The following is a 57,671-nucleotide window of genomic DNA, read 5'->3' as shown; positions in this document are numbered from 1 at the left end:
TAAGCCGCTGCTCGGTACCCTGGAATATGGTCTGCCGCACGCCAACCTGGTCAAAGGCATTGCTGCCGCGATGCACTACCGCAGCGAAGAAGATCCGCAGGCGCAGGAACTGGCGCAGTTGATTGCTGAGAAAGGTCCACAGGCCGCGCTGGCGCAGGTATCCGGTCTGGATGCCAACAGCGACGTGGTTGTGGAGGCGGTGAACGTATATAACACAACCAAATGATGCAGGAACTGGCGCAGGTCATCCTGCGCCCGGAATATAGTTTGTCAGATATGCAGGCAATAATGGAACAAACCCAGGCCTTTGAAAACCGTGTGCTGGAGCGTCTGAATGCTGGCAAAACCGTTCGAAGTTTCCTGATATCCGCCGTCGAGTTATTAACCGAGGCGGTGAATATCCTGGTCCTTCAGGTGTTTCGCAAAGACGACTACGCAGTGAAATACGCAGTTGAACCGTTACTCGACGGTGACGGCCCCTTGGGCGATTTATCTGTACGTCTGAAACTGATCTATGGCCTGGGCGTCATCAGCCGTCACGAGTATGAAGATGCGGAACTGCTGATGGCGTTGCGCGAGGAGCTCAATCACGACGGCAACGAATATTCGTTTACCGACGACGAGATCCTCGGCCCGCTGGGCGAGCTGCATTGCGTTACCGCCCTGCCCCCGGCCCCGCATTTTGATACCAGCGATCCTGAACTGTACGCCATGCAGAAACAGCGTTATCAGCAGATTGTTCGCTCCACCATGGTACTCTCCCTGACCGAGCTGATTTCCCGAATCAGCTTAAAAAAAGCGTTTCAGAAGTAAGCCTGCGCACATTCGTGTATCCTTTGTGGTAATTCCCCCTGTTTTTAGAGCCATTTGTTATGAAAGAAGTCGAAAAGAGTGAAATTAAACGTCTGAGCGATCGTCTGGATCTGATCCGCCACCAGCAGGCCAGCCTCTCTCTGGTTGATGCCGCAGAGAAGTACGCCCAACTGGAAAAGGAGAAAGCGACGCTGGAAACTGAGATCGAACGTCTGCGCAGCGTGCACAGCCAGAAGCTGAGCAAAGAGGCGCAAAAACTCACTAAGCTGCCGTTCCGCCGTGCGATCACCAAGAAAGAGCAGGCCGATATGGGCAAGCTGAAGAAAAGCGTGCGCGGCCTGGTGGTTGTCCATCCGATGACCGAGCTGGGTCGTGAAATGGGTCTGAAAGAGATGACCGGTTTCAGTAAGACCGAGTTCTGAATAGTTTAACTAACATCTTAATAACAAAGCCCAACACATTCTTCTAAAAAATGAGTTGGGCTTTTTTATATGCTTCAATACTCCCCCTGCAGAATGAATGTATATTTCCCATATCAAAATTATATAGGTTCACAATTTTCTTCCATGAGAGTAAAGTGGATATTCATTTTTTCCAATCTAAATTAATACACAATCCATGCCCTTGAAATATAATAGATTTTTCCGTGCGCATTGATTGTAATTGCATTAGGTTATAAATTTTATGAATCCTTCTGAAAGCTCAACCTTCCAAAATAGCGCCCTTGAATCGCCACGGGTTTAACAGACACCTCAGAGTCATTTAAGATGGCTTAAAGAGAGGTGCCCATGAGCGGTAAGCGTTATCCCGAAGAGTTTAAAATTGAAGCAGTCAAACAGGTTGTTGATCGCGGTTATTCTGTTGCCAGCGTTGCAACACGTCTCGATATCACCACCCACAGCCTTTACGCCTGGATAAAGAAGTACGGTTCAGATTCTTCCACTAATAAAGAAGAGTCAGATGCTCAGGCCGAGATCCGCCGTCTCCAGAAAGAGCTGAAGCGGGTTACCGACGAACGGGACATATTAAAAAAAGCCGCGGCGTACTTCGCAAAGCTGTCCGACTGAGGTACGCCTTTATCCGTGACAACACCTGTTGCTGGCCTGTTCGCCTGCTCTGTCGGGTGCTGGATGTTCATCCCAGTGGTTTTTACGCCTGGCTTCAGCAGCCGCATTCACAACGCCATCAGGCAGACCTGAGGCTGACAGGGCAGATTAAACAGTTCTGGCTGGAATCGGGATGCGTCTATGGTTATCGCAAAATCCATCTGGATCTGCGGGACAGCGGGCAACAGTGCGGAGTGAACAGAGTCTGGCGACTGATGAAACGTGTCGGGATAAAGGCTCAGGTCGGATACCGGAGCCCGCGGGCACGTAAAGGCGAGGCCAGTATCGTGTCGCCCAACAGGCTCCAGCGACAGTTCAATCCGGATGCTCCGGATGAGCGTTGGGTAACGGACATAACCTACATCAGGACCCACGAAGGCTGGCTGTATCTTGCCGTGGTTGTTGATCTGTTCTCACGCAAAATTATCGGCTGGTCCATGCAATCCCGGATGACAAAGGACATTGTCCTGAACGCACTGCTGATGGCTGTATGGCGGCGTAATCCCCAAAAACAGGTGCTGGTTCATTCGGATCAGGGCAGTCAGTACACAAGCCATGAGTGGCAGTCGTTCCTGAAATCACACGGCCTGGAGGGCAGCATGAGCCGTCGCGGTAACTGCCATGATAATGCGGTTGCAGAAAGCTTTTTCCAGTTGTTGAAACGTGAACGGATAAAGAAAAAGATCTACGGAACGCGGGAAGAAGCCCGCAGCGATATTTTTGATTACATCGAAATGTTTTATAACAGTAAGCGTCGGCATGGTTCCAGCGATCAGATGTCACCGACAGAATATGAAAACCAGTATTATCAACGGCTCGGAAGTGTCTAGATTATCCGTGGCGATTCACCTTTCGTTAGAACAAAAACTTGAAAAAGCTAGGGCAGAACTACTTGATTTAGGAGCAAGAAACCGCCTCTTAAATATCCCTCGTTCTAAAAATACACGCTTCTTAGAGGTGATTGATGAGCGTTCAGAACTAATCTACAACCTTCTATTTAATGAGAAAAAGACGTTCACTTTTCTTCATGGCAAGTCAGGGAAAGAAGTAGATAACGAATCAGAAGAAGAATCCACTGACGAAAAAAGATTTATATATCAATTCGATGAAACAAGTACTGAAACTAAATCCCAGCACCTTGATACAAAACTGCAGACTCGTCTGACCCCTAAAGGGTTGCAGAATCGTTTACTCGATTTGTTTCACGACTCAAAAACGTTGGAAGAAGAACAAGGTGCGAACATCCTTTTCTTGGCTTTGGGTACGTTGAAGTGGGTTGATCCTGTCAATAAAGAAAATATACGCTATGCGCCATTAATATTGGTGCCTGTTAGCCTGGAGCGAGGCAACGCTGGCGAGAGGTTCAAACTAAAAGCCCGACAAGAAGATATTATCCCTAACCTCTCTTTAGAAGCCTTCCTTGAACGTGTTCATCATATCAAGATGCCAGTGATGCAGCCTGATGATAATGATGATAATGATGATATTAACGTTAATGCCTACTTCGAAGCTGTCCAACAAGCAATAGCGCTGAAAACCGATTGGGAAGTTAAGGCCAATGATATTATCCTGGGGTTATTCTCCTTCTCTAAATTCTTGATGTATAGGGATTTAGATCCAGCTAACTGGCCTGATGATGAAGCCATCACATCTAAGTATCTTATACGTGCATTGATGGAAGAAGGCTTTGATGAAAGCGATGGACTTATCTCTGAAGACAGCTCTATAGACCCCATCATTACACCAAGAGATATGCTCCATATTATGGATAGCGATAGCTCTCAGACATTAGCTATCCATGAAGTCAGACAAGGCAAAAACTTGGTAATCCAAGGCCCACCCGGAACCGGTAAATCGCAAACGATCGCCAATATCATTGCATCTGCAATTGCTGATGGAAAAACTGTCCTCTTTGTTGCTGAAAAAATGGCAGCCCTGGAAGTGGTTAAGCGACGACTGGACCTAACTGGCGTAGGCGATGCTTGCCTTGAACTTCATAGTAATAAGGCTAACAAGCGAATTCTGCTTGAGGAGTTAAAGCGTGTATGGGAGTTAGGTTCCCCACGGGGCGAATTCCCGGATGAATTGATTGAGAACTTAACGGAAGCTCGCGATTCGTTGAATGCACATCCAGCCCAACTGCATAAGGTATATATTCCTTCAGGTTTGAGCCCTTATCAGGTAATTGGCCAGTTGGTGCGATTACGCCAAAATGGACAAACACCAACTGACTTTATTCTTCATGGCTTTAATGAATGGAGTAATAACGAACTGACAAAACGGCTGAATCTTGTAAAAGAGCTTGTCGAACGAATTGAAGATATTGGTCTACCTCAAGATCATCCATGGAATGGGGTCAAACGAGAATCAATTTTACCTGGAGAACTTGATCGCCTGCTGCCTAAAATTGATACGTTGCTACATAAGACAAAGAACTTTCAAAGCACGCTTGTTACTTTAGCCGAAAGAGTAGGTATTTCATCTGAACTGAACCTTTTTAGCGATACAAATAAAATCGTAGATGTTGCACAGGCAATAAATCAAGCGCCTACATTTGAAGAGGCAGCATTAGTCAATCCTATATGGTCCCACTCTCTCCTCGACATAAATGACATTATCAATCAAGGGATTAGATATAAGGAAAATTTAGAAGAAATCAGAAACCTAATACATGACGATCAATTTGATACCCAACTCATTGAACTTCATGATGAGCTGCAGACTATTCCGGAAGATTTTTTGCCTGTGGGTTTTTCGGCAGCAAGGTCTCTGCTACCTCTGTTACCTCAAATCCAAATTGCTGTTACCAACTTAACTAAAGAGCTAGGTACAGTATCTAGCTATCATTCTTCTCAGGAAGTTAAGTCACTGATTGAACTAAGCTTACGAGTTGCGAATGCACCGGATGCGAGTCCGCAAGCTTTTATCGCTTCAGTTTGGGATCATGGTGTTGAACAAGCTATGGAGTTAGTGAATTCAATTGCCACTTTAAATTCACTGCGCCAAAAAATAGATCCTCATGTTTACGAAATCGTGTGGGATACCGAACTAACTCAGATTCGACATAGTTTCGCGATACATACAGGAGTATTTAAATTCCTCAATGGTGAGTGGCGCCGTGCGCGTGCACTTTCCCGTTCTCTCATTCGAGATACAAACCAGCCCATTCAGCAGCAAATTGAACTTCTGGATAATATTATCCAAGCGCAAACACTACGGAAAAATATCTTCAGCAGTAACGAATTTGGCAGTAGCGCATTTGGGCCACACTGGCGTGGTGAAGCTAGTGATAGTAATACCTTAAAAGCATTGGTCGAGTGGATGGCAACGCTTAAAGATGTTGGGTCAGAGGCTCGCGTGCTTGCAAGCCAGCTATCTGATCGTGAAATCTTAAAAGACCTTAGCCAGAAATTGGGACAGCTCTTGGATAAGACTGATATAGAACTGAATCAGCTCTGGAGAGCTTTCGGCGCAACTCCGGAGTCCTCGTTTGATAATCACTACTCAATTAAACGCGTACCATTAAGCTTCATAGAAGCCCTCGCACAAAAACTGGATCGAATAGACTCAAAATCTCATCAGGTAATCAAAGTTCCGGCGGACAAGCCTTGCGAGCGTCTATTACTGATTAACAAGATTATTGATCTTCAACAGCAGAAAAAGGCTATTGAAGATCAATCTGAATCCGGGTGTGCAGCTTTTGGTAGTGACTGGCTTAGCAGTCAGTCTGATTGGCCAAAACTTATGCGCGATTATACATGGATAGAAAAACACGGTGACCTACGCTTCATTTGTGTGAATATCAATGATCGCAGTGAGTTAATGGAATCTGCTAACCAACTTTCTTCGACGAGTTCATTCATTATTGGCGAAGTGGAAAGCCTAGCCAGAGAACTGGAATCAACAACTGATTTGCTCTTCCATACAGATAATCAACATGTACGTATCGATAGCGTACTAAATAGACTAACGTCATGGGTTGAGAATGCAGAACAGCTGTCAAAATGGGTGGCTTGGCAACACAGACGTAACCAGGCCAATGAGCAAGGACTCACTGAAGTTGTGGAGAGACTTGAAGATGGTCGTTTATCTCTGTCCATGTGCTACAGCTCTGTTGAATATACTTATTATGAATCGCTGTTTAGTTTAATGGCCCAGCAGACACCTTCCTTGTCCCGTTTCGATGGTGAACTTCATTCCCGTAAAGTGAACTATTTTGCCGAATTGGATCTCCGGCGTATAAAGTCGTCAAGTTTAGAAGTCGCTCGCGCACATCATCGTCGTATCCCCTCCAAAATTGGAGCCGCTGGCCCTGTAGGTGTATTACGTGCTGAAATGGCGAGGAAAAGAGGCCATATGCCAATCCGCCAGTTGATGCTTAAAGCAGGCCCGGCAATTCAAGCTCTGAAACCAGTCATGATGATGAGCCCGCTCTCCGTTGCGCAATTCCTGATTCCTGGAAAGCAAACATTTGATTTACTTGTGATGGATGAAGCTAGTCAGATACAACCTGTCGATGCAATTGGAGCAATTGCGCGGTGTCAGCAAGTTGTTGTTGTTGGTGATGAGCGTCAATTACCCCCTACCAGCTTCTTCTCTCGTATGACTGAAGCCAGCAACGACGACGACGATGACGACACCACTCAAGTTGCTGATATAGAGAGTATTCTTGGTTTGTTTGTAGCCCGAGGGCTACCACAGCGGATGCTGCGCTGGCATTACCGTAGTCGGCATCAATCTCTCATTGCAGTTTCCAATAGCCAGTTTTATGAGAATAAATTATTCATCGTTCCTAGCCCCTACACCGAAGAGGCTGGTATGGGATTACGATTCCATTATATTGAAGATGGTGTTTTCGAATCAGGAGCAGGTAACGCCAATCCTATTGAGGCCAAAAGGATTGCTATGGCAATCCTTGAGCATATTCAAAAAAATCCTGAACTCTCATTAGGTGTTGCAACTTTCTCTGTTTCTCAACGTAAAGCCATTCAGGATGAATTAGAACTACTCCGCCGTTTAAATCCACAACATGAAGACTTTTTCAATGCTCACCCCGGGGAGCCATTCTTCATCAAGAACCTTGAAAATATCCAAGGCGATGAACGTGATGTCATAATGATTTCGGTGGGGTATGCACGAAATAAACAAGGCTATCTTGCAATGCGATTCGGCCCATTAGGCTCACAAGGCGGTGAACGACGCCTGAATGTTTTGATTAGCCGAGCAAAACGTCGTTGTGAGGTTTTTGCCTCCATTACCGATGAAGATATCGATATTGAGCGCGCCAAAGGTATTGGCGTTCTGGCGTTCAAACTCTTCCTTCAATACGCTCGTACAGGACGATTATCAATATCCGCGCCTTCCGGCCGCCCTATGGATAGCGTATTTGAAGAACAAGTCGCCTCTGCGCTCCAGGCTAAAGGCTATCAAGTACATCCGCAAGTGGGAATTGCGGGCTTCTTTATCGATCTAGCAATTGCTGATCCTGACTTACCAGGCCGTTATCTTTTGGGAATTGAATGTGATGGCAGCGCTTATCATTCTTCTCGCTCTGCCAGAGAGCGCGATCGTTTACGCCAAGCAGTTCTTGAAGATCATGGCTGGATCATACACCGAATCTGGAGCTCCGATTGGTTCCAACGACCTGAAGAGCAACTGCAAAAAGTCATCAATGCGATCGAGAATGCGAAAACAGAGCTGAATAACAGAGCTGAACATACGTCAGGACGTGCCCGTGCTGTTCCTGTCGAGATCGTGACAGTTGAACGAGAGGATGTTGTTGCGGTTGGTTTAGATAGAACCGATTCCGCTAATGACCAGTCTATTAACTATGAGGAAGCTAAGCCTGAAGCCAATCTTCTGTACGCCTTACATGAAACACCCACCGGCATTCTTGCTGATATGATTGAAAAAATTGTTTTCACAGAATCCCCAATTCATTTGAACGAAATTATTACACGCCTTCGTACAGCATGGGGTTTACAACGAGCAGGATCACGCATTGAAGGCGTTGTTGCACAGGCCGCTCAAATTGCTTGTAAGAAAGGTAAAATTTATGAGGAAAATGGTTTCTTCATCCATACCGAAACAATCATTCAACTAAGGAACAGGCAGAACGTTTTATCTGCAGGTTTACGTAAACCTGAAATGATTGCACCCAAAGAAATTGCTGCAGGCGCACTAGAAATCGTCAGGGCCAGCTTGGGTGCCACAGAAGATGAAATCATTTTGACCGTCTCAACAATGCTTGGTTTCAAATCAACGAGTAGTGTTTTGAGACGAGTAATCTCAGAAGTTATTGAGCAGCAGATAAAAGATAAACAACTCAAACAAAATAATGGTCTCATTGTTGTTGAGGAGTCTGAAGACATACAAACTGCTATTTAACTCATCATTATTTAGGTATCCGTTTTTGCGGGGTTTGTCAGTATTCAATACAAGCCCCGCAAATTGGCCCTACCAATTCACTAAACAACCCTTCCCCGGTTCACATTTCCATAATCTTCACTTACAAACACATTGCCGACCAATAACATTTGGTTAACCATTTATTGTCATTAACCCTACATCACACTATTGGCAGGACCACTTTTACACATAATGTGACGCAGAGATGAGCACAGACTCACCGCCTCGCAGAAGGTGTGGTCCTCAGGAGACCTGCAATGAGCCTCTGGCAACAAAACTACGATCCGGCAGGAAATATCTGGCTATCAAGCCTGATCGCCTCGCTACCTATTCTGTTCTTCTTCTTTGCGCTGATTAAGCTCAAGCTGAAGGGCTACCTTGCGGCGACGTACACCGTTGCCATCGCCCTGCTGGTAGCGCTGTTCTTCTATAAAATGCCGGTGGATCGCGCCCTGGCCTCGGTGGTGTATGGCTTCTTCTATGGCCTGTGGCCGATTGCGTGGATCATCATTGCAGCAGTCTTCGTCTATAAAATCTCGGTGAAGACCGGGCAGTTCGACATTATCCGCTCGTCGATCCTCTCCATCACCCCGGACCAGCGCCTGCAGATGCTAATTGTCGGCTTCTCCTTCGGCGCGTTCCTGGAAGGGGCTGCCGGATTCGGTGCGCCGGTGGCAATCACCGCCGCCCTGCTGGTCGGGCTGGGCTTCAATCCGCTCTATGCCGCGGGTCTGTGCCTGATCGTCAACACCGCGCCGGTGGCGTTTGGTGCGATGGGTATTCCGATTCTGGTGGCCGGGCAGGTAACCGGGCTGGACAGCTTTGAGATCGGTCAGATGGTGGGCCGTCAGCTGCCGTTCCTGACCATTATCGTGCTGTTCTGGATCATGGCGATTATGGACGGCTGGCGCGGCATTAAAGAGACCTGGCCTGCGGTAATGGTCGCGGGTGGCTCGTTCGCCATCGCCCAGTACCTGAGCTCTAACTTCCTTGGCCCGGAACTGCCGGACATTATCTCTTCCCTGGTCTCGCTGGTCTGTCTGACGCTATTCCTGAAACGCTGGCAGCCGGTGCGTATCTTCCGCTTTGCCGACATGGGCGCCTCGCACGTGGATCAGACCCTGGCCCGCACGGGCTATACCGCAGGACAAATCGTCCGCGCCTGGTCCCCATTCCTGTTCCTGACCGCGACCGTGACGCTGTGGAGTATCCCACCGTTTAAAGCCCTGTTCGCTCCGAACGGCGCGCTGTATGACATGGTGGTCAATATCTCCGTGCCGTTCCTCGACAAGATGGTTGCCCGTATGCCGCCGGTGGTACATGAAGCCACGCCGTACGCGGCGGTGTTCAAGTTCGACTGGTTCTCGGCCACCGGTACCGCCATTCTGTTTGCCGCCCTCCTTTCCGTGGTGTGGCTGCGCATGAAGCCTGTTGCCGCAGTGCAGACTTTTGCCGCAACCATCAAAGAGCTGATGCTGCCGATCTACTCCATCGGCATGGTGCTGGCGTTCGCCTTTATCTCGAACTACTCCGGCCTGTCGTCAACGCTGGCCCTGGCGCTGGCCCATACCGGTTCAGCCTTCACCTTCTTCTCGCCGTTCCTCGGCTGGCTGGGAGTGTTCCTGACCGGGTCAGATACTTCATCGAACGCCCTGTTCGCGGCCCTGCAGGCGACCGCCGCGCAGCAGATTGGCGTGTCGGATGTCCTGCTGGTGGCGGCCAACACCACCGGGGGCGTCACCGGCAAGATGATCTCCCCGCAGTCCATCGCCATTGCCTGTGCGGCGGTAGGCCTGGTGGGGAAAGAGTCCGACCTGTTCCGCTTTACCGTTAAACACAGCCTGATATTTACCTGCATGGTCGGGGTCATCACCACCCTGCAGGCCTATGTCTTAACCTGGATGATCCCATGATAGTGATGCCCAGACGCCTGTCCGACGAGATTGCTACTTGCGTGCGGGCGCTGATTGAAGAGATGCAGCTGGAAGCGGGCATGAAGTTGCCCGCCGAACGCCAGCTTGCCGCCCGGCTTGGCGTATCGCGTAACTCGCTGCGCGAAGCCCTGGCGACCCTGGTCAGCGAAGGGGTGCTAGTGAGCCGTCGCGGTGGTGGCACCTTTGTGCGCTGGCAGGACGATGACTGGTCCGGGCAGAACATTGTTCAGCCATTGAAAACTCTGATGGAGAACGACCCGGACTACAGCTTTGACATCCTCGAAGCCCGCCACGCCATAGAAACCAGCACCGCATGGCATGCGGCTATGCGGGCAACCGAAGCGGATAAAGAGAAGCTCAAAGCCTGTTTCGAGGCCACGCAAAGCAGCGATCCGGATATCGCCTCGCAGGCAGACGTCCGGTTTCATCTGGCCATTGCCGAGGCCTCACACAATGTCGTGTTGCTCCAGACCATGCGCGGCTTCTTCGACCTGCTGCAATCGTCCGTAAAGCAGAGTCGCCAGCGCATGTATCTGGTGCCGCCGGTTTTTGCCCGGCTGACCGAGCAGCACGAAGCGGTCCTCAACGCCATTCTGGCAGGTGATGCCGAAGCCGCACGCGCCGCGATGATGGCGCATCTGGGCTTCGTCCACACCACCATTAAACAATTTGATGAAGATCAGGCCCGGCAGGCGCGTATCACCCGTCTGCCGGGCGATACCGTTATTTCCAGGGAGAAGAACTGATGATTATTTCCGCAGCCAGTGACTATCGCGCCGCCGCCCAGCGCATCCTGCCGCCGTTCCTGTTTCACTATATCGATGGAGGGGCCTATTCCGAGTACACTCTGCGTCGCAACGTGGAAGACCTGTCGGAAGTGGCCCTGCGCCAGCGCGTGCTGAAGAATATGTCCGACCTGAGCCTTGAGACGAAGCTGTTCAATGAAACGCTCTCCATGCCGGTCGCCCTCGCCCCGGTCGGGCTGTGTGGCATGTACGCCCGCCGGGGTGAAGTGCAAGCCGCCGCCGCCGCAGATGCGAAGGGCATTCCGTTTACGCTTTCAACCGTTTCCGTCTGCCCGATTGAAGAGGTGGCTCCGACTATCAAGCGCCCGATGTGGTTCCAGCTTTACGTCCTGCGCGACCGCGGCTTTATGCGCAATGCCCTGGAGCGGGCGAAGGCGGCAGGCTGTTCCACGCTGGTCTTTACCGTAGATATGCCGACCCCCGGCGCACGCTATCGCGATGCCCATTCCGGGATGAGCGGTGCCAATGCGGCGATGCGCCGCTACTGGCAGGCGGTAACGCATCCGCAATGGGCGTGGGATGTGGGGCTTAACGGCCGCCCGCACGATCTGGGGAATATCTCCACCTATCTGGGCAAACCGACGGGACTGGAAGATTACATTGGCTGGCTGGCGAATAACTTCGATCCGTCCATCTCGTGGAAAGACCTGGAGTGGATCCGCGAGTTCTGGGATGGCCCGATGGTGATCAAAGGGATCCTTGATCCGGAAGATGCCCGGGATGCGGTGCGTTTTGGTGCTGACGGTATCGTAGTGTCGAACCACGGCGGCCGCCAGCTCGACGGCGTGCTCTCCTCGGCCCGCGCCCTGCCCGCCATTGCCGATGCGGTTAAGGGCGATATCGCGATTCTGGCGGACTCCGGCATCCGCAACGGGCTGGACGTGGTACGCATGATTGCCCTCGGCGCCGACACCGTCCTGCTGGGCCGCGCCTATCTGTACGCGCTGGCGACCCACGGCCAGGCAGGCGTTGCCAATCTGCTCAACCTGATCGAGAAGGAGATGAAGGTGGCGATGACGCTGACCGGGGCGAAAACCATCCCGGAAATCAGCAAGGAGATGCTGGTGCAGGAGTTGAGTAAGCTCCCTGCCGGGCTGGCACCGCTGGCGCAGGGGAACGCGGCTTAACCCCTCATCCTCTCCCCAAAGGGGAGAGGGGATGGTATCCTGCCCCCGCTATTCAAGGGGGCAGCATGCTTAACATCGTTTTATTCGAACCAGAAATTCCACCCAACACCGGCAACATCATCCGCCTTTGCGCCAACACCGGTTTTCGTCTGCACATCATTGAGCCGATGGGCTTTACGTGGGACGACAAGCGCCTGCGCCGCGCCGGGCTGGACTATCACGAATTCACCGCTGTGGTGCGCCATCAGGATCTGGCCGCATTTATGGACGCGGAAAAGCCGGAGCGGATCTTTGCCCTGACGACGAAAGGCACGCCTGCCCACAGCGCCGTGAGCTATCAGAAAGGGGATTATCTGCTGTTTGGCCCGGAAACGCGCGGCCTGCCGGCTACCATTCTCGATGCCCTGCCCGCTGAACAAAAAATTCGTATTCCGATGATGCCGGACAGCCGCAGCATGAACCTGTCGAACGCGGTGTCGGTCGTGGTGTATGAGGCCTGGCGCCAGCTGGGATACCCTGGCGCGATATTACGCCAGGACGGATAAGAGGCTTGCGTCGCCATCCGGTAATGCTCGGTAAGCGCAGCGCTACCGGGCCAACAGGTTAAATCCCGTCGCCATACTCAAAGGTATGGTGGATGCCGTTGAAGAACTGATCCATATCCATCGCTGGCTTGTCGCTGTCTGGCTTGCCGACGATACGCGCCGGAACACCAGCCGCGGTGGTATGCGGAGGCACAGGTTGCAGCACTACGGAACCGGCGCCAATTTTCGCGCCGCGCCCGACTTCGATATTGCCGAGGATCTTCGCGCCTGCGCCAATCATCACCCCTTCACGGATTTTCGGGTGACGGTCGCCGCTGGTTTTCCCGGTCCCGCCCAGAGTCACGGATTGCAGGATTGAGACGTCGTTTTCAATCACCGCCGTTTCACCCACTACAATACCTGTCGCGTGGTCGAGCATGATGCCGCGGCCAATCTTCGCCGCCGGGTGAATATCCACCTGGAAGCTCACCGAAACCTGATTTTGCAGGAAGATGGCCAGCGCACGGCGGCCTTCGTTCCACAGCCAGTGGCCAATACGGTAGGACTGCAGGGCGTGGAAACCTTTCAGATAGAGCAATGGCGTGGAGTATTTATCCACCGCCGGGTCGCGGTTGCGTACCGCCTGTATATCGCAGGCGGCGGAGGCGATCATCTCCGGGTCAGCCGCGTAGGCCTCTTCCACCACTTCACGGATGGCGATAGCCGGCATGATCGGTGAAGCCAGTTTATTGGCGAGCATATAGCTCAGGGCGCTGCCGAGATTTTCGTGCTTGAGTAGCGTCGCGTGGTAGAAGCTGGCCAGCATGGGCTCACAGTCCGCCAGAGCCCGGGCTTCGGCTTTAATATTGTTCCAGACGATATCCAGTTCTTCACACGGCATTGCTTACTCCAGACGTAATAATAATGACCGGCCAGTTCTTTGCTGGCCGGGTCATTCAGGTGATAACGCTTTCCTGCGGTTAACGGCTGCTACGCTCGTCCTTGCGTGCGCGACCTAATAAGGTCAATGCTGCCTCGCGCGCATTTTTTCCGCAATACAATACCTGATAAATTTCCTCGGTTATTGGCATTTCGACACCAAAGCGGTGTGCCAGCTCGCGGACTTCTTTGGTATTGCGGTAGCCTTCCACCACCTGGCCGATCTTCTCCTGCGCGCCGATCACATCCATGCCCTGGCCGAGCATCATGCCAAAACGCCGGTTACGGGACTGGTTGTCGGTACAGGTCAGCACCAGATCGCCTAATCCCGCCATCCCCATAAAGGTGGCCGGATCGGCACCGAGCGCCGCGCCAAGACGGGACATTTCAGTTAAACCACGGGTGATCAGAGCGGTACGTGCGTTGGCGCCAAAGCCGATGCCGTCGGACATGCCCGCACCGATAGCGATAACGTTCTTCACCGCGCCGCCCAGCTGTACGCCGATAAAATCGGGGTTGCTGTAAACGCGAAAGCTCTTACCGCAGTGCAGCAGCTGCTGCAGATCGTCAGCGAAGGTCTCATCGGTCGAGGCAAGTGAAATGGCCGTCGGCAGCCCTGCCGCCAGCTCTTTCGCAAAGGTCGGGCCGGAGATCACCGCCAGCGGAATGGCATCGCCCAGCGCTTCGCGGGCGACATCCTGTAACAGGCGTCCGGTTTCGGCTTCCAGCCCTTTAGTCGCCCATACCACACGCGCATCGTCACGCATCAGCGGTTTAATCTGTCGCAGCACCTGGCCAAACACGTGGCTTGGCACCACGATCAGAATATTGCGGCTGGCGGCAAGCGCCGTCGCAAGATCGCTTTCAAGATGCAGTGAGTCAGGGAAAGGCACATCGGGGAGGAACGCGACGTTGCAGCGATCGGCTTGTAACGTCGCGATATGTTTGGGATCGTGGCCCCAGAGGACCACTTCGTGTCCATTTCTTGCCAGAGTAATAGCAAGAGCGGTGCCGTAAGAGCCGGCACCGATCACAGTCATTGACGCATTGACAGTACTCATCAGGCATCCTGATGTTGTTCAGTACCTTCGCCAGCTTGCTGCTGCAGATAGTTCATGAACAGCGCATCGAAGTTCACCGGCGCAAGGTTCAGTTGCGGGAACGTACCACGGGAAACCAGGCTGGTGATGCATTCGCGGGCATACGGGAACAGGATGTTCGGGCAGTATGCACCCAGGCAATGCGCCATCTGATTACCTTCGATGCCGCCGATGGAGAAGATGCCGCCCTGCTGTACTTCGCACAGGAATGCAGTCTCTTCGCCCAGAGAGGCGGTTACGGTAACACGCAGCACGACTTCATACACATCTTCCGCCAGCTGGGTGGAAGCGGTATCCAGATCAAGTTTAACCTCTGGCTGCCAGTCTTTCTGGAAAACGTGCGGCGCATTAGGTGCTTCGTAGGAGACATCTTTGGTGTAGATGCGCTGGATCTGGAAAGTCATCTCGGTATTATTTTGTTCTGACATGGAAAAGCCCTTTTTAATTGTCCTAAAACGCCTTAGCGCAGCAGCGGATCGAGTCCACCACGCGCGTCAAGCGCATACAAGTCATCACAGCCACCAATGTGCTGCGCATCGATAAAAATCTGCGGAACCGTCGTACGGCCACTACGTTTAATCATCTCTTCACGCTTTGCAGCGTCGCCATCAATCGGCAGTTCCTGGAAGGTAACGCCTTTGCTGTCCAGCAGCGCTTTTGCACGATGGCAGAACGGACAGGTCGCTTTGGTGTAGATCTCGATATTGGCCATGTTCAGACTCCTGTTTACTTACCGCGAACCAGAGGCAGATTCTCGCCGCTCCAGCCAGAGATACCGTCCTTCAGGACAGTGACTTTCTCAAAGCCAGCTTTGACGAGCGTGTTTGCGGGCTCCTGAGCCTGCATACCGGTGCCGTCAACGACGATAATCGGTTTATCTTTATGCTTTTCCAGTTCGCCAAGGTTATTAGCTTTGATGTCGGTCGGCAGCAGGTTAATCGCCCCTGCAATATGGCCTTTGCGGAAATCATCGCGCTGACGCAGATCGACAACCACTGCATCTTCTTTGTTGATAAGACGCGTTGCTTCGCCGCGGTTGATCACCTTCACTTTCGAGGTGAGGCCTTTGAACGTGGTGAAAAGTACTGCCGCCAGTAGACCAATCCACGCGATACAAAGTATGGGGTGGCGGCTGACAAATTGCATAATTTCTTGCATGGGGGGTAACGACTCCCGACTGAGTGAATAAAAAACCAGGACAGGAGTATACCTGTGCGTTGTGGCAAATACAGCCAGCGACAATAAGCTAATCCATTTTCTGCGTACTGCCACGAAAAAAAAGACCAAAAATGGCCTAACCTTAGCCCTACCCCTGCGGTTTCTTTGATCTTCTGCGGCTATTTGATCGATTCAGCTGTAGTAAAATTACGCAAATTTTTTGTCTTTTGAGCAAAGAGGTTGTCGCAATGTCGGTTTCTAAAAAACCTATGGTACTGGTGATTCTTGACGGCTATGGCTATCGCGAAGATCAGCAGGATAACGCCATTTTCAACGCTAAAACCCCGGTCATGGATGCGCTGTGGGCAAAACGTCCGCACACCCTGATTGATGCGTCCGGCCTGGAAGTGGGTCTGCCCGATCGCCAGATGGGCAACTCCGAAGTTGGACACGTCAACCTGGGCGCAGGCCGCATTGTTTATCAGGACCTGACCCGTCTGGATGTTGAAATTAAAGAACGTACCTTCTTTGCAAACCCGGTGCTGACCGGCGCGGTTGAGAAAGCTGCCGCCGCAGGCAAAGCGGTGCATATTATGGGTCTGCTCTCCGCGGGCGGCGTTCACAGCCATGAAGATCACATCATGGCGATGGTGGAACTGGCAGCAGAAAAAGGGGCAGACAAAATCTATCTGCACGCCTTCCTGGATGGCCGCGATACCCCACCACGCAGCGCTGAATCCTCCCTGAAAGCCTTTGAAGAGAAGTTTGCCGCACTGGGCAAAGGCCGCGTAGCCTCTATCATTGGCCGCTACTACGCCATGGACCGCGACAACCGTTGGGATCGCGTAGAGCAGGCCTACAATCTGCTGGTTGAAGCCAAAGGCGAGTTCCAGGCAGACACCGCCGTTGCCGCGCTGGCAGCCGCATATGCCCGCGATGAAAACGACGAGTTCGTAAAAGCGACCGTGATCCGTGCTGAAGGCCAGGCCGATGCCGCAATGGAAGATGGCGATGCGCTGATTTTCATGAACTTCCGTGCTGACCGTGCCCGCGAAATCACCCGTGCTTTCGTCAACGCCGATTTCGACGGCTTCGCCCGTAAAAAAGAGGTTAAGCTCGGCGATTTCGTGATGCTGACCGAATATGCCGCCGACATTAAAGCGCCATGCGCCTATCCGCCGTCATCTCTGGCGAACACCTTCGGCGAGTGGATGGCGAAGCACGACAAGACCCAGCTGCGCATCTCCGAAACCGAAAAATATGCCCACGTTACCTTCTTCTTTAACGGCGGCGTGGAAGAGTCCTTCAAAGGCGAGGACCGCATTCTGATCAACTCCCCGAAAGTGGCGACCTACGACCTGCAGCCAGAGATGAGCTCCGCCGAGCTGACCGAGAAGCTGGTTGCTGCTATCGAAAGCGGCAAATACGACGCCATCATCTGTAACTACCCGAACGGCGACATGGTGGGCCATACCGGCGTAATGGAAGCGGCAATTAAAGCCATTGAAGCGCTGGATGTGTGCATTGAACAGGTTACCAAAGCGGTGGAAGCCGCAGGCGGCCAGATGCTGATCACCGCTGACCACGGTAACGCCGAGCAGATGCGCGATCCGGCCACCGGTCAGGCGCATACCGCGCATACTAACCTGCCGGTACCACTGATTTATGTCGGTGATAAAACCGTGAAATCCGTTGATGGCGGTAAGCTTTCGGACATCGCCCCAACCATGCTGACCCTGATGGGCATGGAAATCCCGCAAGAGATGACTGGCAAGCCGCTGTTCATCGTGGAATAATCCCTCCCCATGAGGGGAAAGGCGATTGTTTCATTCACATGGGTCGTGAAGCCGTTACGGTTATCAGTCAGGCCTTTACTGTACGCCAGCGCACTCAGCGCTGGCGTATTGTTGTGCGCGGCATCCGCCCAGGCGGACGAGCGCGATCAGCTCAAAAGCATTCAGGCGGATATCGCCGCTAAAGAGCGGGCGGTACGCCAACAGCAGCAGCAACGCTCGTCGCTGCTTGCGCAACTCAAAAAGCAGGAAGAGGCCATCTCCGCAGCCGCACGTCAGCTACGTGAAACCCAGAACACCCTCGCCCAGCTCAATAAACAAATAGACGAGATGAATGCGTCTATTGCCAAACTTGAGCGCCAGCGCGCGGCTCAGGAGCGCAACCTTGCGGCACAGTTAGACGCAGCCTTTCGCCAGGGCGAACACACCGGCGTTCAGCTGATCCTCAGCGGCGAAGAGAGCCAGCGCGGGCAGCGTCTGCAGGCCTATTTCGGTTACCTCAACCAGTCCCGCCAGGAGACCATCGCCCAGCTGAAGCAGACGCGCGAAGAGGTCACCACGCAAAAAGCAGAGCTGGAAGAGAAACAGAGCCAGCAGCAGACCCTGCTCTACGATCAGCAGGCGCAGCAAGCCAGGCTGGAGCAGGCGCGCAACGAACGTAAGAAAACCCTTGCCGGTCTCGAATCCTCCATTCAGGAAGGTCAGAGCCAGCTGAGCGAAATGCGCGCTAACGAATCGAAATTACGCAACAGCATCGCCCGTGCAGAGGCGGCAGCGAAAGCGCGCGCCGAAAGAGAGGCCCGCGAAGCGCAGGCCGTGCGTGACAAACAGCAGGAAGCCTCCCGCAAAGGCACCACCTATAAACCGACCGAAAACGAACGTTCGCTGATGTCCCGCACCGGCGGCTTAGGCTCACCGCGCGGCCAGGCCTACTGGCCGGTACGCGGTTCTATTCTGCATCGCTATGGCGAACAGCTGCAGGGTGAGCTACGTTGGAAGGGGATTGTGATCGGTGCATCGGAAGGCAGCGAAGTCAAAGCTATCGCCGATGGCCGGGTGATCCTCGCCGACTGGCTACAGGGCTACGGCCTGGTGGTGGTGGTAGAGCACGGTAAAGGCGACATGAGTCTTTACGGCTACAACCAGAGCGCGCTGGTCAGCGTTGGTACCCAGGTGCGGGCCGGTCAGGCTATCGCCCTTGTGGGCAGCAGTGGCGGTCAGGGCCGCCCGTCACTCTATTTCGAGATTCGTCGCCAGGGTCAGGCGGTCAATCCACAGCCGTGGTTGGGAAGATAAGTTTTGCTTCAATTTCGTCGTATGGTTTTTCCCCTCGTCAGCGCACTGGCGCTGGCGATGCCGGTTTACGCAGGTAAACTCGCTATCGTTATCGATGACTTCGGTTATCGTCCACACACAGAAAATCAGGTCCTGGCGATGCCCTCCGCCATCTCTGTCGCCGTCCTGCCGAACGCGCCTCACGCGCATGAAATGGCCACCAAAGCCCATAACAGCGGGCATGAAGTGCTGATCCACCTGCCGATGGCGCCGCTCAGTAAACAGCCGTTGGAAAAAGATACGCTGCGCCCGGAGATGACCAGCGACGAGATCGAGCGCATCATCCGCGAAGCCTATGGCAAAGTCCCCTACGCCGTAGGGCTGAATAACCATATGGGCAGCGCCATGACCTCCAGCCTGTTTGGCATGCAGAAAGTGATGCAGTCGCTGGCGCGCTATAACCTCTACTTTCTGGACAGCATGACCATTGGCAACAGCCAGGCGATGCGCGCCGCGCAGGGCACCGGCGTGAAGGTGATTAAGCGCAAAGTGTTTCTGGACGATACGCAAAACGAAGCCGATATCCGCTTCCAGTTTAACCGTGCCGTACAGGTAGCCCGCCGATCGGGTTCAGCGATCGCCATCGGACACCCTCACCCGTCCACCGTTCGCGTGTTGCAGCAGATGCTGCCCAACCTGCCAGCGGATATTACCCTGGTACCGGCGAGCAGCCTGCTCAATGAGCCGCAGGTGGATACCTCCCGACCGGTCAGCACGCCGCCCGCTGGCGCTGCGCCTGGCACAAAACCGCGTAATCCTTTCCGTGGCGTGACGCTTTGTGCGCCTAAGCAGCCGCCTGAGCCGGTTTACGTCACCCGGTACTTCTCGGTAATTGGCGAAAGCATCAGCCAGAGTACACTGGTGAAATATGTTCAGCTGCAGTGGCAGGGCTGGGGTAAGAAAGCGTGATGTTTATGAGCCACCGCTATCGGTGGCTATTTTTGGTCAGGAAGAAGAAAAGAACCGTCCAAGATTTTGCTGTAAAGGGTAGGTTGGCCCTTATCTGAGAGCGAGTATTTTTCTTTATGGGACAGTTTATACATTCCCACCGGATCGCGGCTCAATATCGCCATCATGGTGTCGTCTGGCGCTAGGTTCATATACTGTCGAATTAAGAATCGATTGTTCCCGGTAATGGGCTGCTCATTCATCAGTCGTTCGAACTGTGGATATCTTTCTCGAGCATATAAAAAGCTATAATCGATAAGAAAATACTCAATCAGCGTATCATGATGCAACCAATAGCTATACAGAATATCCCTGACCAGCTTTATCAGGGCGCAACCTTTCCTAGAGGCTAGAAAATAAGCAGTCCAATATCCCTGGCTAAGGGCATGATCGTTATTTTCAAATCGCAGTGAAGAAAATTCATTGTCATAAAATGAATCTGGAATTGTTTTTGCTATAAAAACTGTGGCATCCATCCAGACTCCACCATATTGATATAATAAAGAGGTACGAACAATATCAGAATATTGCGCTTTGCTGATATGGCCTGTAGCGTACTTCTTTTTTATATGCTCAGGTAAGTCGAGGTAGTGTGGGATGTTATCATCAGTAAGGACGACAACCCTGGCGCCAGGGGCATGACGCTGTGCAGATTCAATGCAGCGTTTAACCAGGTCCGGAGCGCTCTCAACGCCCTGAAACCAGCAAATCCAGATGATATGTGATGGTGTCCGATCGACCTTAACAGACTGCTCCAGACTGACGTTCAGGCTATCAATAGTTGCAAAAAGGATTTCTTTTTTTTTCTGCTCCAGTCGCAACGTTGAACTCTGAAAACAGGAAAACGCTGTTTTTTTATGCCAATGTCGTGTTTTTTTGATGAGTTTATTTATTAAATTAATATTCATCATGCCACCATAGTATAAAATTAAAACAGTTCTTTTAAGGTTCGACGAAAAAGCTTCATTCTTAATTTCATGTCTTTTTTATGCCCGCGCAATAAAAAATACATTCTTTTTGATTTGAAACCTCTAAAGGACATAAGCTGGAAGAGATTATTACTCTTTGTCTCTTCGGACATGTATTCCCGATATTTAAAATAGAGCTTACGGTAGGCATTGTATTTTTTTATTTGCGAAGTAATTCTGTTACTTCCATGTTCAGCATCAACCATCGCTGTACTAAAGCTAAATTTAATCCCTGGGCCATACTTTAAGATGAGTTTAATCCAGACATCACGATCTTGTTGTTGCCTGATCTCTGGAGAAAATCCACCTACACCCAGGAGTTTTTCTCTGGTTGTTAGAACCTGGTTTCCGACAACATTCTCACAGAGTACATCCTGTAAATCGATAATGATTCTCTCATCCGTATCCGGGTAAGTTCTGTGCGTTTTATCGAGGCGAGCAGGTGTGTCTGTCACAAACGCATATTTTTCGTCGTAACGGGAGGCTAATTTTGTTAACCGTTCAGGCAGAAAGTAATCATCATCGTCCAATCCTGTGACGAACACGCCATGAGAAAGTGCGTAACCACGGTTACGACTGTAGTTAGAACCACTGTTTTTCTCATTACGCTCATAGATGAATCCAGCAAAACGGGATTCACATTCTGAGCGCAGAGTTTCTATTAACTGCGCGGTCTTTTCGTTCGAAAAATCGTCAATAACGATCAATTCTATATTAGGGTAGCTCTGTGCAATAACAGACCGGATGGCACGCTCCAGCAACACTTCTCTGTTGTAAGTGGTGATGATGACAGAAATTAGTTCATTCATAGCTTGCTATCCAGTAAATTGCCTTTCGCCCTTGGACGAGAATACCGTTTTCCCTAAAGATAATCAAAACCCTTACCTGACTATATCTTTATGCCTGTTTTGTTCCAGAAAAACGATAGACATAATAAGTGTTAACATCCATGCAATGGGTGTTGTTTTGGAATAAAACATTACGCCACTGATGCCAAACATAATCAGCGATACCAAAAACGCAGCGAGGATCACACTGTTAAGCTTACGCAGTGCATACCAGGCGAGAGTAACGACAAAAAGAATATAAAGAAGTAAACCTGACGGCCCTTTTAAGGACAGGGTTTCTACTATTTCATTATGCAAATGGCCACGCATAAATAATAATGCACCTTGTAAGCTTTCATCTTTATTGACCACAGCGGTGATGATTTCATTTCGCTTATCAGTTGACTGCCAAAGATAATTTTCTTTTGCTGCAGCGAGACCCGTTTCCCACATGGCAAAACGAGCCCCGACAGACGTAACGCTGTTAGCATTATCGTAAGCGATGATATCGCTGTTAAGCTCGTGATAACGCTGAATCAGGCTATCTTTCATCATGAATGCACCTGCCAGCAACGCGAGCAGAAAAACGCCCACACCTTTCCACGGAACATGCTTCTCTTTATATAATTTAATTACCAGAAGGCCAAAGAAAATAATAGGGTAAGCCAAAATAGCAGCGCGCGTTTCCGTTGCGATCAAAATCAAAAATGTCAGAAAGAAATGACCTAAAATCAATAATTCCTTCCATTTACTTGAACTGTGCTGCGCCACCAAAATAGTGTAAAAGGAGATAAATACGATTGTGTAAGCCGCTCCGGTTGCATCCGCTCCGCCAGCAAGTGAGAGTGTGACTCTTTGAGTATCAAGGAAGAAATGCTGATATCCGCTATAAATAAATATCATTACTTGTAGCGCAATAGCGAGTAGCACATGCAGCTTATTGCTACCCACCTTTAATGAACTTTTACTTGCAAATACGTAAATGGAAAAAGCACCATATAAACAAATTTTACCGACTTCGAGATAAGCGCGATATGAGTTAATTGCTGGACTATTATCAAATTTATAGAGTTTATACCATATGAGATCGCAGACCCCGATAGTAAAAAGCACCAGGCAGAGCCAGAAAGCATCATGCGTTTTAAATTTTTTAATATCCAGTACAAAAACGGTAAGTGCTACACCACTTGCAAGACTGAGGATCTTAACAGATAAGCCTGGTGACACAATCACACAGGAAAAAGCAATGGCACATAGTCCGAATAATAATTGCATTAATACAAACTGGACCTGATCTCTTTTCACTTTAGTCATCATCGTTCCATTCACTAAAACGCCGAAGAGGCTAACACATCGGTAATATAAGTTGAACATACCGATGTTAACGAATATTACGCCAGTCATAGTTTTTCCCGGTGGTATCCAGTACTGACACATTCTTATGGTAGTCTGCTAACCACGACTGTACAGTTTTTACTGACTCGCCATGCCGATGGATGCCTAACCACAGCTCCGCTAGAACGTTAACGTCATCTGCGGACCAGGCTGTGCCGTAATCCCCTGTCACTTTAAACTTAGAATCAACACGGCTTCCGTACCAAATGAACATAGGAATACTCAACGCCTCTTTGGGTGGATTTACCCCGCCATGTGAGTATACGACAGCACGACCCGGGTCACGCACCAGGGCATGATCCGAAAAATACATCACTGAAGAACGAGAATTTTCCAGGGTACGGAATATTTTGCCCATCAGCGTATCGGTGTAGCGCACAGAGTTGTCATAGCAATCATCGGCCTTACTTCCGCCGGTCAACACGTTCTGATCTGCTGGGAAACGCTGGCATGCAGGCTCATGGCTGCCATACAAATGCAGGACGATAAGTTTTTTCCCTGGCTTTTTCAGCGCGTCATTCAGCCGTGGAAGCAGCGCCTCGTCATAACCTTGATCGATCCATTCATGCTGATGAGCATTCATTGCGATGCCAGCGATAACGTTGTTATGCGCCCCGCCTTTGCCTTGGCGACTATACCAGTGCGTGTCATAGCCAGCTTTATTGGCAATATTAATGATGTTATCGCTGTATTTATGGGGGTCTCGCTTCGCCACCGTATCGGCGCTCATCGCTAAAGGAACAGCCATGATTGTTACAGGAGCAGCAGCGACTGCATTTCGGAAAAGTAAAAGCTGTGGCTTTTGTTTAATAAGCTCTGGCGTCGTATTTCTTGTATAACCATAGATACCCATATTCGCTGTGCGCTCGGATTCACCGATGATAAGCACATAATTATCGATACCCGTTTCCGACAATGTAATGTGATAGTCAGGAATATTTTTACCAATATCAGCTATAACCGAGTTATCCTCGACAGCTTGCATAAACACTTTTGCCGTACTGAAGGGTGTAGCCTGAACAACACGCTGAATAGGGCTCTCAACGTTACTTTTTCTAATTTGATGTAAATAAGCCTGAGCAAAAAAACCAATGATGGTCAGGCAGAGAACAATGCACGGTACGCGCCGCAGTCGATATGATACAGGCCAAGGCCCGGTATTAGCAGTATAAATAAACAGTAAAGAGAGGGCCACAAAAAGCAGGCATTCACGCCAGTATAAGCCCAACATAGCCCCTGCTTCGCCTGGCGTAGTATTGAGGACACTTAACGCAAATCCATAACTAAACTCTGAATTGAAATTATTTAATGCATATAATTGTAAACTTAGATCTGCCGCGACGGGAATCAATAAAATGGCAGTCAGAACATTTCTAATAAGGCTATTTTCTATACATTTCAGTGTCAGCATTATCAATAAAAAAACCAACGCTCTGTTAATAACAGCGTTATATTTTGCATTTAATAAATTAACGCCAACGACGATTAACAGACAAATAGCTAACAACAGGCCATCAAATATCCGCGATTGCGAATGCGTCGATTTTTGTGGGAAAAATATAGACATAGGACCCTGAAAAATATCTTCAATAGCTTTCCGTACAATGTTTAAATTAAGTAAACAGAAAGACAGGATGTCGAAAAAGTGGGCAGAAGTTAACAAGTAACCCCAGTAAAGTCAAACCATCATGAAATATATTGGCACCCGATATATCGGGTGCCAGAAGGGTGTTTTAATCCCAGCTCAGGATAACTTTCCCGGACTGACCTGAACGCATCGCGTCAAAGCCCTGCTGGAACTCATCGATGGAGAAACGATGGGTAATAATCGGAGAGAGATCCAGACCCGACTGGATCAGTGCCGCCATCTTGTACCAGGTTTCGAACATCTCACGGCCATAAATGCCCTTGATGAACAGCCCCTTGAAGATCACTTTGTTCCAGTCGATGGACATATCCGACGGCGGAATACCCAGCATCGCGATACGGCCACCGTGGTTCATGGTGTCGAGCATAGTACGGAACGCCGGTGGCGCACCGGACATCTCCAGACCGACGTCAAAGCCTTCGGTCATACCCAGCTCTTCCATCACGTCGTTCAGGCTCTCTTTAGAGACATCCACCGCACGGGTAACGCCCATTTTACGCGCCAGCGACAGACGGTATTCGTTCACGTCGGTGATCACCACGTTACGCGCACCGACGTGCTTCGCCACGGCTGCTGCCATGATGCCGATTGGGCCTGCACCAGACACCAGCACGTCTTCGCCTACCAGGTCGAAGGAGAGCGCGGTGTGTACCGCATTACCGAACGGGTCGAAGATGGAGGCGAGATCGTCAGAGATGTTGTCCGGGATTTTGAAGGCGTTGAACGCCGGGATCACCAGGTATTCTGCGAAGCAGCCCGGACGGTTGACGCCCACACCCACCGTGTTGCGGCACAGGTGGGTACGGCCACCGCGACAGTTACGGCAGTGGCCGCAGGTGATATGGCCTTCGCCAGAGACGCGATCGCCAATTTTGAAGCCTTTTACTTCCTGGCCAATGCCTACCACTTCGCCAACATATTCGTGGCCCACAACCATCGGCACAGGGATGGTCTTCTGCGACCACTGGTCCCAGTTGTAGATGTGCACGTCGGTACCGCAGATGGCGGTTTTACGGATTTTAATCAGCAGATCGTTATGACCAACTTCCGGCTCCGGTACGTCGGTCATCCAGATGCCTTCTTCCGCTTTCAGTTTGGATAGTGCTTTCATTATGCGTCCTCAGGCAATCACGCCCAGTTGTTTGCCGATGCGGGTAAAGGCTTCCACCGCACGCTCAATTTGTTCAGGGGAATGCGCCGCAGACATCTGGGTGCGAATACGCGCCTGACCTTTTGGCACCACCGGGAAGAAGAAACCGGTGACGTAAATCCCCTCTTTCTGCAGCTCACGGGCAAAGTTCTGCGCCACGACGGCATCGCCCAACATCACCGGGATAATGGCGTGATCGGCACCGGCCAGGGTAAAGCCTGCGGCGGTCATTTTTTCACGGAACAGACGGGCGTTGGCCCACAGTTTGTCGCGCAGATCGGCGCCGGACTCCACCATCTCCAGCACTTTAATGGAGGCGGAAACGATGGCCGGCGCCAGGGAGTTAGAGAACAGGTACGGACGGGAACGCTGACGCAGCCACTCCACCACCTCTTTACGCGCGGCGGTGTAGCCGCCGGAGGCACCACCGAGCGCTTTACCCAGCGTACCGGTGATGATATCCACGCGGCCCATGACGTCGCAGTATTCGTGGGAGCCGCGACCGTTTTCGCCGACAAAGCCGACGGCGTGGGAGTCATCGACCATCACCAGCGCATCGTATTTATCCGCCAGGTCGCAGACGCCTTTCAGGTTGGCGATCACGCCGTCCATCGAGAAGACGCCGTCGGTGGCGATCAGCACATGACGCGCGCCAGCCTCGCGGGCCTCTTTCAGACGGGCTTCCAGCTCAACCATGTCGTTGTTGGCGTAGCGGAAACGCTTCGCTTTGCACAGACGCACACCGTCGATGATGGAAGCGTGGTTCAGGGCGTCGGAGATAATGGCATCTTCCGCGCCGAGCAGGGTCTCAAACAGACCGCCGTTGGCGTCAAAGCAGGAGGAGTACAGAATGGCATCTTCCATTCCGAGGAAGGCGGCCAGCTTGCTCTCCAGCGCCTTATGGCTGTCCTGCGTACCGCAGATGAAACGCACGGAGGCCATGCCAAAACCGTGGGTGTCCATGCCCGCCTTCGCCGCGGCAATCAGCTCAGGGTGATTCGCAAGACCTAAATAGTTGTTGGCGCAGAAGTTAATCACCTGGCTGCCGTCGGCAACGGTGATATCTGCCTGCTGAGCGGAGGTAATGATTCGCTCTTCTTTGAACAACCCTTCCGCCCGCGCGGTTTCCAGGTCACTGTTTAACTGTTTGTAAAAATCACCACGCATTGCAATTCTCCAGACTCGGCAAATTTCGGCACATATTACCCAAAGCTATACCTCTATACGAGATGACGCTTTAACAGTTATCGTTTTTGCAGCATAAATCACGTGTAGCATTTGTCGCATATACACAAAATCATTCAAGATGCATCAAGGCGGCAAGCGAAGAAATCCCCGGGAGCATAGATAACTATGTGACCGGGGTTTCTGAGCGCAGCCAACGCCGAGGCGGCTTGAAGGATGAAGTGTATATCGGTGAATGGCTGAAGGGTGGTCATACTAATGATATGATATGAATATCAGTGCCCGGGATTGTCCCCGGGCTCCACACTTCAAAGGTTACAGTTATGATCATCGTTACCGGCGGCGCGGGCTTTATCGGCAGCAATATTGTTAAAGCTCTCAATGACAAAGGCATCACCGACATCCTGGTGGTGGATAACCTGAAAGACGGCACCAAGTTCGTAAACCTGGTGGATCTGAACATTGCCGACTACATGGATAAGGAAGATTTTCTGATCCAGATTATGGCGGGCGAAGAGTTCGGCGATATCGACGCAATCTTCCATGAAGGTGCTTGCTCCTCCACCACCGAGTGGGACGGCAAGTACATGATGGACAACAACTATCAATATTCTAAAGAGCTGCTGCACTACTGCCTGGAGCGTGAAATTCCGTTCCTGTACGCCTCTTCCGCGGCGACCTACGGCGGGCGCACCTCCGACTTTATTGAATCCCGCGAGTATGAGCAGCCGCTGAACGTCTACGGCTACTCCAAGTTCCTGTTCGACGAATATGTACGCCAGGTACTGCCAGAAGCGAACTCCCAGATTGTCGGCTTCCGCTACTTCAACGTCTACGGACCGCGCGAAGGTCACAAAGGCAGCATGGCGAGCGTGGCCTTCCACCTCAACACCCAGCTGAATAATGGCGAAAGTCCGAAACTATTCGAAGGCAGCGACGGCTTCAAGCGTGACTTCGTCTATGTGGGCGATGTGGCGGCAGTGAACCTGTGGTTCTGGGAAAACGGCGTCTCCGGCATCTTCAACCTGGGTACCGGCCGGGCGGAATCCTTCCAGGCGGTCGCCGATGCTGCGCTGGCATATCATCAGAAAGGCAGCATCGAGTACATCCCGTTCCCGGACAAGCTGAAAGGCCGCTATCAGGCATTCACCCAGGCGGATCTGACCAACCTGCGTGCCGCTGGCTATGACAAGCCGTTCAAGACCGTTGCCGAAGGGGTAACGGAATATATGGCCTGGTTGAACCGCGACGCGTAAGTATGAAAATTTTGGTGGTAGGCCCGTCATGGGTGGGCGACATGATGATGTCGCAAAGTCTCTATCGCACGCTCAAGGCGCGCTATCCCCAGGCGATAATTGACGTGATGGCACCCGCGTGGTGTCGTCCGCTGTTATCGCGGATGCCGGAAGTGAACGAAGCGATCCCGATGCCGCTCGGCCACGGGGCGCTGGAAATTGGCGAACGCCGCAAGCTCGGCCATAGCCTTCGCGATAAGCGCTACGATCGCGCTTATGTTCTTCCGAATTCCTTTAAATCTGCCCTGGTTCCCTTTTTTGCTGGCGTACCGCACCGTACCGGCTGGCGCGGCGAAATGCGCTACGGCCTGCTGAATGACGCGCGCGTGCTGGATAAAGAGGCCTGGCCGCTGATGGTAGAGCGCTACGTGGCGCTGGCCTACGACAAAGGGGTGATGCGCAGCGCGAAAGATCTGCCGCAGCCGCTGCTGTGGCCGCAGCTTCAGGTGAACGAGGGTGAGAAATCCCAGATCTGCAATACCTTTGGTCTGTTGGCCGAACGCCCGATCATCGGCTTCTGCCCCGGCGCGGAGTTCGGCCCGGCGAAGCGCTGGCCGCACTATCACTACGCTGAGCTGGCGAAGCAGCTGATCGACGAAGGCTATCAAATTGTGCTGTTCGGCTCGGCAAAAGATCACGAGGCGGGCAATGAAATCCTCGCCGCACTGAGCGTCGAGCAGCAGGCCTGGTGCCGCAATCTGGCCGGGGAGACCCAGCTGGAGCAGGCGGTGATTCTGCTGGCCGCCTGTAAGGCGGTCGTGACGAATGACTCCGGCCTGATGCACGTTGCCGCGGCGCTGAACCGCCCGCTGGTGGCGCTGTACGGCCCGAGCAGCCCGGACTTCACGCCGCCGCTGTCACATAAAGCGCGTGTGATCCGCCTGATCACTGGCTACCACAAAGTGCGTAAGGGTGACGCTGCCGAAGGCTATCACCAGAGCCTGATCGACATTACCCCGCAGCGTGTCCTCGATGAGCTTAACGAACTGCTGTTGAGCGAAGAAGGATAACGGATGCGGGTACTGATCGTTAAAACCTCCTCGATGGGCGACGTGCTGCATACGTTGCCCTCGCTTACCGACGCCATGCAGGCGATCCCGGGTATCCGTTTTGACTGGGTGGTGGAAGAGGGCTTCGCCCAAATCCCTGGCTGGCATGCTGCCGTAGACCGGGTTATACCGGTGGCGATCCGCCGCTGGCGTAAAGCCTGGTTTTCCGCACCGATTAAGGCCGAACGTAAGGCCTTTCGCGACGCGCTGCAGGCCCAGCATTACGATGCGATCATCGACGCCCAGGGGCTGGTAAAAAGCGCGGCGCTGGTCACCCGATTGGCCCACGGCATAAAGCACGGTATGGACTGGCAGAGCGCCCGCGAACCGCTGGCGAGCCTGTTCTACAACCGCCGCCACGCAGTCGCGAAGCAGCAGCACGCGGTGGAACGCACCCGGGAGCTGTTCGCCAAAAGTCTGGGCTACGCAAAGCCGCAAATGCAGGGCGATTACGCGATTTCGCAGCATTTCCTGCACGATGCGGAGCAGACTGACACGCCTTATCTCATTTTCCTGCATGCCACCACCCGCGATGACAAACACTGGCCGGAAGCCCACTGGCGCGATCTTATCGGCCTGCTGAGCCATGCGGGCCTGCGCATCAGGCTGCCGTGGGGCGCCCCGCACGAAGAGGCGCGGGCGAAGCGTCTGGCGGAAGGCTTTGATTACGTGGACGTGCTGCCCCGGATGAAGCTGGATGGCGTGGCGCAGCAGCTGGCGGGCGCGACGGCGGTGGTGTCGGTGGATACCGGTCTCAGCCACCTGACGGCGGCGCTGGATCGTCCTAATATTACGCTTTACGGCCCGACGGACCCGGGTCTGATTGGCGGCTATGGCAAAAATCAATATATCTGCCGCCCGGAACATTCATCGCAGCTGAGCGACCTCAGCGCCGCTGCGGTATTTGCGCAATTAGAGCCGTTGCTGGCAGCAGAGAGAGCCTATGTCTGATTTTTTCTCAGCGGAGCGCCCACCGAAGCGCGTGCTGATTGTTAAGCTACGTCACCACGGCGACGTTCTGCTGACCTCGCCGGTCTTTACGGTGTTGAAAACGAACTATCCCGATGTGGAAGTGGATGCCCTGGTGTATGACGACACCCAGGCGATGCTCACCAGCCATCCGTTTATCGACCAGGTGCATACCATCGGGCGTAACTGGCGTAAAAAGGGCTGGTTCGCGCAGTTCCGCCTCTACCGCGCTCTGCTCAATACCCTGAAGGCGCGTCAGTATGACGTGCTGATCAACCTCACCGAACACTGGCACGGCGCGCGTCTGGCGCGTCGTCTGAAGCCGCGCGTCTCCGTCGGCTTTAAGCCCGATAAACGCGGCGGGCTGGCGCGTCGCCGCTGGGTGAAATCTTTCACCACGCTCTATCCGGCGATCCAGGATAACAGCCGCCATATGGTGGAGGTGAATCTGGATGCGCTGCGGCGGATCGGCATTCATCCGCAGACCGATGCAGACAAGCACACCCTGTTTGTGCCGGGGGATACGGCGGAAGCGTCGATTGCCGAAAAACTGGCCGGCTTTGGGCTGAGCAGCGGCTCTTACATTCTGGTCCACCCCACGTCGCGCTGGATGTTTAAGGCCTGGGATATCCAAAAGCTGGCGGCGACCATTGATAACCTGGCGGCCCGCGGCCTGCCAATTATCCTCTCCGCCGCGCCGTCAAAAGAAGAGACCGACTACATGGATGCGCTGCGGGCTGCGCTCACCCAGCCGGTGTTTGATTTAAGCGGCCAGCTGAACCTGAAAGAGCTGGGCGCGCTGATGAAGCACGCGCGGATCTACTTCGGCGTTGACTCCATGCCGATGCACCTCGCCAGCGCGGTGGGCACGCCGACCGTCGCCATCTTCGGCCCGACCGGAGCGATTAAGTGGGCGCCGTGGGGAGTGAACTACCGCGTGATTGTTGCTGGCTTTACCTGCCAACCGTGCGGTAAAGCGGGCTGCGGCGACAGCGGCGTCTCCGACTGCATTACGGCGATCACCCCGCAAATGGTGCTGAGCGCTATCAATACCCTGCTGCTGGAGAACCCGACATGAAACTCGCTATCGTCCGCCAGACCTATAACCCCAACGGCGGCGCGGAGCGCTTCGTCTCCCGCGCGCTGAACGTGCTGGCGCAGGATACAGCCCTGGATGTGACACTGATCGCCCGCCAGTGGGAGGATGCCGCCGGCTGGAAAACGCTGACGGTTAATCCATCATTCCGTAACCGTCTCGATCGCGAGTTGGGTTTTGCTGAGGCCGCGGCAGCGCAGTTTACGCAGTTTGATATCGTGCAGAGCCACGAACGTATTCCCGGGGCGACCATCTTCCGCGCCGGGGATGGTGTTCATGCCACCTGGCTTGAGCAGTACAACCGTATCCAGTCACCGCTGGCGCGCTGGGCGCAGTCTCTGAGCCGCTACCATCGCTATATTTTGCGGGCGGAAGCACAGATGTTTACCCATCCTGCGCTGCGCAAAGTGATCTGCAACTCGAAAATGGTGCGGGACGATATCGCCCGCCGTTTTGGCCTGGGGGATGACAAGCTGACGGTGATCTACAACGGTGTGGATACTGCCCACTTCATCCCGGACGTGCGCTCGCTCTCCCGGCGGGATGCGCTGGGTATCCCGCAGCATGCGCCGGTTCTGGCCTATGTCGGCTCCGGCTTCAGCCGTAAAGGGGTGGCGACGGCGCTGCGCGCCATTGTGCCTCATTCTGATGTCTGGCTGCTGGTGGCCGGGCGGGACAAGCACGCCCGCAAATTCGAAAAGCTGGCGCAGACGCTCGGCGTCGCTTCCCGGGTGCGTTTTCTGGGGCCGGTCGCCGATGTGCGCCAGGTCTACGGCACCGCCGACGCACTGATCCTGCCGACGCTTTACGATCCCTTCCCGAATGTCTGCGTTGAAGCGCTGGCCTGCGGCCTGCCGCTGCTCACCAGCCATGGCTGCGGCGCGGCGGAGTGGATTGAAGAGGGTGTTAATGGCTGGGTGCGCGACGCGCTCGACGACGCTGGCTATCAGCAGGCGATCGGCGAATGGCTGAATGGCCGTGAACAGGGCGTGGATTACTCAGCAGCGGCACGCGCCACTGCTGAACCTTATACCCTGGAGCGGATGGCGAAAGAGCTGCAGGCGCTCTATCGCGAACTGCTGCGTTGAGCCGCGTTGGAAAAGACCTTTTCCATCGACGCAAGCATGCATTCACGAGTGAAATGGCTGCACAAGTAATCATAGCCCTGCTGCGCCAGCGTTTCGCGCAGTAAAGTATACTCATACAGTTTTACAATCGCCTCGCGTAGCGCCGTTTCATCGCGCTGGGCGATCAAAATACCGGTTTTGCCGTCGATCACGGCATCTGCCGTGCCGCCCGCGTCGGTGGCGATGGTGGCGATCCGCGAGGCCAGCGACTGCAGCACCCCCTGCGGGACACCTTCCATATCGTGCGACGGGCTGAGCGCAACATCAAAGGCCGGGAACCAGCGCTCAGGATCGCTCCGGTGTCCCGCCATCACTACGCGCGCCTGTAATCCCAGGTCGATAATCTCCTGCTCCAGCGTCGCTTTATGCGGCCCTTCACCCACTATCGCCAGTTTGATCTGCGGATGATCAATAGCGGCTAACGCGCGCAGCAACACGCTATGGCCTTTGTTAGGCCGCAGATGTGACACCACCCCCAGCCAGAAATCGGTTTGCGACAGGCCGCAGTATGCGCGAGCCTGTTTTTTATCCGCCGGATGAAAACGCTGCGTATCCACGCCGCTCGGCACAGAGGTGCTCTGGGCCATCGGTACGCCGATATCCGCCATCTGCTGGCGCAGCGCTTCCCCGGTAGTCACGATATGGGCGCAGGCTTTGCGAAACAGCCAGCGGGTAGTCCAGTTGTTGCGCGGCACGCCGGAGGCATGGCGGGTACGCACCAGCGGCACCGGGTTTGAGAGGGTAAGATTGGCCAGCGCCACCAGCCAGGTATCGGCGGAATTATGACTATTTATGACATCAATGGATGAACGGTTCTCTTTCAGCCAGCCACGCAGCTGCTGCAGGTTCTGAAGATTCTTGCGCCGAAGCGGCATGGTGACCACCGTTAACCCGGCATCGCGCGCCAGGCCGTGCAGCGGCGCACTCTCCGGGCAAAGTATGGTCACCTGATGGCCACGCTGAATCATCCCAAGGGATTCATTAATAATGCGTAATGGCTGGCCGCCCTTACCCCCGTCTGCTTCAGTGTGAACAATATGCATACTTTTCCTGTGAGTTAGCTTGCTAACATGGCACTTATTTATCATTCGCCCGGAACTTTATACCTTCAACGATAGGCTTTTAGTGCTCGGTAGATATAATAGATCGCTGAATGTTATCACCATCTCAGCCGATCTGCCCCGAATACAACGGAGAACGCATGTCCGACAAACCTTTATTGAGCCTTGTAATTGCCGTATATAATGGCGAGCAATTTCTGACCACTTTTTTTGACAGCATTAAAGCTCAACATCTGGACAGCCTCGAACTCATTGTTGTTAACGACGGTTCGCGTGATAACTCTTCTGATATTATTCAGCAATATGCCAGCGAATTTCCCCTGTTTCATGTGATTAATCAGGAAAACCAGGGGGTTTCCGCAGCACGCAATACAGGTCTTGCCGTAGCGACTGGCGAATATATTGCCTTCCCGGATATTGATGACGTGATTTATCCAGGTATGTACCCACGCCTTCTTGAGATGGCGACTCAAAACCGACTGGATGTAGCGACCTGCAACGGCACCTACGTTTACGACGACGGCAGACCGTCTAAAAAAATCTTCCCGTCCGATAAGCTACGCTCCACAGAGGTGCTAGATGGGCCAACATGGCTGCAACGTGCGCTTGCATCGAGAAAGTTTTTACACGTGACCTGGCTCAATATCTACCGTCATGCTTTTATCAAAGAGCAGGGTTTTACCTTTGAGCATGGGCTTCGTCATCAGGATATTCCATGGACAACAGAAGTTCTGTTGACGGCACAACGTGTCCAGTATGTCGATGAAACATTTTATGATTATCTCATCCATTCCGCATCCGTTTCACACACCCCGGGTACGGATGACACACGGATGCGTAACGCACGGCATTATATGAAAATCCTGGAAATGCTGGATGCCATTAACCAGCGTTATCCAGAGCAGGTACGCAAGGTTCCGGCCTGTCAGTGGCAGATTGCTAAAGAAGGGTTGGGCATTTTACATGCGATCAATAACATTACCGATTTAACCAAAAAGCGCGAAATCATCCGTGAGTTGTTTGAGCGTGGGGTATGGTCGCTTATCTGGAAAAACGCCCGTGGCCTGCGCCAGCGCTGGCGCCTTGGGCGCCGATACTTCCGTCTGAAAAGGTATCTGGCATAAGGGATAGCTTTAAACGGCCTAAATGCTTAGAATTTGCCCGCCGAAACTGAAAAAACGGATAATCGCTTGGAATTGTTGTATACCGCTCTGCTCTATATTATTCAGCCACTGGTGTGGCTACGACTGCTGCTGCGTAGCCGTAAAGCGCCTGCCTACCGTAAACGCTGGGCTGAACGCTATGGTTATTGCCGCAACAAAGTTGCGCCGGACGGTATCCTGCTCCATTCCGTTTCGGTGGGTGAAACGCTGGCCGCCATTCCGCTGGTCCGCGCTCTGCGCCACCGCTATCCGTCGCTGCCGATCACCGTCACCACCATGACGCCTACCGGTTCCGAACGCGCCATGTCCGCTTTTGGCAAAGATGTGCATCACGTCTATCTGCCGTATGATTTACCCTGCGCCATGAACCGTTTCCTTAACACCGTGCGCCCTAAGCTGGTGATCGTAATGGAAACCGAACTGTGGCCGAACATGATTTCTGCCCTGCACGCCCGCAAAATTCCCCTGGTGGTGGCTAACGCCCGCCTGTCAGAGCGCTCCGCGAAGGGCTACGGCAAGCTGGGCAACTTTATGCGCCGCCTGCTGAGTAAGATCACCTTGATTGCGGCCCAGAATGAAGAAGATGGCGCGCGATTCCTGTCGCTGGGCCTGAAGCGCAATCAGCTGGCGGTCACCGGTAGCCTGAAGTTTGATATTTCTGTTACCCCGGAGCTGGCTGCCCGGGCAGTCACATTGCGTCGCCAGTGGGCGCCGCGCCGCAAAGTGTGGATCGCCACCAGCACCCACGACGGTGAAGAAGAGATTATCCTGCAGGCGCACCGCCAGCTTCTTGAACGCTTCCCGGACCTGCTGCTGATCCTCGTACCACGTCATCCTGAGCGGTTTAAAGGCGCCCGCGAGATGGTGCAAAAGGGCGGATTCAGCTTCACGATGCGCAGCAGCGGTGAAATTCCCTCCTCCGGCACCCAGGTGGTAATTGGCGATACCATGGGTGAGCTGATGCTGCTTTACGGTATTGCCGATCTGGCCTTTGTCGGTGGCAGCCTCGTGGAGCGTGGCGGGCATAACCCGCTGGAGCCCGCAGCGCACGCCATCCCGGTGCTGATGGGGCCACATACCTTTAACTTCAAAGATATCTGCGCCAAACTGCAGCAGGCGGACGGGCTGATTACCGTCACCGATGCGAACGCCATCGAAAAAGAGGTTTCAAACCTGCTGACCGACGAAGATTATCGTCTGTGGTATGGCCGTCACGCTGTCGAAGTGCTGCATCAGAACCAGGGGGCACTGACCCGTCTGCTGCAACTGCTGCAACCTTATCTGCCTCAGCGGAGCCACTAATGTCAACGCGTCTGTCGGTCGTGATGATCGCCAAAAACGCCGCCGACCTGCTGCCGGATTGCCTCGCCTCTGTTGCGTGGGCTGATGAGATCATTCTGCTCGATTCCGGCAGTACGGACAATACGGTGGACGTTGCCCGCGCAGCAGGCGCAAAGGTCTTTATCAACGCCGACTGGCAAGGCTATGGCATCCAGCGCCAGCGCGCGCAGGGATACGCCACAGGCGATTATGTCCTGATGCTTGATACCGACGAGCGCGTCACGCCAGAACTTCAGCAGGCCATTCAGGCGGTGCTTTCCTCGCCACAGCCTGGTGCGGTATACAGCATTGCGCGCCGCAACTACTTCCTCGGCCGTTTTATGCGCCACAGCGGCTGGTATCCGGACCGCGTGATGCGCCTCTACGAGCGCGAGCGCTATCAGTACAACGATAACCTGGTGCACGAGTCGCTGGCCTGCGACGGTGCGCCGGTAACTGCCCTCGACGGTGACCTCCTGCATCTGACCTGCCGTGATTTCGCCAGCTTTCAGCGTAAACAGCTTAATTACGCCACGGCATGGGCCCAGGAGCGTCATCAGCGCGGCAAGAAGACCTCGCTGGCAGGAATTTTCAGCCACACCGTCGGCGCGTTTCTGAAGACGCTGGTGCTACGTGGTGGCGTGCTGGACGGTAAGCAGGGTTGGTTACTGGCGGTGGTTAACGCCCAGTATACTTTTAATAAATACACCGAGCTGTGGGCGCTGAGCCGCGGCTACTCTGAGAAAGCGTGAGCCATGAGCACAAAAGCGATTTATCCGGGTACCTTTGATCCTGTCACCAACGGCCATATCGATATCGTCACGCGTGCCGCAAGCATGTTTGACACGGTGATTCTGGCGATTGCCGCCAGCCCCAGCAAAAAGCCCCTGTTCGATCTTGATGAGCGGGTTACGCTGGCGAAAGCCGCAACGGCGCATCTGCCCAATGTCGACGTGGTGGGCTTTAGCGACCTGATGGCGAACTTTGCCCGCGCTCAGCAGGCCAATATCTTAATTCGCGGACTGCGCGCGGTGGCCGATTTTGAATATGAGATGCAGCTGGCGCATATGAACCGCCATCTGATGCCCGAGCTGGAAAGCGTCTTCCTGATGCCATCCAAAGAGTGGTCGTTTATCTCTTCTACCCTGGTGAAAGAGGTGGCGCGCCATGCAGGTGACGTCACCCATTTCTTACCCGCCAGCGTGCATCAGGCGCTGATGGACAAGCTGAAATAAGTGTTTTGCCCGGTGGCGCTGCGCTTACCGGGCCTCCGCATCATTTCTGGCACTGACGGCAATAGAACGTTGCCCGCTGGGCATGCTTCGTTGCCACAATCGGTGTGCCACAGACCCGACACGGCTCGTCTTTACGACCATAGACCTGCAGCTCCTGAGCAAAGTAGCCGGGCTTGCCGTCGCTTTGCAGGAAGTCTTTCAGGGTGGTTCCGCCCTGCTCAATCGAACGCAGCAATACGGCTTTGATCACCCGCACCAGCAGCTCACACTCCTGCGCCGACAGCGATGAGGCTAACCGATCGGGATGGATCCCGGCGGCAAACAGCGATTCGCTGGCGTAGATATTGCCCACGCCGACCACCAGCTTGTTATCCATCAGCCAGGGTTTAATGGCGGTTTTCTTCTTCGCGCACTTCGCCTTCAGGTACTCCGCATTAAACGCGTCTGAGAGCGGCTCCGGCCCCAGGTGCGCCAGCACGTTATGCCCTTCCAGCTCTTTGGTCCACAGCCAGGCGCCAAAACGACGCGGATCGGTATAGCGCAGCACTTTGCCGTTGCTCATCACCAGGTCAACGTGGTCGTGTTTTTCTGGGGGCAGCTCTTCGCTGAGGATGCGCAGGCTCCCGGACATCCCCAGGTGGATGATGATCCAGCCGTCAGGCAACTCAAGCAGCAGGTACTTCGCGCGGCGCTGTACGCTGAGAACCGGTTTATCGCTCAGCGCATGGATCTCGTCAGAAACCGGCCAGCGAAGACGACCGTTACGGACAACAGCGTGAAGAATGGTCGCACCGACCAGATGAGGCTCAATGCCACGGCGGCTGGTCTCTACCTCAGGTAATTCAGGCATGGTTCCTCCGTTGAGATGCAGAATGCAAAAAACCCCGCAGATGCGGGGTTTTTCAATACAAGGAATCTAAAATTATTTGATTTTAGCTTCTTTGTACATAACGTGCTGGCGTACAACTGGATCGAACTTTTTCAGTTCCAGTTTTTCCGGCTTAGTACGTTTGTTCTTCGTGGTGGTGTAGAAGTGACCTGTACCAGCAGAAGAAACCAGCTTGATTTTCTCGCGAATACCTTTAGCCATGATTTATTTCCTCTTTAAGTACTTAGTACTTTTCGCCACGGGCACGCAGTTCAGACAGAACTGTATCGATGCCTTTCTTATCAATTACACGCATACCTTTAGCAGATACGCGCAGGGTGACAAAACGCTTCTCGCTCTCAACCCAGAAACGGTGAGAGTGCAGGTTCGGCAGGAAACGGCGTTTAGTCGCGTTCAGTGCGTGGGAACGGTTGTTACCGGTCACCGGACGCTTGCCAGTAACTTGGCAGACTCGGGACATGTCTATTCTCCAAAAATCAAATTAGCTCGAGCTTCGTATGGGGTATCGGCGCCTCGTCAGGCTTTACAGCCCGGTCATCGCGATTCTAAGTGAACCATCGATTGCCAGGCCCAAATGCCAAACCCGAGATTCTCAAAGGTGGCGTAGTATACGCTGACTCGCGGATGTGCTCAAGTCCCGAACAGACAAAGATCCCGATGGATCGCGAGAAATGGCTTAAATCCACCCACGTTCGGCAAACGAAACGTACTCTCCGCGGCCTATCACCAGATGATCAAGAACACAAATGTCCATGAATTGACAGCATTTCATGATGCGTGCGGTCACGTCTCTGTCGGCTTTGCTCGGTTCGGCGCGCCCTGAGGGGTGATTATGCGCGAGGATCACGCCCGCGGCATTCACTTTTATCGCTTCGCGCACAATTTCCCGGGGATGCACCTCAACGTGGCGCAGGGTTCCCGAAAATAACCGGCTGTGGTTCAGCACCCGGTTTTGGTTATCGAGGAAGATGACCATAAAGATTTCGCGCTCCTCCTCCGCCAGCTGGCTACGCACAAACTCCTGGGTCATCTGCGGATCTTTCAGCGGGTTGATGCCCTGAATCCCCGAGCAATAGTAGCGGCGGGCGAGCTCAGCAATCCCTTTCAGCTGGGCGAATGTCGCCAGGCCAATTCCCTCGACCTGCCTGAAATCCTTCATCTCTGCGGATAACAAACCATGCAGCGAGCCGAAATGCTGCAACAGATCTCTGGCAAGCACGAACACGTTTTTACTCCGCGTCCCGGTACGCAGGAACAGCGCCAGCAGCTCTTCGTCCGTCAGTAACGTCGCGCCATCCCGTAGCATTTTCTCCCGCGGCAGCAGCGGGGATAGTGTCTTCATACCCTCTCCTTCTCCATCACCCCGCTATGCTGCCACAGCGCCTGACGCCTCACGAGGCTCTGTTTTTCGTATTGCGTAACGCCTCGCAAAGTGGCGGATGGACAACAGCACGATGCTTTTCGGATTGTGATAAAATGCCCGCCTCTCAGCTGAACCCAACAGGAAAGAATCATGATGAGCCTGGCCGGTAAAAAAATTGTTCTTGGCGTGAGCGGCGGCATTGCAGCCTATAAAACGCCGGAACTGGTGCGCCGTTTACGCGATCGCGGAGCGGACGTGCGGGTGGCAATAACCGAAGGGGGCAAAGCGTTCATTACGCCGCTGAGCCTGCAGGCCGTTTCAGGCTACCCGGTGTCGGACAGCCTGCTCGATCCGGCGGCAGAAGCCGCAATGGGCCATATCGAGCTGGGTAAATGGGCCGATTTAGTTATCCTCGCCCCCGCCACCGCCGATCTCATCGCCCGCGTGGCCGCCGGCATGGCTAACGACCTGGTTACCACTATCTGCCTTGCCACGCCGGCGCCCGTCGCCGTGGTCCCGGCCATGAACCAGCAGATGTACCGCAACGCGGCAACGCAGCATAACCTGACGACTCTCGCCTCTCGCGGGCTGTTAATTTGGGGGCCGGACAGCGGCAGCCAGGCCTGTGGCGATGTGGGTCCGGGCCGTATGCTGGATCCGCTGGCGATTGTGGATCTGGCCGCGAGCTATTTTTCACCTGTCAACGATCTGCAACATCTCAACATCATGATTACCGCGGGTCCGACGCGTGAACCGCTGGATCCGGTGCGCTATATCACCAACCAAAGCTCCGGCAAGATGGGCTTTGCGATTGCCGCCGCCGCCGCGTCGCGCGGGGCAAAGGTGACGCTGGTGAGCGGCCCGGTTTCGCTGCCAACGCCTCCTGGGGTGCAGCGCATCGACGTCACTACCGCGCTGGAAATGGACGCCGCGGTTCAGACCCATGCGCAGCAGCAGCAGATTTTTATCGGCTGTGCTGCCGTGGCGGACTACCGTGCTGCAGCCATAGCCGATGAGAAAATCAAAAAGCAAGGCGATGAAATTACGATAAAAATGGTGAAAAACCCCGATATCGTAGCCGGGGTCGCGGCATTAAAAGATCGCCGCCCTTACGTCGTTGGGTTTGCCGCTGAAACGAATAATGTGGAAGAATATGCCCGGCAAAAACGTACCCGCAAAAACCTCGATTTGATTTGCGCGAACGACGTATCGCTGGCCTCACAAGGATTCAACAGCGACAGCAACGCATTGCACCTTTTCTGGCAGGATGGAGATAAAGTCTTACCGCTTGAGCGCAAGGAACTCCTGGGCCAACAATTACTGGACGAGATCGTTACCCGTTATGATGAAAAAAATCGACGTTAAGATTCTGGACCCGCGTGTTGGTCAGCAATTTCCACTGCCGACCTATGCCACTTCCGGCTCTGCCGGTCTTGACCTGCGTGCCTGCCTCGACGACGCCGTAGAACTGGCACCCGGCGCTACCACGCTGCTGCCGACCGGCCTTGCGATCCACATTGCCGACGCCTCTCTGGCGGCGGTGATCCTGCCGCGTTCCGGCCTGGGCCATAAGCATGGTATTGTGCTGGGCAATCTGGTGGGTCTTATCGATTCTGACTATCAGGGTCAACTGATGGTTTCTGTCTGGAACCGTGGCCAGGAGAGCTTCACCATTCAACCCGGCGAGCGTGTTGCCCAGATGGTGTTCGTCCCGGTGGTACAGGCTGAATTTAATCTGGTAGAAGATTTCGACGCGACCGAGCGCGGCGAAGGCGGCTTCGGCCATTCCGGGCGTAAATAAACCCGGCTATACGCATCCCACAACGCATAACGTAATAACAAACCGCAAACATCCGTTTGCGGTCGTTGTGTGGACGTCAGCCTGACAAGTGATTATTTTCAGGGGTATTTTGTAACATGGCAGAAAAACAAACAGCGAAAAGGAATCGTCGCGAAGAAATACTTCAATCTCTGGCTCTGATGCTTGAATCCAGCGATGGCAGTCAACGCATCACCACCGCAAAACTGGCCGCCTCTGTGGGCGTGTCGGAAGCGGCGCTGTACCGTCATTTTCCCAGCAAAACGCGGATGTTCGACAGCCTGATCGAGTTTATCGAAGATAGCCTGATCACGCGTATCAACCTGATTCTTAAGGATGAAAAAGACACCACCGCACGGCTGCGTCTGATTGTCCTGCTGATCCTCGGTTTCGGCGAGCGCAATCCGGGGTTAACCCGTATCTTGACCGGCCACGCGCTGATGTTTGAACAGGACAGATTGCAGGGGCGTATTAACCAGCTTTTCGAACGTATTGAGGCGCAGCTGCGCCAGGTATTACGCGAAAAGAAAATGCGTGAAGGCGAAGGCTTCACCATGGATGAATCGCTGCTTGCCGGGCAAGTTCTGGCTTTCTGTGAAGGGATGCTCTCCCGCTTTGTGCGCAGTGAATTCAAATATCGTCCGACGGACGATTTTGATGCCCGCTGGCCGCTCGTGGCCGCGCAGTTGCAGTAACCCTGTTGCCGCCTTATCCGGCCTACGGTTTACGTAGGCCCGGTAAGCAAAGCGCCACCGGGCTTTTACATTAAACGCCGTACGCTTCGCGATAGGCGCGCACCGCCGCCAGGCTCTCTGCCATCTCCGGCTTCTCTTCCAGATAGGCAATCAGATCTTTCAGGGTGATGATTGAGGTCACTTTGCAGTTGTAGTCACGCTCCACTTCCTGAATGGCCGAGATATCGCCACGTCCACGCTCCTGGCGGTCCAGCGAGATCAGCACGCCCGCAAGCGTGGCATTATTCGCCTGGATAATCTCCATCGATTCACGGATGGCGGTGCCTGCGGTGATCACATCGTCCACCAGCATCACCCGGCCCTGCAACGCGCTACCAACCAGATTACCGCCTTCGCCGTGGGTTTTGGCCTCTTTGCGGTTAAAGCAGTACGGCACGTCGCGATCGTGATGCTCCGCCAGCGCCACGGCGGTGGTGGTGGCAATCGGAATACCTTTATACGCCGGGCCAAACAGCAGGTCGAATTCGATCCCGGAGTCCACCAGCGCTTCGGCATAGAAGCGGCCTAACAGTGCCAGATCGCGCCCGGTATTAAACAGCCCGGCGTTAAAGAAATAGGGGCTCTTGCGCCCGGATTTCAGCGTAAATTCGCCAAACTTAAGTACCTGCTTGCTAAGCGCAAACTCAATAAACTGGCGCTGATACGGTTTCATGGATTCGCTCCTTTCTCTTTTCTGTCTTACAGGCAAAAAAAAGGCGACTCATCAGTCGCCTTTAAAATCAATTTTCTAACGCCGCCTTCTGCGTCGTTACGATAGATTCGATCCCCTCTCGGGCCAACGCCAGCAGAGAGAGCAACTCTTCGTGGGTAAACGGCTCGCCTTCTGCCGTGCCCTGTACCTCGATGATGCGACCATCTTCGGTCATCACCACGTTCATGTCGGTCTCTGCCGCGGAGTCTTCAACGTACTCCAGATCGCACAGTGCTTCACCATTGACGATACCTACTGATACCGCTGCCACCATGCCTTTCAGCGGGTTCGCTTTCAGTTTACCGGCCGCAACCAGTTTGTTCAGGGCATCGGCCAGCGCCACACAGGCTCCGGTAATAGAGGCAGTACGGGTGCCGCCGTCCGCCTGGATCACGTCGCAGTCCAGGGTGATGGTGAACTCGCCCAAGGTTTTCAGATCAACAGCGGCGCGCAGCGCACGCGCGATCAGACGCTGGATCTCCATGGTGCGACCGCCCTGCTTGCCCTTCGCCGCTTCGCGGGCGTTACGGGTGTGGGTGGAGCGTGGCAGCATGCCGTACTCAGCAGTGATCCAGCCCTGACCCTGGCCTTTCAGGAAGCGCGGTACGCCTTCTTCAATGGAGGCGGTGCACAGGACTTTGGTGTCACCAAATTCAACAAGCACAGAGCCTTCAGCGTGTTTTGTATAGTTACGGGTCAGGGTGACGGGGCGCACCTGGTTGGCGCTACGACCTGATGGACGCATGATGATATCTCCGGCTTGAAACGAATGTGGCTGCGCATTATACGGATTAAACGCGCTTATTCCTATCCTGAGAAAGCCCCGAAAGCTATAATCCCCCCATCTCTCCTCTGAAAACGGAAAAGTCTATGATCCGCAGTATGACCGCCTACGCCCGCCGTGAAATCAAGGGTAGCTGGGGCAGCGCTACCTGGGAAATGCGCTCGGTAAACCAACGCTATCTTGAAACCTATTTCCGTATGCCAGAACAGTTCCGCAGCCTTGAGCCTGTCGTTCGTGAGCGTATCCGCGCTCGCCTGACCCGCGGAAAGATTGAATGCAACCTGCGTTTTGAGCCCGATGCGAGCGCGCAAGGTGAGCTGATCCTGAACGAGAAACTGGCTAAACAGCTGGTGAACGCCGCTAACTGGGTCAAAATGCAGAGCGACGAAGGCGAAATCAACCCGGTAGATATTCTGCGCTGGCCTGGCGTGATGGCGGCAGGCGAACAGGATCTGGACGCCATTACCGCTGAGATCCTTACCGCGCTGGACAGCACGCTGGACGATTTCATTTTAGCCCGTGAAACCGAAGGTCAGGCGTTGAAAGCGCTGATCGAGCAACGCCTGGAAGGCGTAAGCGGCGAAGTGGCGAAAGTCCGCGCCCATATGCCAGAGATCCTACAGTGGCAGCGTGAGCGTCTGGTCGCCAAACTGGAAGATGCCGAAGTTCAGCTGGAAAACAACCGTCTCGAACAGGAACTGGTGCTGATGGCGCAGCGTATCGATGTGGCGGAAGAACTGGATCGTCTGGAAGCGCACGTCAAAGAGACCTACAACATCCTGAAGAAGAAAGAGGCCGTGGGCCGTCGTCTCGACTTTATGATGCAGGAATTCAACCGCGAGTCGAACACGCTGGCATCCAAGTCTATCAACGCCGAAGTCACTAACTCTGCGATTGAACTGAAGGTGCTTATTGAGCAGATGCGCGAACAGATTCAGAATATCGAATAAACATTAGCGCGCGTTTTTCGCTATTAATGGTCCCGGTAAGGGACCATTGTCAATTAACGGCTTTAAGTATGTCCTGAATCCCACCTGCGCATCAGAATATAAGAACTCCTTTCCTATTTTTGTTAGAATGCACGCCGCACTCAATATTCTTATCTTTCCTCTCAGGAAACATAATGGCAAACATCAACTTATCTTTAGAGGAAACCTCCAGCCTCTCAGTTGACCGCGATTTCCGGCAGGACATTAACCTGCTGCGCGGAATAGCCATTCTTTCTGTAGTGTTTTATCACTTTACCGCTACTTTGCTGCCCGGCGGTTTCGCTGGCGTGGATGTGTTTTTCGTTATCTCCGGCTTCTTGATGACCAAAATCATCGCCACAGGCCTTGAGCGAAATAGCTTCAACCTTATTCAGTTTTATGCCGCGCGCTGTAAAAGAATAATTCCCGCGCTGCTGGCGATGTGTCTGATTGTCGCCGCGACGACCTTTTTCTGGTTGCCAACAAATGAGTACCAGAAACTCGGAAATTATATTGGCTATGCTGCCTTATTTATATCCAATCTGAAACTTAACAAAGAGTCCGGGGACTATTTTTCCCTCGACTCCCATGAAAACTGGTTTTTACATACCTGGTCATTGTCCGTCGAATGGCAATTTTACCTGGTATTACCCTTCATTATGATGGGGCTCTATCCCCTCAGGAAAAAACTGAACACCGGCTTATGCCTGGCCATACTCACCGTTGCGTCGTTTATCGTGAGTGTCACCCACACGCCCAACGCTGCGGCCACCAGCTTCTACCTGATGCCTTATCGCGCCTGGGAGATGTTGTGCGGTGGGCTGGTGTGGTATGCCTCGCAGCGCTTTGGGATGCCGTTGATGCTTCGCCCGGTTGCGGCAATTGCGGGTTACGCGCTGATCCTGCTTTCTCTCTTTTTCATCACCGCTGAGCATGCCTGGCCAGGACCGCTGACCTTACTGCCCGTCGTGGGCGCGATGCTGGTGATTTATAGCGACTACCAGCCGCTGGTAAGCCTGTTCGACCGTAATTTTCGCTGGGCGGGGCTGAGCTCGTACTCCGTCTACTTATGGCACTGGCCTGTGGCGGTGGTTCTGCTCTACTGCGGAAAGCAGCATAACGGGCTATGGGTCATGAGCGCGATTGCGCTCTCTTTCGCCGTCGGCTGGCTGTCGTGGGTGCTGATTGAGCAACCCGGCAAAAATTACCTTAGCCAGCGTTCAACCCGCGCTTTCTGGTTGATCCTCTTTGCCTGCGTGGGTGTCGCCTGGCTGTTCAGCTATCTGGTGAAAAACCAGATCGTGGTCAGCCAGCCCGACCCGCTCGTCAACAAAATCGCGCTGGAAGCCACCAACAAAAACTACGCTGCCAATCCTAAAACGCACCTGAGCGCTTATGGCACAGGTAAGCCCGTCGCCATCATCATTGGCGACAGCCATGCGGAAGCCACCGCAACCGCGCTGGCGGAAGCAGCGCAAGGTAAGGGCTCTGTTGTCGGGATCACCTACTCTGGCTGTCCGACGCTGGCGAGGGGTGAGCTGGGGGCGCGCAATCGATGCGGGGAATTTAACCGCTCTCTCCCCTCAAGGCTGAAGGATTACGCGCCGGACGTACCGGTGGTGATCGTGAACCGCCTGACGCACTATGCCGAAAAGCAGCTTGTCACCTTCGGGGCCGGACAGCAAAACAAGCAGGACTACCTGCGTCAGTACTCTGATGCCATCGTTGATATGGCATGCTCGCTCAACAGTACGCGTCCTGTTTATCTGGTGAATCCGATCCCCGAGATGGCGCAAAACGTTCCCCGCACGTTATCTCATCGCCTGATGACCGGTAAAACCACGCACGACTTATCCATACCCGTCGCGACTTACGCCAAACAAAACGCCGTTATTTTGCAGGCGCAGGCGCGGGCGGCAAAACAGTGTGGCGTTCAGGTGCTCGATCCCACCGCCTGGCTCTGTACCGCGGGCCGCTGCATGGGCAGTAAAAATTTACAACAGTGGTATTTCGACGATAACCACCTCAGCGAAACCGGGAATAAGATGCTGGTGCCAATGTTCCGGCAGATTTTTAGCCCCCAGTAGCGTTAAAGGCCAAATTAATCTAATGCGATATCTATGCTAAAAACAGGGAATATCCCTATTTAAGCCAAAGTTGCATTAGATAATCTAAGGAATATTCGCTCGCACAAGAAAATGTAAATCGTGAGCCAGAGCACAAAACGTTACCCTGACGCTCTTATTTCTGGGGGTAACATGCTGCTGCATATCCTGTATCTGATCGGTATCACCGCTGAAGCCATGACCGGCGCCCTCGCCGCCGGACGTCGTCGTATGGACACCTTCGGCGTCATTATTATTGCCACTGCCACGGCGCTGGGTGGCGGCTCCGTCCGGGATATCCTGCTGGGCCACTATCCGCTCGGCTGGGTCCAACATCCTGAATATGTGATTATCGTGGCCGTCGCCGCCGTGTTGACCACCCTTGCCGCCCCGGTTATGCCCCATCTGCGCCGTCTGTTTCTGGTGCTGGATGCCCTCGGCCTGATCGTATTCTCCATTATTGGCGCCCAGGTCGCGCTGGATATGGGCCAGGGCCCGGTAATCGCCACTATCGCGGCGGTGATCACTGGCGTCTTTGGCGGCGTGCTACGCGATATGTTCTGCAAACGCATCCCGCTGGTCTTTCAGAAAGAACTCTACGCTGGCGTCTCTTTCGCCTCCGCCGTGCTCTATGTTGCTTTGCAGCATTACGTAAGCAATCAGGATGTGGTGATCATCTCCACGCTCTTATTTGGCTTTACCGCCCGCATGCTGGCGCTGCGTCTGAAACTGGGATTACCCGTTTTTTATTACACCCACGATAGCCACTAAAAGCCCTGTACGCCCTGCTCACCCAGCCAGGAAGCCAGGGCGTTAACGGTGGGATGATGAACAAAATCCACCAGCCTGCGCGCCTTTTCCGGGCCGATGCCCGGCACCTGATGCCAGCGTAACGCATCTCTCTCCAGTAACTGCTGCCACTGCCGATCGCTAAGCGCGCGCAGGGCCCTTCGTGGCAGGGGAACGCCAAGCGCATCCAGCCAGCGGGTAAAAGGCTGACGGCGAACCAGATTGAATTGATGCCAGAGCCGCAGGCCCCGCTCTGACGTTATGCCGGGTGTGTGTTGCAACTGCTCCTGAGTGAGCGCCAGCCAGGAAAAGAGATGTTCAAAGTGGTGCGCCTGATGCAGCGTCTGCCAGCCAGCCTCACCCAGCCCGACGATATTTAACACCGACGACGAACTCAGCCACTTCAGCCGGGCCATAAACTGCCCGTGGCACTCCGGCGTGGCATAAAAACAGGTGAGCGGGGTAAAACGCGTTTCTGGCGGCACGGGTTTGCGGCGATCGCTCCCCCGCCAGACAACGTTATCCACTCGCGGGATCCCCTGCCCGGCCAGGCTAATTTGGATCTGATCCCCCGGCGCAATATCCATTGCCTGCCAGCGTCCCACTGACCCGAGGTTTACGCGCTGTACCTGCTTATCATCAAGCTGTACGGGCTCCAGGAGGGCGACCACCGCGATCCTGCCGGTCCGCCCCACGGTGAAATTGATGGCCTTAACTTCGGCAACCCGTGCGACCGGCTCATATTTCCACGCCACGACCCAACTGCCTTCGCCAGGTAGCCAGCGGTTGCCCGCCGGCTCCTGCGCCGAACGGATGATGACCCCATCGGTCACAAACGGCAGGGGCGATGTAAACCAGCGTTCGCGTATTTTTTCTACCGCCTCCAGCGAACTGACTTTATGCGTCCATGACCCGGTAAGGGTGAAGCCTGCCTGGGTTAAGGCCTGTAGCCGTTCAGGCATCGAGGCGGGTCCGTCCGGCCAGGCCCAGATGAAAATACCGATGCTATCCAGCCCTGCGCCGGAATCGTGTCGCATCATCGTCCCGGCGACTTTTGCCCGCGCATTCATCCCACCCATCTGCTTCTGGATATGGTTATCGCGCAGTAAAAAGAGCTCCCCCTGCAACACGCTATTGGCAAGCGGGCCATTTACCTGCCCGGGAACCGAGGCGATGCGTTTGACTTTCTCCGTCCAGTCTTCGCCTTTCAGCCCGTCCCCGCGGCTGGTGGCCTGCACCAGTTGACCCTGGCGGTAGACCAGCGTGACCGCCACGCCATCCACTTTTGGCTGGATCCACAGATCGCGACGCGACTGCATCCACTGCCGGAGCGCTGTTTTATCGGCTATCTTCGCGACCCCAGTGTGGCCGACCGGGTGCCTGACCGAACCACCCGCAGCCACCAGGACGTCTGCCGCCTGTTCATCGCCAAAGCAGTGCCGCCACTGTTTAAGCCTTGCCGCCAGCTGGTCATAGACTTCGTCATTGACGTCGCTGGTGCCCTGTTGCCAGTACGCCTTATCCCAGCGTGCTATTTGCGCGCTGAGCCTGGCTATCTCCTGCTCTGCCTGGGTAGGCGACCAGACCGGGCATATCGCCTGACCGGCACTGCTCCAGATTGCTAACAGCACGCTAAAATATCGCCACATCGTCACTCCTCCCTGTTTTGCAGGGGGTATAACGCGAAGCGCAGCCGCAGGCGAGGAGCAAAAAACGACTTTACGAGGCAACCTCAGAATTGAATTTTTGTTGCAGCAAACACCCCATAAAACCGGAAAAAGGTACGCAAAAATCAACCGGAATGCGGAAAAAGTGTGACAAAGGCTACGTCACGAAGCGGCGACGTGTATAATAAGCCCGTATGTAGGACTTCAACGCTATCAACATACAAAGACTCTCATGGCTCAAGGCACGCTTTATATTGTTTCTGCCCCAAGTGGCGCGGGTAAATCCAGCCTGATTCAGGCGCTGTTAAAAACCCAACCGTTGTACGATACGCAGGTTTCTGTTTCTCACACCACGCGCGCGCCGCGTCCGGGTGAAGTACACGGTGAACACTATTTCTTTGTCGATCACGACGAATTCAGAACGATGATTGGCAGAGATGCGTTTCTTGAACACGCTGAAGTCTTCGGTAACTATTACGGCACCTCGCGTGAAACCATCGAGCAAGTGCTGTCGACTGGCGTAAACGTATTCCTGGATATCGACTGGCAGGGCGCGCAGCAGATTCGCCAGAAAATGCCCGATTCACGCAGCATTTTTATTTTGCCGCCGTCGAAAGATGAGCTGGATCGCCGTCTCCGTGGTCGCGGCCAGGATAGCGAAGAGGTTATCGCAAAACGTATGGCCCAGGCAGTTGCGGAAATGAGCCATTACGCCGAATATGATTACCTGATTGTGAATGATGATTTTGACGCCGCCCTGAGCGATCTCAAAACTATCCTTCGCGCCGAACGTCTGCGTATGAGCCGCCAGAAGCAGCGACATGACGCATTAATCACCAAACTGTTGGCAGACTGAACCCACATTCAGTATCATGCCCAGTCATTTCTTCATCTGTGGAGCATTTTAAGTATGGCACGCGTAACTGTTCAGGACGCTGTAGAGAAAATTGGTAACCGTTTTGACCTGGTGCTGGTCGCCGCGCGTCGCGCTCGTCAGATGCAGTCAGGCGGTAAAGATCCACTGGTACCGGAAGAAAACGATAAAACTACCGTTATCGCACTGCGCGAAATCGAAGAAGGCCTGATCAACAGCCAGATCCTCGATGTTCGTGAGCGCCAGGAGCAGCAAGAGCAGGAAGCCGCAGAACTGCAGGCCGTTACCGCCATTGCTGAAGGTCGTCGTTAATTAAACCTGCGGGTCGCCCTTGTATCTGTTTGAAAGCCTGAATCAACTGATTCAAACCTACCTGCCGGTAGATCAGATTAAACGTCTCCAGCAGGCGTATCTCGTTGCACGTGACGCTCACGAGGGTCAGACACGTTCAAGCGGTGAACCCTATATCACGCACCCGGTAGCGGTGGCCTGTATTCTGGCCGAGATGAAACTCGACTATGAAACGCTGATGGCCGCCCTGCTGCATGACGTGATCGAAGACACCCCTGCCACCTACCAGGATATGGAACAGCTGTTTGGCAAAAGCGTTGCTGAACTGGTGGAAGGGGTCTCTAAGCTTGATAAGCTGAATTTCCGCGACAAGAAAGAGGCGCAGGCCGAAAACTTCCGCAAAATGATCATGGCGATGGTGCAGGATATCCGCGTCATTCTGATCAAACTCGCTGACCGTACCCACAATATGCGCACGCTGGGCTCGCTTCGCCCGGACAAACGTCGCCGTATTGCCCGTGAAACCCTCGAAATCTACAGCCCGCTGGCGCACCGTTTAGGTATTCATCACATTAAAACCGAGCTGGAAGAGCTGGGTTTTGAAGCATTGTACCCGAACCGCTTCCGCGTGATTAAAGAGGTGGTGAAAGCCGCGCGTGGCAACCGTAAAGAGATGATTCAGAAGATCCTCTCGGAAATCGAAGGGCGTTTGCAGGAAGCCGGTATTCCCTGTCGCGTCAGCGGTCGCGAAAAGCATTTGTACTCCATCTACTGCAAAATGGTGCTTAAAGAGCAGCGTTTTCACTCAATCATGGATATCTACGCCTTCCGCGTGATCGTTCATGACGCCGATACCTGTTATCGCGTGCTCGGTCAGATGCACAGCCTGTACAAGCCGCGTCCGGGCCGAATGAAAGACTATATCGCCATTCCAAAAGCGAACGGATATCAGTCTCTGCACACTTCGATGATTGGCCCGCACGGCGTGCCGGTTGAGGTGCAAATTCGTACCGAAGATATGGATCAGATGGCGGAGATGGGTGTTGCCGCGCACTGGGCCTACAAAGAGCACGGCGAAACCAGCACTACCGCGCAAATCCGCGCCCAGCGCTGGATGCAGAGCCTGCTGGAGCTGCAGCAGAGCGCCGGTAGCTCGTTTGAATTTATCGAGAGCGTTAAATCCGATCTCTTCCCGGATGAGATTTACGTTTTCACACCAGAAGGGCGCATTGTCGAGCTGCCTGCTGGTGCCACGCCGGTCGACTTCGCCTACGCCGTGCATACCGATATCGGTCATGCCTGCGTCGGGGCACGTGTCGACAGGCAGCCGTATCCGCTGTCACAGCCGTTGACCAGTGGCCAGACGGTAGAAATCATTACCGCCCCAGGCGCGCGTCCGAACGCGGCGTGGCTCAACTTTGTCGTGAGCTCGAAAGCGCGCGCCAAGATCCGCCAGCTGCTGAAGAACCTCAAACGCGATGACTCCGTCAGCCTGGGTCGTCGTCTGCTCAACCATGCGTTGGGGGGTAGCCGCAAGCTGGCTGAGATCCCGAAAGAGAGCATTCAGCACGAGCTGGAGCGTATGAAGCTCGCCTCGCTTGATGATCTGCTGGCGGAGATCGGTCTGGGTAACGCAATGAGCGTGGTGGTGGCGAAGAACCTGCAGCAGGGCGAAACCTCTGTGCCGCAGCCGTCATCAACCAGCCACGGGCATCTGCCGATCAAGGGCGCCGACGGCGTACTGATCACCTTCGCCAAGTGCTGTCGCCCTATCCCTGGTGACCCGATTATTGCTCACGTCAGCCCGGGTAAAGGCCTGGTTATCCATCACGAATCCTGTCGTAACATCCGCGGCTATCAGAAAGAGCCAGAGAAGTTTATGGCGGTCGAGTGGGATAAAGAGACCGAGCAGGAATTTATCACCGAGATCAAGGTAGATATGTTCAACCACCAGGGCGCGCTGGCGAACCTGACCGCGGCGATCAATACCGCCTCTTCCAATATTCATAGCCTGAATACGGAAGAGAAAGATGGCCGGGTCTACAGCGCCTTTATTCGTCTGACCGCGCGGGACCGTGTGCATCTGGCGAATATCATGCGTAAAATCCGCGTGATGGCTGACGTCATTAAAGTCACCCGTAACCGAAACTAGTTTTATGAACTCAACGCGTTATGCCCGGATCTGCGAAATGCTCGCCAGGCGTCAGCCCGATCTGACGGTGTGCATGGAGCAGGTGCATAAACCTCATAACGTTGCTGCTATCGTCCGTACCGCTGATGCCGTCGGCGTGCATGAAGTGCACGCCGTCTGGAAGGGGACGCGGATGCGTCCTATGGCCTCGGCTGCCGCAGGCAGCAACAGCTGGGTACAGGTCAAAGCCCACAACACTATTGGCGAAGCCATTTCGCATCTGAAAGGGCGCGGCATGCAGATTCTGGCGACCCACCTTTCCGACAAAGCCGTTGATTTCCGTGAAATTGATTACACCCGCCCGACCTGCATTCTGATGGGCCAGGAGAAGACGGGGATCACCCAGGAAGCCTTAGATCTGGCGGATCAGGACATCATCATTCCGATGATCGGCATGGTGCAGTCGCTGAACGTCTCCGTGGCCTCCGCCCTCATTCTGTATGAAGCCCAGCGTCAGCGGCAAAATGCCGGGATGTACAAACGCGAGAACAGTATGCTGCCGGACGACGAGCAGCAGCGCCTGCTGTTTGAAGGCGGTTATCCGGTGCTGGCCAGAGTGGCGAAGCAGAAAAAATTACCGTACCCCCACGTGAATCTGCAGGGCGAGATTGAAGCCGATGCGACGTGGTGGGCGACGATGCAGGCGGCGAAGTAAATCATGCAAGGCCGTCTGCTGGATGCTGTGCCGCTCAATTCCCTGACGGGCGTTGGCGCGGCCCAGAGCAGTAAACTGGCGAAAATCGGCCTGCATACTGTGCAGGATCTCCTTCTGCACCTCCCCCTGCGTTACGAAGACCGCACTCAGCTTTACCAGATTGGTGAACTCCTGCCTGGCATTTACGCCACCGTTGAAGGCGAAGTCCTGAACTGCAACATCACCTTCGGCGGTCGCCGGATGATGACCTGCCAGATCAGCGACGGCTCCGGCATCCTGACGATGCGCTTTTTTAACTTCAATGCGGCAATGAAAAACAGCCTCGCCACCGGACGACGGGTGCTGGCCTATGGCGAAGCCAAACGCGGGAAATATGGCGCAGAGATGATCCACCCGGAGTACCGCGTGCAGGGCGATCTCAGCACGCCGGAGATGCAGGAGACGCTGACGCCGGTCTACCCGACGACCGAAGGCGTTAAGCAGGCGACGCTGCGCAAGCTGACCGATCAGGCGCTGGAGCTGCTGGACACCTGCGCCATTGCCGAACTTCTGCCGCCGGAGCTGGCGCAGGGGATGATGAGCCTGCCGGATGCGTTGCGCACCCTGCATCGCCCGCCGCCCTCACTGCTGTTGAGCGATTTAGAGAGCGGGCAACACCCGGCGCAACGCCGTCTTATTCTCGAAGAGTTACTGGCGCACAACCTGAGCATGCTGGCACTCCGCGCCGGGGCACAGCGTTTTCACGCCCTGCCGCTCCCGGCCCGTAACGATTTAAAAGAGAGGCTTCTGGCCTCGCTGCCGTTTAAACCTACCGGGGCGCAGGCCCGCGTTACCGCCGAGATCGAGCATGATATGGCGCTGGACGTGCCGATGATGCGCCTGGTACAGGGCGACGTCGGTTCGGGCAAAACGCTGGTAGCCGCTCTGGCTGCCCTGCGCGCCATTGCCCACGGCAGACAGGTCGCCCTGATGGCGCCGACCGAGCTGCTGGCCGAGCAGCACGCCAATAATTTCCGCGCCTGGTTTGCGCCGCTGGGCGTGGAGGTGGGCTGGCTTGCCGGTAAACAAAAAGGTAAAGCGCGACAGGCGCAGCAGGAGGCGATTGCCAGCGGTCAGGTGCAGATGATTGTCGGCACCCATGCCATCTTCCAGGAGCAGGTGCAGTTCCACGGTCTGGCGCTGGTGATCATTGATGAGCAGCACCGCTTCGGTGTGCATCAGCGTCTGGCGCTGTGGGAGAAAGGGCTTCAGCAGGGTTATCATCCGCACCAGCTGATCATGACCGCCACGCCCATCCCCCGCACCCTGGCGATGACCGCCTATGCCGATCTCGACACCTCTGTTATCGACGAGCTGCCCCCGGGCCGCACACCGGTGACCACCGTCGCCATCCCGGATACACGCCGCAGCGACATCATCGATCGTGTGCGCAACGCCTGCCTGCAGGAAGGGCGTCAGGCCTACTGGGTCTGTACGCTGATTGAAGAGTCCGACCTGCTGGAAGCCCAGGCGGCAGAAGCCACCTGGGAAGAGTTAAAGCTGGCCCTGCCGGAGCTGAACGTCGGGCTGGTACATGGCCGGATGAAACCTGCGGAAAAACAGGCGGTAATGCAGGCCTTCAAGCAGGGCGAACTGCATCTGCTGATTGCCACCACGGTGATTGAAGTGGGGGTGGACGTGCCTAACGCCAGCCTGATGATCATCGAAAACCCGGAACGTCTGGGTCTGGCGCAGCTGCACCAGTTGCGTGGCCGCGTCGGACGTGGTGCCGTGGCCTCGCACTGCGTATTGCTCTATAAAGCCCCGCTGTCGAAAACGGCGCAGAAGCGCCTGCAGGTATTACGCGACAGCAATGATGGCTTTGTGATTGCGCAACAGGATCTGGAGATCCGTGGGCCGGGAGAGTTGCTCGGCACCCGTCAGACCGGTAACGCCGAGTTTAAAGTGGCAGATTTACTGCGCGATCAGGGCATGATCCCCGAAGTTCAGCGTCTGGCACGCCATATTCATGAACGCTACCCCGAACAGGCGGCAGCGTTAATCGAGCGCTGGATGCCCGAGACCGAGCGCTACTCTAACGCCTGATCAGCCAAACATCGGCAGCATCAGGTAGAGTTTGATCACCAGCGCGTTGACGATATCAATAAAGAACGCTCCCACCATCGGCACCACCAGAAACGCCATATGCGACGGACCGAAGCGCTCGGTAATGGCCTGCATGTTGGCGATCGCCGTCGGCGTGGCCCCCAGACCAAAGCCGCAATGTCCGGCCGCCAGCACCGCCGCATCGTAGTTTTTACCCATCATCCGCCAGGTAACAAACATGGCATACAGGGCCATAAACAGGGTCTGCACGGCCAGAATGGCCAGCATCGGCAGCGCCAGCGAGGCCAGCTCCCACAGTTTAAGGCTCATCAGCGCCATCGCCAGGAACAGCGACAGGCAGACGTTGCCCAGTACCGAGACCGCCCGCTCAAAGACACGATAAAAGCCCATCAGCGCCAGGCCGTTGCTGAGGATCACCCCCACAAACAGCACGCAGACAAAGGTTGGCAGCTCCAGCACGGAACCTGCCAGCAGTTGCGCAATCACTTTACCCACCGTCAGGCAGATGGCGATCAGAGCGATGGTTTCGATCAGCACCAGAGAGGTGATCATGCGTCCTACGTCCGGCTTTTCAAACGCCGACGGCGTCATCTCATCGTCCGGGCAGCCGTTGGGGTTGGTGGAGCGCTTCACCAGATAGCGCGCGACCGGCCCGCCGATCAGGCCACCCAATACCAGCCCGAAGGTGGCGCAGGCCATTGCCACTTCGGTGGCATTCTGGAAGCCATAGCGTTCAACAAACAGCTTGCTCCAGGCCGCGCCGGTACCGTGTCCGCCCGACAAGGTAATCGAACCGGCCAGCAGACCCATCAGTGGGTCCAGCCCCAGCAGCGACGCCATGCCGATGCCGATGGCGTTCTGCATCACCAGCAGGCCGACCACCACAATTAAAAACACCCCAAGCACCTTCCCGCCTGCCCGCAGGCTGGAGAGATTGGCGTTCAGGCCGATCGTGGCGAAAAAGGCCAGCATCAGCGGGTCTTTTAAGGTCATATCGAAGTTGATTTCCCAACCCATGCTTTTTTTCAGCACCAGCAGCGCAAGAGCGGCCAGCAATCCGCCCGCAACGGGCTCCGGGATGGTGTATTTTCTGAGGAAGGGGACGCTGTGAACCAGTTTACGGCCAAGCAGTAAAACGAGAGTTGCCGCAACGAGGGTCGACAACGTATCGAGATGAATCATAGTGGGCTCCTTTTAAGGCACGTGCTCCATCAACATGCGCGTTTTCCTTTGACGTTTGCGTGTTTTAAGCGCAACCGGGAGCAGGAGTGTAATGAACTTTGCCGCATCAGGACAGAAAAAGCCGTCCTGGACGGGTGAATTAATCTACGCTTTTTGTTGGCAATCGTTTGCTTTTCTCATCCACTCGGCTAAAATGCCCGCTTTTCCTCCAGGGGTTCGCAGCAGATGTCCGTTAACGCCATTGAACAGCAAGATGCGCAACCGATTGCGCAGCCGCAAAACAGTGAACTGATTTACCGTCTTGAAGACCGTCCGCCGCTGGCGCAGACCTTGTTTGCCGCCTGCCAGCATCTGCTGGCGATGTTTGTGGCCGTTATTACCCCAGCCCTGCTGATCTGTCAGGCTCTCGGTTTACCGGCGCAGGACACCCAGCACATTATCAGCATGTCACTGTTTGCTTCGGGCGTGGCCTCCATTATTCAGATTAAAGCCTGGGGGCCGGTGGGCTCCGGTCTGCTGTCGATTCAGGGCACCAGCTTTAACTTTGTTGCCCCGCTGATCATGGGCGGTACGGCGCTGAAAACCGGCGGCGCGGATGTACCTACCATGATGGCGGCGCTGTTCGGCACCCTGATGCTGGCAAGCTGCACCGAGATGGTGATCTCCCGCGTTCTGCACCTGGCGCGCCGCATTATTACTCCGCTGGTCTCTGGCGTAGTGGTGATGATTATCGGCCTGTCGCTGATTCAGGTGGGTCTGACCTCCATCGGCGGCGGCTATGCGGCGATGAACGACCACACCTTCGGTGCCCCGAAAAACCTGCTGCTGGCGGGCATTGTGCTGGCAATCATTATTCTGCTTAACCGTCAGCGTAACCCGTACCTGCGCGTCGCCTCGCTGGTGATCGCCATGGCGGCTGGCTACCTGGCCGCCTGGGCGATGGGTATGCTGCCGCAGTCTGCCGCGCCGACCGACAGCCCGCTGATCATGGTGCCGACGCCGCTCTACTACGGCCTGGGCATTGACTGGAGCCTGCTGCTGCCGCTGATGCTGGTATTTATGA

At 54.3% G+C, this 57,671-nt stretch carries 53 protein-coding genes (2 of these 53 cut by a window edge); 33 read left to right on the top strand and 20 right to left on the bottom strand.

Translation table 11 applies throughout. The features are described from left to right. The 9 genes from mtlD to trmL form a co-directional block, all read left to right on the top strand. Window positions 1-226 carry the 3' portion of a mannitol-1-phosphate 5-dehydrogenase gene (gene mtlD, locus C3406_RS19250; RefSeq protein ID WP_103824334.1) on the top strand. 923 nt of this gene lie to the left of the window's left edge, so 226 of the gene's 1,149 nt are visible here — the last part of the coding sequence; its start codon lies beyond the left edge, outside the window; it ends in the stop codon at window positions 224-226. Beyond that, window positions 223-813 (top strand): mannitol operon repressor MtlR, encoded by a 591-nt coding sequence (mtlR, locus tag C3406_RS19245; RefSeq protein ID WP_103824333.1) that lies wholly within the window; start codon window positions 223-225, stop codon window positions 811-813. The genes mtlD and mtlR overlap by 4 nt, the downstream gene beginning before the upstream one ends. Before the next feature lie 59 nt (window positions 814-872). Then, window positions 873-1,235 (top strand): YibL family ribosome-associated protein, encoded by a 363-nt coding sequence (locus C3406_RS19240; RefSeq protein ID WP_103824332.1) that lies wholly within the window; start codon window positions 873-875, stop codon window positions 1,233-1,235. A gap of 366 nt (window positions 1,236-1,601) precedes the next feature. Beyond that, window positions 1,602-2,749, top strand: a protein-coding gene (locus C3406_RS19235) for an IS3 family transposase (RefSeq protein WP_103824331.1) whose coding sequence is annotated in 2 segments (ribosomal slippage) — window positions 1,602-1,839 and window positions 1,839-2,749 — 1,149 coding nt in all. Because the reading frame shifts where the segments join, the coding sequence is not laid out codon by codon here. Then, the gene (locus C3406_RS19230) at window positions 2,712-8,306 is read left to right on the top strand and encodes a DUF3320 domain-containing protein (RefSeq protein ID WP_103824330.1); all 5,595 of its coding nucleotides are present in this window, start codon (window positions 2,712-2,714) and stop codon (window positions 8,304-8,306) included. Before C3406_RS19235 ends, C3406_RS19230 begins: the two co-directional genes overlap by 38 nt. A 278-nt stretch (window positions 8,307-8,584) precedes the next feature. Next, window positions 8,585-10,240, top strand: coding sequence for an L-lactate permease (lldP, locus tag C3406_RS19225; RefSeq protein WP_103824329.1), 1,656 nt, complete (start codon window positions 8,585-8,587; stop codon window positions 10,238-10,240). After that, window positions 10,237-11,007 (top strand): transcriptional regulator LldR, encoded by a 771-nt coding sequence (gene lldR, locus C3406_RS19220; RefSeq protein ID WP_103824328.1) that lies wholly within the window; start codon window positions 10,237-10,239, stop codon window positions 11,005-11,007. The genes lldP and lldR overlap by 4 nt, the downstream gene beginning before the upstream one ends. Then, window positions 11,007-12,194 carry an FMN-dependent L-lactate dehydrogenase LldD gene (gene lldD, locus C3406_RS19215; RefSeq protein WP_103177742.1) on the top strand — a complete coding sequence of 396 codons (1,188 nt, stop codon included), beginning with the start codon at window positions 11,007-11,009 and terminating at the stop codon, window positions 12,192-12,194. The genes lldR and lldD overlap by 1 nt, the downstream gene beginning before the upstream one ends. Before the next feature lie 65 nt (window positions 12,195-12,259). After that, window positions 12,260-12,739, top strand: coding sequence for a tRNA (uridine(34)/cytosine(34)/5-carboxymethylaminomethyluridine(34)-2'-O)-methyltransferase TrmL (gene trmL / locus C3406_RS19210; RefSeq protein WP_103824327.1), 480 nt, complete (start codon window positions 12,260-12,262; stop codon window positions 12,737-12,739). 58 nt (window positions 12,740-12,797) lie between these two features. Here the strand turns inward: trmL and cysE are convergent, their stop codons facing one another. From cysE to C3406_RS19185, 5 genes are all read right to left on the bottom strand, one after another. Beyond that, window positions 12,798-13,619 (bottom strand): serine O-acetyltransferase, encoded by an 822-nt coding sequence (cysE, locus tag C3406_RS19205; protein WP_103177740.1) that lies wholly within the window; start codon window positions 13,617-13,619, stop codon window positions 12,798-12,800. A 79-nt stretch (window positions 13,620-13,698) separates the two neighbouring features. After that, window positions 13,699-14,718 (bottom strand): NAD(P)H-dependent glycerol-3-phosphate dehydrogenase, encoded by a 1,020-nt coding sequence (gene gpsA, locus C3406_RS19200; protein WP_103177739.1) that lies wholly within the window; start codon window positions 14,716-14,718, stop codon window positions 13,699-13,701. Continuing rightward, a complete protein-coding gene (secB, locus tag C3406_RS19195; RefSeq protein WP_032615746.1) occupies window positions 14,718-15,185 on the bottom strand; it encodes a protein-export chaperone SecB in 468 nt (155 codons plus the stop codon). The genes gpsA and secB overlap by 1 nt, the downstream gene beginning before the upstream one ends. Before the next feature lie 32 nt (window positions 15,186-15,217). Continuing rightward, window positions 15,218-15,469, bottom strand: coding sequence for a glutaredoxin 3 (gene grxC, locus C3406_RS19190; protein WP_103177738.1), 252 nt, complete (start codon window positions 15,467-15,469; stop codon window positions 15,218-15,220). 14 nt (window positions 15,470-15,483) lie between these two features. Next, on the bottom strand, window positions 15,484-15,915 hold the full coding sequence (locus tag C3406_RS19185; RefSeq protein WP_103177737.1) for a rhodanese-like domain-containing protein: 432 nt from the start codon (window positions 15,913-15,915) through the stop codon (window positions 15,484-15,486). Between the two features lie 248 nt (window positions 15,916-16,163). On the opposite strand from C3406_RS19185, the gene gpmM reads away from it, so the two are divergent. From gpmM to C3406_RS19170, 3 genes are read left to right on the top strand one after another with little or no spacing between them, the layout of a single operon-like run. Further along, window positions 16,164-17,711: a 2,3-bisphosphoglycerate-independent phosphoglycerate mutase gene (gpmM, locus tag C3406_RS19180; RefSeq protein ID WP_103824326.1), complete on the top strand. Its 1,548-nt coding sequence runs from the start codon at window positions 16,164-16,166 to the stop codon at window positions 17,709-17,711. A gap of 9 nt (window positions 17,712-17,720) precedes the next feature. Next, window positions 17,721-19,004 (top strand): murein hydrolase activator EnvC, encoded by a 1,284-nt coding sequence (envC, locus tag C3406_RS19175; protein WP_103824325.1) that lies wholly within the window; start codon window positions 17,721-17,723, stop codon window positions 19,002-19,004. A gap of 3 nt (window positions 19,005-19,007) precedes the next feature. After that, on the top strand, window positions 19,008-19,952 hold the full coding sequence (locus C3406_RS19170) for a divergent polysaccharide deacetylase family protein (RefSeq protein WP_103824324.1): 945 nt from the start codon (window positions 19,008-19,010) through the stop codon (window positions 19,950-19,952). Between the two features lie 26 nt (window positions 19,953-19,978). Here the strand turns inward: C3406_RS19170 and C3406_RS19165 are convergent, their stop codons facing one another. From C3406_RS19165 to kbl, 6 genes are all read right to left on the bottom strand, one after another. Then, window positions 19,979-20,899 (bottom strand): capsular polysaccharide synthesis protein, encoded by a 921-nt coding sequence (locus C3406_RS19165; protein ID WP_103824323.1) that lies wholly within the window; start codon window positions 20,897-20,899, stop codon window positions 19,979-19,981. A 20-nt stretch (window positions 20,900-20,919) separates the two neighbouring features. Beyond that, a complete protein-coding gene (locus tag C3406_RS19160) occupies window positions 20,920-21,768 on the bottom strand; it encodes a glycosyltransferase (RefSeq protein WP_103824322.1) in 849 nt (282 codons plus the stop codon). Window positions 21,769-21,840: 72 nt separating this feature from the next. Next, on the bottom strand, window positions 21,841-23,100 hold the full coding sequence (locus C3406_RS19155) for an O-antigen ligase family protein (protein WP_103824380.1): 1,260 nt from the start codon (window positions 23,098-23,100) through the stop codon (window positions 21,841-21,843). Window positions 23,101-23,167: 67 nt separating this feature from the next. Further along, the gene (locus tag C3406_RS19150; RefSeq protein WP_103824321.1) at window positions 23,168-24,748 is read right to left on the bottom strand and encodes a phosphoethanolamine transferase family protein; all 1,581 of its coding nucleotides are present in this window, start codon (window positions 24,746-24,748) and stop codon (window positions 23,168-23,170) included. 166 nt (window positions 24,749-24,914) lie between these two features. Further along, on the bottom strand, window positions 24,915-25,940 hold the full coding sequence (tdh, locus tag C3406_RS19145; protein WP_103177732.1) for an L-threonine 3-dehydrogenase: 1,026 nt from the start codon (window positions 25,938-25,940) through the stop codon (window positions 24,915-24,917). A gap of 9 nt (window positions 25,941-25,949) precedes the next feature. Next, entirely contained in the window at window positions 25,950-27,146 is a 1,197-nt protein-coding gene (gene kbl, locus C3406_RS19140) for a glycine C-acetyltransferase (protein WP_103824320.1), read from the bottom strand. A gap of 341 nt (window positions 27,147-27,487) precedes the next feature. Here kbl and rfaD point away from each other — a divergent pair, with 341 nt between their 5' ends. Genes rfaD through C3406_RS19115 form a run of 5 tightly spaced genes read left to right on the top strand, consistent with a single transcriptional unit; the run spans window position 27,488 to window position 32,661 of the window. Continuing rightward, window positions 27,488-28,420: an ADP-glyceromanno-heptose 6-epimerase gene (rfaD, locus tag C3406_RS19135; protein ID WP_103824319.1), complete on the top strand. Its 933-nt coding sequence runs from the start codon at window positions 27,488-27,490 to the stop codon at window positions 28,418-28,420. 2 nt (window positions 28,421-28,422) lie between these two features. After that, window positions 28,423-29,469: an ADP-heptose--LPS heptosyltransferase RfaF gene (rfaF, locus tag C3406_RS19130; RefSeq protein WP_103824318.1), complete on the top strand. Its 1,047-nt coding sequence runs from the start codon at window positions 28,423-28,425 to the stop codon at window positions 29,467-29,469. Window positions 29,470-29,472: 3 nt separating this feature from the next. After that, the gene (gene rfaC / locus C3406_RS19125; RefSeq protein ID WP_103824317.1) at window positions 29,473-30,459 is read left to right on the top strand and encodes a lipopolysaccharide heptosyltransferase RfaC; all 987 of its coding nucleotides are present in this window, start codon (window positions 29,473-29,475) and stop codon (window positions 30,457-30,459) included. Continuing rightward, the gene (rfaQ, locus tag C3406_RS19120; RefSeq protein WP_103824316.1) at window positions 30,452-31,555 is read left to right on the top strand and encodes a putative lipopolysaccharide heptosyltransferase III; all 1,104 of its coding nucleotides are present in this window, start codon (window positions 30,452-30,454) and stop codon (window positions 31,553-31,555) included. Before rfaC ends, rfaQ begins: the two co-directional genes overlap by 8 nt. Further along, a complete protein-coding gene (locus C3406_RS19115) occupies window positions 31,552-32,661 on the top strand; it encodes a glycosyltransferase family 4 protein (RefSeq protein WP_103824315.1) in 1,110 nt (369 codons plus the stop codon). Before rfaQ ends, C3406_RS19115 begins: the two co-directional genes overlap by 4 nt. On the opposite strand, the gene C3406_RS19110 is transcribed toward C3406_RS19115, so the two are convergent. After that, on the bottom strand, window positions 32,640-33,743 hold the full coding sequence (locus tag C3406_RS19110; protein ID WP_103824314.1) for a glycosyltransferase family 4 protein: 1,104 nt from the start codon (window positions 33,741-33,743) through the stop codon (window positions 32,640-32,642). The two genes, C3406_RS19115 and C3406_RS19110, sit on opposite strands and share 22 nt — an antisense overlap. 158 nt (window positions 33,744-33,901) lie before the next feature. Between C3406_RS19110 and C3406_RS19105 the strand changes: the two genes are divergently transcribed. From C3406_RS19105 to coaD, 4 genes are all read left to right on the top strand, one after another. Further along, a complete protein-coding gene (locus C3406_RS19105; protein ID WP_103824313.1) occupies window positions 33,902-34,885 on the top strand; it encodes a glycosyltransferase in 984 nt (327 codons plus the stop codon). Between the two features lie 66 nt (window positions 34,886-34,951). Next, complete coding sequence (gene waaA, locus C3406_RS19100) at window positions 34,952-36,226, top strand: lipid IV(A) 3-deoxy-D-manno-octulosonic acid transferase (RefSeq protein ID WP_103824379.1); 1,275 nt, start codon at window positions 34,952-34,954, stop codon at window positions 36,224-36,226. Continuing rightward, complete coding sequence (locus tag C3406_RS19095; protein ID WP_103824312.1) at window positions 36,226-36,996, top strand: glycosyltransferase family 2 protein; 771 nt, start codon at window positions 36,226-36,228, stop codon at window positions 36,994-36,996. The genes waaA and C3406_RS19095 overlap by 1 nt, the downstream gene beginning before the upstream one ends. A 3-nt stretch (window positions 36,997-36,999) precedes the next feature. Next, the gene (gene coaD, locus C3406_RS19090; protein ID WP_103824311.1) at window positions 37,000-37,479 is read left to right on the top strand and encodes a pantetheine-phosphate adenylyltransferase; all 480 of its coding nucleotides are present in this window, start codon (window positions 37,000-37,002) and stop codon (window positions 37,477-37,479) included. Window positions 37,480-37,519: 40 nt separating this feature from the next. Here the strand turns inward: coaD and mutM are convergent, their stop codons facing one another. The 4 genes from mutM to radC form a co-directional block, all read right to left on the bottom strand. Further along, window positions 37,520-38,329 (bottom strand): bifunctional DNA-formamidopyrimidine glycosylase/DNA-(apurinic or apyrimidinic site) lyase, encoded by an 810-nt coding sequence (gene mutM, locus C3406_RS19085; RefSeq protein ID WP_103824310.1) that lies wholly within the window; start codon window positions 38,327-38,329, stop codon window positions 37,520-37,522. 72 nt (window positions 38,330-38,401) lie between these two features. Beyond that, window positions 38,402-38,569, bottom strand: a complete 168-nt coding sequence (gene rpmG / locus C3406_RS19080; RefSeq protein WP_013094893.1) for a 50S ribosomal protein L33 — start codon at window positions 38,567-38,569, stop codon at window positions 38,402-38,404. Between the two features lie 22 nt (window positions 38,570-38,591). Continuing rightward, entirely contained in the window at window positions 38,592-38,828 is a 237-nt protein-coding gene (gene rpmB, locus C3406_RS19075) for a 50S ribosomal protein L28 (RefSeq protein ID WP_002436699.1), read from the bottom strand. 216 nt (window positions 38,829-39,044) lie between these two features. After that, window positions 39,045-39,710, bottom strand: a complete 666-nt coding sequence (gene radC / locus C3406_RS19070) for a RadC family protein (protein ID WP_103824309.1) — start codon at window positions 39,708-39,710, stop codon at window positions 39,045-39,047. Window positions 39,711-39,884: 174 nt separating this feature from the next. Between radC and coaBC the strand changes: the two genes are divergently transcribed. From coaBC to slmA, 3 genes are all read left to right on the top strand, one after another. Continuing rightward, a complete protein-coding gene (gene coaBC / locus C3406_RS19065) occupies window positions 39,885-41,096 on the top strand; it encodes a bifunctional phosphopantothenoylcysteine decarboxylase/phosphopantothenate--cysteine ligase CoaBC (protein ID WP_199182744.1) in 1,212 nt (403 codons plus the stop codon). After that, a complete protein-coding gene (gene dut / locus C3406_RS19060) occupies window positions 41,074-41,532 on the top strand; it encodes a dUTP diphosphatase (protein WP_199182743.1) in 459 nt (152 codons plus the stop codon). Before coaBC ends, dut begins: the two co-directional genes overlap by 23 nt. A gap of 116 nt (window positions 41,533-41,648) precedes the next feature. Then, a complete protein-coding gene (gene slmA, locus C3406_RS19055; RefSeq protein ID WP_103824307.1) occupies window positions 41,649-42,245 on the top strand; it encodes a nucleoid occlusion factor SlmA in 597 nt (198 codons plus the stop codon). Between the two features lie 70 nt (window positions 42,246-42,315). Here the strand turns inward: slmA and pyrE are convergent, their stop codons facing one another. Both pyrE and rph read right to left on the bottom strand, forming a co-directional pair. After that, the gene (gene pyrE, locus C3406_RS19050; protein ID WP_103824306.1) at window positions 42,316-42,957 is read right to left on the bottom strand and encodes an orotate phosphoribosyltransferase; all 642 of its coding nucleotides are present in this window, start codon (window positions 42,955-42,957) and stop codon (window positions 42,316-42,318) included. A gap of 67 nt (window positions 42,958-43,024) precedes the next feature. After that, window positions 43,025-43,741: a ribonuclease PH gene (gene rph / locus C3406_RS19045; RefSeq protein ID WP_103177714.1), complete on the bottom strand. Its 717-nt coding sequence runs from the start codon at window positions 43,739-43,741 to the stop codon at window positions 43,025-43,027. Window positions 43,742-43,866: 125 nt separating this feature from the next. On the opposite strand from rph, the gene C3406_RS19040 reads away from it, so the two are divergent. The 3 genes from C3406_RS19040 (at window position 43,867) to C3406_RS19030 (ending at window position 47,624) form a co-directional block, all read left to right on the top strand. Further along, window positions 43,867-44,730 carry a YicC/YloC family endoribonuclease gene (locus C3406_RS19040; RefSeq protein ID WP_103177713.1) on the top strand — a complete coding sequence of 288 codons (864 nt, stop codon included), beginning with the start codon at window positions 43,867-43,869 and terminating at the stop codon, window positions 44,728-44,730. Window positions 44,731-44,903: 173 nt separating this feature from the next. After that, window positions 44,904-46,835 (top strand): acyltransferase family protein, encoded by a 1,932-nt coding sequence (locus C3406_RS19035; RefSeq protein ID WP_103824305.1) that lies wholly within the window; start codon window positions 44,904-44,906, stop codon window positions 46,833-46,835. 171 nt (window positions 46,836-47,006) lie between these two features. Then, a complete protein-coding gene (locus tag C3406_RS19030; RefSeq protein ID WP_103824304.1) occupies window positions 47,007-47,624 on the top strand; it encodes a trimeric intracellular cation channel family protein in 618 nt (205 codons plus the stop codon). Here the strand turns inward: C3406_RS19030 and ligB are convergent. Then, window positions 47,621-49,291 carry an NAD-dependent DNA ligase LigB gene (gene ligB, locus C3406_RS19025; protein WP_103824303.1) on the bottom strand — a complete coding sequence of 557 codons (1,671 nt, stop codon included), beginning with the start codon at window positions 49,289-49,291 and terminating at the stop codon, window positions 47,621-47,623. The two genes, C3406_RS19030 and ligB, sit on opposite strands and share 4 nt — an antisense overlap. A 250-nt stretch (window positions 49,292-49,541) precedes the next feature. On the opposite strand from ligB, the gene gmk reads away from it, so the two are divergent. From gmk to recG, 5 genes are read left to right on the top strand one after another with little or no spacing between them, the layout of a single operon-like run. Further along, complete coding sequence (gmk, locus tag C3406_RS19020; RefSeq protein WP_103177697.1) at window positions 49,542-50,165, top strand: guanylate kinase; 624 nt, start codon at window positions 49,542-49,544, stop codon at window positions 50,163-50,165. Window positions 50,166-50,219: 54 nt separating this feature from the next. Continuing rightward, window positions 50,220-50,495 carry a DNA-directed RNA polymerase subunit omega gene (gene rpoZ, locus C3406_RS19015; RefSeq protein ID WP_039030179.1) on the top strand — a complete coding sequence of 92 codons (276 nt, stop codon included), beginning with the start codon at window positions 50,220-50,222 and terminating at the stop codon, window positions 50,493-50,495. Window positions 50,496-50,514: 19 nt separating this feature from the next. Next, a complete protein-coding gene (gene spoT, locus C3406_RS19010) occupies window positions 50,515-52,626 on the top strand; it encodes a bifunctional GTP diphosphokinase/guanosine-3',5'-bis pyrophosphate 3'-pyrophosphohydrolase (RefSeq protein ID WP_103177696.1) in 2,112 nt (703 codons plus the stop codon). Window positions 52,627-52,630: 4 nt separating this feature from the next. Then, entirely contained in the window at window positions 52,631-53,320 is a 690-nt protein-coding gene (trmH, locus tag C3406_RS19005) for a tRNA (guanosine(18)-2'-O)-methyltransferase TrmH (RefSeq protein WP_103177695.1), read from the top strand. 3 nt (window positions 53,321-53,323) lie between these two features. Continuing rightward, window positions 53,324-55,405: an ATP-dependent DNA helicase RecG gene (gene recG / locus C3406_RS19000; protein ID WP_103824302.1), complete on the top strand. Its 2,082-nt coding sequence runs from the start codon at window positions 53,324-53,326 to the stop codon at window positions 55,403-55,405. Here recG and gltS read toward each other — a convergent pair whose 3' ends face one another. Then, a complete protein-coding gene (gltS, locus tag C3406_RS18995; RefSeq protein ID WP_103824301.1) occupies window positions 55,406-56,608 on the bottom strand; it encodes a sodium/glutamate symporter in 1,203 nt (400 codons plus the stop codon). It abuts the gene before it with no gap. Between the two features lie 225 nt (window positions 56,609-56,833). On the opposite strand from gltS, the gene C3406_RS18990 reads away from it, so the two are divergent. Beyond that, window positions 56,834-57,671, top strand: the 5' portion of a protein-coding gene (locus tag C3406_RS18990; protein WP_103824300.1) for a nucleobase:cation symporter-2 family protein. The gene runs 554 nt beyond the window's last position; only the first 838 of its 1,392 coding nucleotides appear in the window; its start codon is at window positions 56,834-56,836; the stop codon falls past the right edge of the window.

This window comes from Leclercia sp. LSNIH8 (assembly GCF_002920195.1).
Taxonomy (GTDB): domain Bacteria; phylum Pseudomonadota; class Gammaproteobacteria; order Enterobacterales; family Enterobacteriaceae; genus Enterobacter.
This window is presented reverse-complemented; position numbering and strand designations above follow the sequence as displayed.

Bases quoted from the DNA above. Each gene is read 5' to 3' on its own strand.
- mtlR (WP_103824333.1), top strand. From the start codon at position 223: ATGATGCAGGAACTGGCGCAGGTCATCCTGCGCCCGGAATATAGTTTG.
- C3406_RS19240 (WP_103824332.1), top strand. From the start codon at position 873: ATGAAAGAAGTCGAAAAGAGTGAAATTAAACGTCTGAGCGATCGTCTG.
- C3406_RS19230 (WP_103824330.1), top strand. From the start codon at position 2,712: ATGAAAACCAGTATTATCAACGGCTCGGAAGTGTCTAGATTATCCGTG.
- lldP (WP_103824329.1), top strand. From the start codon at position 8,585: ATGAGCCTCTGGCAACAAAACTACGATCCGGCAGGAAATATCTGGCTA.
- lldR (WP_103824328.1), top strand. From the start codon at position 10,237: ATGATAGTGATGCCCAGACGCCTGTCCGACGAGATTGCTACTTGCGTG.
- lldD (WP_103177742.1), top strand. From the start codon at position 11,007: ATGATTATTTCCGCAGCCAGTGACTATCGCGCCGCCGCCCAGCGCATC.
- trmL (WP_103824327.1), top strand. From the start codon at position 12,260: ATGCTTAACATCGTTTTATTCGAACCAGAAATTCCACCCAACACCGGC.
- cysE (WP_103177740.1), bottom strand. From the start codon at position 13,619: ATGCCGTGTGAAGAACTGGATATCGTCTGGAACAATATTAAAGCCGAA.
- gpsA (WP_103177739.1), bottom strand. From the start codon at position 14,718: ATGAGTACTGTCAATGCGTCAATGACTGTGATCGGTGCCGGCTCTTAC.
- secB (WP_032615746.1), bottom strand. From the start codon at position 15,185: ATGTCAGAACAAAATAATACCGAGATGACTTTCCAGATCCAGCGCATC.
- grxC (WP_103177738.1), bottom strand. From the start codon at position 15,469: ATGGCCAATATCGAGATCTACACCAAAGCGACCTGTCCGTTCTGCCAT.
- C3406_RS19185 (WP_103177737.1), bottom strand. From the start codon at position 15,915: ATGCAAGAAATTATGCAATTTGTCAGCCGCCACCCCATACTTTGTATC.
- gpmM (WP_103824326.1), top strand. From the start codon at position 16,164: ATGTCGGTTTCTAAAAAACCTATGGTACTGGTGATTCTTGACGGCTAT.
- envC (WP_103824325.1), top strand. From the start codon at position 17,721: ATGAGGGGAAAGGCGATTGTTTCATTCACATGGGTCGTGAAGCCGTTA.
- C3406_RS19165 (WP_103824323.1), bottom strand. From the start codon at position 20,899: ATGAATATTAATTTAATAAATAAACTCATCAAAAAAACACGACATTGG.
- C3406_RS19160 (WP_103824322.1), bottom strand. From the start codon at position 21,768: ATGAATGAACTAATTTCTGTCATCATCACCACTTACAACAGAGAAGTG.
- C3406_RS19155 (WP_103824380.1), bottom strand. From the start codon at position 23,100: ATGACTAAAGTGAAAAGAGATCAGGTCCAGTTTGTATTAATGCAATTA.
- C3406_RS19150 (WP_103824321.1), bottom strand. From the start codon at position 24,748: ATGTCTATATTTTTCCCACAAAAATCGACGCATTCGCAATCGCGGATA.
- tdh (WP_103177732.1), bottom strand. From the start codon at position 25,940: ATGAAAGCACTATCCAAACTGAAAGCGGAAGAAGGCATCTGGATGACC.
- kbl (WP_103824320.1), bottom strand. From the start codon at position 27,146: ATGCGTGGTGATTTTTACAAACAGTTAAACAGTGACCTGGAAACCGCG.
- rfaD (WP_103824319.1), top strand. From the start codon at position 27,488: ATGATCATCGTTACCGGCGGCGCGGGCTTTATCGGCAGCAATATTGTT.
- rfaF (WP_103824318.1), top strand. From the start codon at position 28,423: ATGAAAATTTTGGTGGTAGGCCCGTCATGGGTGGGCGACATGATGATG.
- rfaC (WP_103824317.1), top strand. From the start codon at position 29,473: ATGCGGGTACTGATCGTTAAAACCTCCTCGATGGGCGACGTGCTGCAT.
- rfaQ (WP_103824316.1), top strand. From the start codon at position 30,452: ATGTCTGATTTTTTCTCAGCGGAGCGCCCACCGAAGCGCGTGCTGATT.
- C3406_RS19115 (WP_103824315.1), top strand. From the start codon at position 31,552: ATGAAACTCGCTATCGTCCGCCAGACCTATAACCCCAACGGCGGCGCG.
- C3406_RS19110 (WP_103824314.1), bottom strand. From the start codon at position 33,743: ATGCATATTGTTCACACTGAAGCAGACGGGGGTAAGGGCGGCCAGCCA.
- C3406_RS19105 (WP_103824313.1), top strand. From the start codon at position 33,902: ATGTCCGACAAACCTTTATTGAGCCTTGTAATTGCCGTATATAATGGC.
- C3406_RS19095 (WP_103824312.1), top strand. From the start codon at position 36,226: ATGTCAACGCGTCTGTCGGTCGTGATGATCGCCAAAAACGCCGCCGAC.
- coaD (WP_103824311.1), top strand. From the start codon at position 37,000: ATGAGCACAAAAGCGATTTATCCGGGTACCTTTGATCCTGTCACCAAC.
- mutM (WP_103824310.1), bottom strand. From the start codon at position 38,329: ATGCCTGAATTACCTGAGGTAGAGACCAGCCGCCGTGGCATTGAGCCT.
- rpmG (WP_013094893.1), bottom strand. From the start codon at position 38,569: ATGGCTAAAGGTATTCGCGAGAAAATCAAGCTGGTTTCTTCTGCTGGT.
- rpmB (WP_002436699.1), bottom strand. From the start codon at position 38,828: ATGTCCCGAGTCTGCCAAGTTACTGGCAAGCGTCCGGTGACCGGTAAC.
- radC (WP_103824309.1), bottom strand. From the start codon at position 39,710: ATGAAGACACTATCCCCGCTGCTGCCGCGGGAGAAAATGCTACGGGAT.
- coaBC (WP_199182744.1), top strand. From the start codon at position 39,885: ATGAGCCTGGCCGGTAAAAAAATTGTTCTTGGCGTGAGCGGCGGCATT.
- dut (WP_199182743.1), top strand. From the start codon at position 41,074: ATGATGAAAAAAATCGACGTTAAGATTCTGGACCCGCGTGTTGGTCAG.
- slmA (WP_103824307.1), top strand. From the start codon at position 41,649: ATGGCAGAAAAACAAACAGCGAAAAGGAATCGTCGCGAAGAAATACTT.
- pyrE (WP_103824306.1), bottom strand. From the start codon at position 42,957: ATGAAACCGTATCAGCGCCAGTTTATTGAGTTTGCGCTTAGCAAGCAG.
- rph (WP_103177714.1), bottom strand. From the start codon at position 43,741: ATGCGTCCATCAGGTCGTAGCGCCAACCAGGTGCGCCCCGTCACCCTG.
- C3406_RS19040 (WP_103177713.1), top strand. From the start codon at position 43,867: ATGATCCGCAGTATGACCGCCTACGCCCGCCGTGAAATCAAGGGTAGC.
- C3406_RS19035 (WP_103824305.1), top strand. From the start codon at position 44,904: ATGGCAAACATCAACTTATCTTTAGAGGAAACCTCCAGCCTCTCAGTT.
- C3406_RS19030 (WP_103824304.1), top strand. From the start codon at position 47,007: ATGCTGCTGCATATCCTGTATCTGATCGGTATCACCGCTGAAGCCATG.
- ligB (WP_103824303.1), bottom strand. From the start codon at position 49,291: ATGTGGCGATATTTTAGCGTGCTGTTAGCAATCTGGAGCAGTGCCGGT.
- gmk (WP_103177697.1), top strand. From the start codon at position 49,542: ATGGCTCAAGGCACGCTTTATATTGTTTCTGCCCCAAGTGGCGCGGGT.
- rpoZ (WP_039030179.1), top strand. From the start codon at position 50,220: ATGGCACGCGTAACTGTTCAGGACGCTGTAGAGAAAATTGGTAACCGT.
- trmH (WP_103177695.1), top strand. From the start codon at position 52,631: ATGAACTCAACGCGTTATGCCCGGATCTGCGAAATGCTCGCCAGGCGT.
- recG (WP_103824302.1), top strand. From the start codon at position 53,324: ATGCAAGGCCGTCTGCTGGATGCTGTGCCGCTCAATTCCCTGACGGGC.
- gltS (WP_103824301.1), bottom strand. From the start codon at position 56,608: ATGATTCATCTCGATACGTTGTCGACCCTCGTTGCGGCAACTCTCGTT.